Origin of the sequence: Rhodococcus sp. NPDC079359, assembly GCF_040702585.1 — a bacterium.
In the GTDB taxonomy this organism is placed as follows: Bacteria; Actinomycetota; Actinomycetes; order Mycobacteriales; family Mycobacteriaceae; genus Rhodococcoides.
In genome coordinates this window covers 1-57,671 of sequence record NZ_JBFBLH010000012.1, presented here as the reverse complement: position 1 = coordinate 57,671, position 57,671 = coordinate 1, and the positions used below count along the sequence as shown (strand labels likewise).

Sequence of the window (57,671 nt, the reverse complement as noted above, 5' to 3'; positions counted from 1 at the left end):
TTCATCTTCGCCGACGGTGCCGGTGCCGTGGTCGTCGGACAGAGCGACGAAACCGAGATCGGGCCCGCCGTCTGGGGCTCCGACGGCTCGCAATCCGACGCCATCGTCCAGACAACCGACTGGTACGACTACATCACCGAAGAGGGCCTCGAGCGCCCCTGGATCCGGATGAACGGAATCTCCGTCTTCCGCTGGGCCGCATTCGAGATGGGCAAAGCCGCGCAGCGGGTCCTCGACGTCGCCGGCATCAAGACCGACGAACTGCACGCCTTCATCCCCCACCAGGCCAACAGCCGCATCACCGAACTGCTGGCCAAGAGCCTGAACCTCGCCGACGGCACCCCGGTCGCCAACGACATCGCCGAAACCGGCAACACTTCGGCAGCCTCGATCCCCCTGGCCATGGAAGAACTCCTGCGCACCGGCAAAGCAAAAGCAGGAGATACCGCACTGCTACTCGCCTTCGGTGCCGGACTCTCCTACGCCGGACAGGTAGTCAAACTCCCCAACCTGTAGTCGCACATCCACACCCGGATGCACGAATTCCCGACTGCAGCCGTAGCCCCCAGTGCACTCGATGTGACATTCAGTGGCCTTTTCGGCAGTCAATGTCACATCGAGTGGACTTCGGGGGGCGGTGTGGGCGGAAGCATGACCGCAGCGGGGGTTGAGTCGTAGTGTTGTCGTATGCCCAAGCCTCCGTTGCCCGATGCCGCTGTTGAATTGCTGAAGAAGGCCAATCCCGCAGTCATGGCGGTGGTTCGTGCAGATGGGACGCCGATCACCGCACCCACTTGGTATTTGTGGGAGGACGGGAAGGTCGTGCTCAATTTCGATGCGTCTCGGAAGCGTCTCGAGCACATCAGGGCGAATCCGAAGGTCTCGATTTCGGTGTTGGACGAGGCCAGTTGGTACACCCATGTGACGGTGCACGGTTCGATCGAGTTGCAGGACGATCCCGATCTGGTGGATATCGATCGCATTTCGACGCATTACACCGGCAATCCGTATCCGGTTCGGGATCAGCCGCGGGTGACCGGATACGTCACCGTCGACGCGTATGTGGGCTGGGGCAAACTCGGCACGTAGCGCCGCGAGAGAACGGTTGCGACGGCTGTCTGGAGGTGTCACACTCCCGCCATGGGCTATCCGCAGGGTGAGAACAGCGATCCGTTCGACGCATCCAAGAGGGACGAGCCGTACGGGGGTTCGGAGCAATATCCTCCGTATCGAGATCCGAACGCCCAGCCCCAGAACCCCACGTACCAAGACCCGCAGTACCAGAACCCCTCCTACCAAAACCCCCAGTACCAAAACCCGCAGTACGGGAATGCGCCGTATGCCGGCGGGTATCTGGTGCCCGCGCCCACGAACACGTTGGCGATCGTGTCGCTCGTGTTGGCCATTCTGGGTTTGACGTTTCTGCCGCTGATCGCCTCGGTGTGCGCTGTGGTGTGTGGTCACATTTCGCGTGGTCAGATCAAGCGCACCGGCGAGAGTGGGTCGGGGTTCGCGACAGCGGGTCTCATCGTCGGCTACGTGTCGATCGCACTCTTCGTCGTCATCGTGGGAGCGATCATCATCTTTGCCATCGCTGCCGGAAGCGCATCAACCTTCTGAAACAGGTCGCCCCAGTCGGCCGTTCAGGCATCCAGCCCACACGCCTGCGATCAGCGCCAACGCAATGACGAACAGCGCCAACGCGTTCCAACCCAGGGACTGGAACACGACGCCGCCGATCCATCCGACCACGGACGATCCGCCGTAGTAGAAGAGGTTGTACAGCGAGGTCGCCTGCGCGCGACCGTGCACAGCGCGTTGTCCGGTCCATCCCGACGCAATGGCGTGGGCCGCAAAGAATCCCATGGTCAGGATCACCAGGCCGGTCAGAATGACGACGAGGTTCGACGCCATCGTCAGGGCCACTCCGGCGATCATCGTTGCGGTCGATCCGGCGAGCACCACCGATCTGCCGTGCTTCGTCGCAAGATTGCCCGCTACCCGCGAGGACACGGTACCGCTGAGGTACGCCACGAAGATCAGGCTGATCAGGGACTGTGGAAGCCCGAAAGGCACGGCCTCCAAACGGAATCCGAGGAAGTTGTAGATCGCGACGAAGCCGCCCATCAGCAGGAATCCCTGGCCGTAGAGTGCCGCCATTCCCGGTTCGCGCAGGTTGATCCACAACCGACCGGGTAGGTCACGAATCTGGCTGTGCACCAGCGTCGTCCGCGGTTTCGGGGCCAGCCACACGAACAGGGCTGCGGCCAATGCCGCGATCACCGAGACCGTCAACGTACCGATACGCCAGTTGGTGTATTCCGCAACGGGTCCCGCCACTATGCGGCCGAGCAGCCCACCCAGCGTCGTACCCGAAACGTAGGTCGCCGCCGCCAGCGCGGTGTGGTTTCGGTGCACCTCTTCGCTGAGATACGCGATCGCGATGGCCGGGAGACCGCCCAGTGCAGCACCTTCGAAGAATCGAACGACCAGCAGCACTTCGAGCGAGGGCGAGAGCGGAACCAGCAGTCCCAACGTCGTGGCGGTGAGGATAGACGCTGTCATGGCCCGGACTCGACCGATGCGGTCGGCCGCCACCGACCAGGGAATGACCGACACCGCGACGCCCACGGTCGCGAGTCCGACGGCGAGCGACGACAGCGACGGCGTGATGTCGAGATTGGCGGCGATGAGCGGCAGGATCCCCTGCACCGAATACAGCTGAGCGAACGTCGCTACTCCGGCGAACAGCAGCGCCAGCACGAGCCGGCGGTATTCGCGCGATCCCCTGGGGTGTCCCTCCCATTCGAGGACCTCGGGTTGCGTCGTAGTCATGAAGATCACGTTAGAAGTGCTCACGTTATTCGTCCAATGCATGAGAGGCAGCAAACCGATTCATCAGCGATATGATTCGACGATGCGTCGCGAAGCGATCGAACTGCTGCCGCTACTGCCGACACTCGTCGCAGTGGCCGATACCGAGCACATCACCGACGCCGCCCACGTCCTGGGCGTCCCGCAACCCACTGTCAGCCGTCAGGTGGCTCGCGCCTCGGCGATCCTCGGCGTCGACATCGTGGAACGACGCGGCCGCGGCATCGTGCTCACCAGCACCGGCCGAGTGTTGATTCCCTATCTTCAGCGCGCGCTGAGCGATATCGACGCCGGTATCGACGCCATGACCGAGCACGACGCCCGGGCTCGCGGCCGGATCGCAGTGGCGTTTCAGAACACCCTGGGCGAGGACGTCGTACCGGCGCTGATCCGGCAGTTCCGCGTCGACCACCCGGCCGTCACGTTCGATCTGGACCAGGGTGCCCGCGCACGCTGCCTCGACCGTCTCGAAGACGGGGTCTCGGACCTGGCATTCGTCTCTCTCAGCGCCGAGCACACCGAGGACAATTCGTTCCAGCTCTACGACGAGAGGCTGATGCTGGTGGTTCCGGCCGATCATCGCCTCGCCTCACGCAGATCGGTCGATCTCGCCGACACCGCCGACGAGAACTACATCGCGATGGGCCACGGTTTCGGCATGCGATCGATCTGCGACGAGCTGTGGGCGGACGCCGGCTTCAGCCCGCGCATCGCATTCGAGGGGCAGGACACCCATACGGTGCGCGGCCTCGTCGGGGCCGGTCTGGGCATTGCCATACTGCCGCGAATCCGCTCGCACAGCGGTGAAGGAGGAACCGTCGACATCGGGCTCACCCAACCCGCGGCCCGTAGACGGATCGGCATGGTGTGGGATCCGCAGGCCGATTCGCCGCGTCAGGTGGCGGCATTTCGATCGATGGTGCTGCGCAGTGGCCGAACACTCGTGATTAGGTGAGTCGATGCAACTGGTTCTGGTGCGGCACGCCCTCCCACAACGGTCGGAGACCTCGGCCGACCCCGCTCTCGCCGAGCTCGGCGTCGAACAATCTCTGCGGGTTCCGGGTGCCGTGGCCAGGTTCCCGGTCTCCCGAGTCGTGTCGAGTTCGCAACTCCGCGCTGTTCAGACGGCGCAGCCTCTAGCCGATCGGCTCGGTCTGACCGTCGAGTCCGACGAGCGTGTGGCCGAATACGATCGCGACTTCGGCGGCTACGTTCCGATCGAGTCCGCCAAAACCGAGTTCCGTGAGGCATTCGATCGCATCAAGGCCGGGCACCTTCCCGAGCAGGTCGACGAGCAGGCGTTTCGGCAGCGAGTTCTGGCCGGCGTCGCCGACATCGTCTCGGCCAGCGCACACACCGACACCGTCGCGCTCTTCGCCCACGGCGGCGTGATCAACATCCTGCTGCAGGACATTCTGCAGACCCCGAAGGTGCTCGGCTTCCCGATCGACTACTGCTCGGTGACACGTGTGCTGTTCTCCCGCAGTGGCGCGAGGTCGGTCTCCTCGGTGAACGAGACCGAGCATGTGTGGGACCTGTTGCCCCGGAACCGACAATCCACAGAGAGCTCTTAAACTCCCAGGTAGAGGGCATGAAAAGCCGCGTCGACGGCCATCGAGTGGTCGGCGAGGCCGAACCTGGCAGTTAGCCTCGAACTCATCATGGGTGAATTGCGTATCTTTCGACGTCCTGCCGTTGCTCTCACTGCGCTGGCGTTTCCTCTGGTGGCGGTAGGTGCTTTTGCACTCGGCACCGGCTACGACCTCGGTGGCGAATCCACGGCGACCACCACCACCGCCGTCGCCGACACGGAGCAGGCACCGGCACCGGACCAGCAGACGGCGGATCCCCTGGCCGCGGCCCGGACCAGCCTCAACAGCGCATCTCTGCCCATCACGTTTCTCTCCAGCGGTATCGGTCAGCTGACCGAGGGCGGAACGCAGCTCAACGACGGCGTCGGGCAGCTCGCCGACGGCATCACCCAGGCTCACGACGGAACGATTCAGCTCGCCGACGGGTTCGGGCAGTATCGCGACGGCATCGGTCAGCTCGGTGACGGCGCGTCTCAGATCAGCGGTGGCGTCGACCAGGTCGTCGACCAACTCGCCGGATTCGGGGCGCTGCAGGCCGATTTCACCGCGAAACTCGCCGCCACCGCGGACCAGGTCGATCGCTTCCCGCACCCGGGATCCGACGCCATCTCCGGCGAGATCCGGGGTGTCATCGACACCCTGAACACGCAGGCCTTCGGCCCCGACACCCTCGCCCAGCTGCAGACCCTCAAAGGTGGTGCTCAGCAGCTGTCCTCCGAGCTCAACGACCCGAACAGTCAGTTTCTCGGGGCCACCGCACAGCTCGGCGACGCCACGGTGCAGTTGCGGGACGGACTCGGCCAGCTCGACGACGGAGGCCAGCAGCTCAAGGCAGGTACCGATCAGCTCGTGACGTCGGTCGAGCCGGTCGAGGGCATCGTCAACGGCATCGCCACCAACGTGCGCGACGCCTCCGCGGCGCTCCCGCCGGGAACCGCTGCCAGCACCGACGACGCGGCCACGGAGCAGAATCTCGTGGCCACGACGACGTCCGGCGGTGCCGGTGCCACCCCGTATCTGATCGCCGCGCTGGTGGCTCTCGGAGCACTGGGATGCGTCAGTCTCGTTCGAGTACTCGGCAGGGACAGCAACCCGCGAGTGCTCTCGGTGGTCGCAGCCGTGGCTGCCGTCGGCATCAGCGCGGCCGTCGCCTTCGCTTTCGCCACCGATGCAGCCCTCGGACCGGTGCTGGGTGCAGGCGCGTTCCTGATTTTCTCGGCCGCGGCCTACCTCGCCGCAGCGGGAGCGATTCAACGGGTGCTCGGTGCCGTGGTCGGCCAGATCGTCAACGTCGTCGCCCTGGTGGTGCAGGTTGTCGTCTGCGGCTTCGCTTACGCGTCGACTGCGCCCATCTGGGGCGATCTGGCGGCGTTCATGCCGATGAGTTACACCGCGGCCGGTGCCCGCATCATCGCGTCGGGCGAGATGAGCGGGACCGGCTGGCTCGCGATCGGTGCCACGGCGGCCTTGCTGGCCGTCTCGGCACTGGTGTACGCGAGCGCGCGGGGAGACTCAGCCGACGGGTCGGAGCGGATGGATGGCGGGCGGAGCCGCGAGATGGGCACCGAACTCGCTTAACGCCTGCTGCAGATGCGGGGTCTGCATGTGACCGTCGAGGTCCTCCTGCGACTTCCACACCTCGATGGTGATGAACGTACCCGGCTCGATCGCCGACTCGAACAGTTCGTATGAGACGTTCCCGTCTTCCTTCCGTGATTCGGCGACGAGGGCCGCGAGGCCGTCGCGCACGGCGTCGATGGCATCCGGCTTGGCGATGATCGTGGCGACGACCTTCAGATCGTTGGTCATGAGGTGATGTTTCCTTCGTTCGGCGAGAGAGCTCTTCGTCACCGAACGTACTCCCGACCCACCTAAGCTGAGGTGTCCATTCGGGAAGGGAAGTCACAGTGAGCCAGACGGCAACCGACCAGCGCGCCACCGGGAAGGATTGGCTCGGCCTCGCGGTGCTGGTGGTGCCGATTCTCGTCGTGTCGATGGACATGTCGGTGCTGTATCTGGCCCTGCCGTTCATGACGGCCGATCTCGAACCCACCGGCAACCAGACGCTGTGGATTCTCGACATCTACGGCTTCCTGCTCGCCGGACTGCTCATCACCATGGGCTCGCTGGGCGATCGGATCGGCCGACGCACCCTGCTGATGATCGGTGCCGTCGTCTTCGGCATCGCCTCGCTGGCCGCGACGTTCTCCACCTCCCCCGAAATGCTTCTCGCCGCGCGCGCTCTGCTGGGAATCGGCGGTGCCACCATCGCTCCGAGCACATTGTCGTTGATACGCAACATGTTTCACGATCCCACTCAACGCAAGGAAGCCATCGGACTGTGGACCGCCGGTTTCGCGGGCGGTGCCGCGGTGGGGCCTGTCATCGGGGGTGTTCTGCTCGAGCACTTCTGGTGGGGTTCGGTGTTCCTGATCAACATCCCGATCATGGTGGTGCTCTTCGTTGCTGCCCCACTCCTGGTCCCCGAGTTCAAGGACACCAACCCCGGCAAATTCGACCCGATCAGCGTGGTCCTCGCGATCTCCTCGATGCTCTCGATCGTCTTCACCATCAAGCACGGCGCGCAGGAAGGGATCGACGCAGCAACGGTCACCACGGCCCTCGTCGGACTTGCGCTCGGTGCGATGTTCGTCATCCGGCAACGCAAGGCCGCCAATCCACTGATCGACGTCACGCTGTTCGCCGAACGTGCCTTCAGCGCGGCGGTCGTGGTGCAATTCCTGGTCATCTTCGCCATGACCGGATTCAGCCTCTTCGCCTCGCAGTACCTGCAGCTGGTCGTCGGGCTGGGGCCGCTCGAAGCAGGTCTGTGGCTACTCGTTCCGGCTGTCGCCGCCGCGGCCGGTGCCGTGCTCGCACCGACGCTGAGCAAGGTGATCAGGACCGGCACCATCATTGCGGGCGGCCTGTTGTTCATCGCCATCGGTTGCACGGCAATGGCATTCGTCAGCGCCGACTCGGGGCTGCCACTACTGCTCACCGGCATGGCCGTGCTGACCTTCGGAATCGGCGCGGCCTCGACGCTCAACTCCGACATCGTGCTCACCGCAGCGGCTCCCGAAAAGGCCGGTGCCGCATCGGCATTGTCCGAAACCGGAGCCGAGCTGGGCGGTGCCGTCGGCATCGCGATCCTCGGCACGATCGGCAGCACCGTCTACCGACACCGCATGGACGACGCCATGCCCGCCGGGACGCCTGCCGAGATCGCCGATCCCGCACGGGAAACCATCGGCGGGGCCGTCGCCGTGGCGGACTACCTGCCGGAGCCCTTCGCCTCGCAACTGACTGCTGTCGCGAACTCGTCCTTCATCGACGGTTTCAACCTTGCGTCGGGCGCGAGCGCCGCCCTGATGGCCGTCAGTGCCGTCACCGTCTTCGTACTGCTACGCCGTCAGACCGCGTCGGCGAGATAGCGCGCCAACCACCGCGTCGCGGACTGGCCGTTCCCGACGTCGTAGCTCTGGTACTCCTGGTGGATGCCGGAGCGGTAGAACGCCTCGATCTCACGCTGGCGCTGAGCGTTCGCCTGATCGGACAGCTGGCCCTGCAACACCGGCAGACCACCGGCTGCTGCGAGGTCCGCGATCAGCGACTGCGCTTCCTGCGAGTACTGATCGGCGACGTTCGGCGCAGGATTGGACGAGACGGCCAAGAAGCCGGCCAGGCGCGCGACGTAATCGTCCTTCGGCGTCGAGCAGTACAGATCGCCGACGGCACAGAAGGTGCGCACCACGGGGCTGACGTAGCCGAATCCGCCAACACGGGGGCCGCCGACACCGGTTCCGACCACGGCCGGCCCCACCAGAGCATCGGTATCGGAGCGCTTCGGGTCGGAGATCAAGCCCACCGCCACCACCTTGTCCGCGGGCACCGCGCCCACTCCGGTGCCGATGGCCGCGGCGAGATCACCTGCCGCGTCGGCTCCCTGGCTGTAGCCGATGATGCCGAGTTTCGTTGCGCCACAACGATCCGCCATGGCCTTCAGCATCCCACCCGCATTGGCGACGGCCTCGGCACGGGACTGCCCGTACACCTCGCCCTCCCACGGGAACGCGGTGGCGGGATACGAGACGTAGTCGGTACGAATGCCGCTACCGAGACGATCGGTGACATCGGTGAGCATCCCCGGCTTCGGCGCGGCACCCGAACTTGTCTCCCACGTGCCCGGGATGGCCACGACGTACATCGTCGGGCAATCGGCAGGGTCTGCGGCGGCGGGTGACGCCGCTCCGACAACCAGACCGGACGCAACAGCTGCAGCGACGCCGATACCGGCGCAGATCTTCTTGACACTCATGGGGAGGGGGCCTCACTGGTCATCGAACGCTTCGTTGTTCGATCTTGACCATGCCAGGGGCCTGTGACCATCAGATGCCTACATGGTTAACGGACGTAACCGTCCGTCACACGGTTCGGCCGCCCACCCCCGGGATCAATGTGAGTTTCAGTCGCTCAGAGTGCAACAAAGGGACATTGATCCCAGAGGGGGGTGCGCTGGAAGAAGCCGCTGCTTACCGCTGCGGTGCCTGGGTGGGCACGATCGGCGACGGCAGTGCGGTCGCACCCTGCAGGAACGTGTCGACGGCGGCCGCGCAGGAGCGGCCCTCGGCGATGGCCCACACGATGAGTGACTGGCCGCGACCCATGTCACCGGCGACGAACACACCGGGGACGTTGGTGACCCACTCGTTGGTGCGCTCGACGTTGCCGCGCTGGTTGAAGTCGACGCCCAGGTCGGTCAGCAGACCACCCTTGTCGGGTCCGACGAATCCCATCGCGAGCAGCACCAGATCGGCTTCGAGGGTGAATTCGCTGCCCTCGACCTTCTCGAACTTGCCGGCCTTGAACTCGACCTCGCAGGCTTCGAGTGCGGTGACCTTGCCGTCTTCGCCGACGAAACGCTCGGTGTTGACGGAGAAGACGCGTTCGCCACCCTCCTCGTGTGCCGAGGCAACCCGGTACATCAGCGGGTACGTCGGCCACGGGGTGGACGTCGCACGCTCCTCGGGCGGCCGGGCCATGATCTCGAACTGGTGCACGCTCTCGGCACCCTGACGGTGCGAGGTACCGAGGCAGTCGGCACCGGTGTCGCCGCCGCCGATGATGACGACCTTCTTGCCCTCGGCGCTGACGGGCGGCGCGGCGAAATCACCCTGCTGGACGCGGTTGGCGTGCGGCAGGAACTCCATGGCCTGGTAGATGCCGTCGAGCTCGCGGCCCTCGATGGGCAGGTCGCGCCACGCGGTGGCGCCGCCGGACAGGACCACGGCGTCGAACTGCTCGCGCAGTTCGTCGGCCGAGATGTCCACGCCCACATCGACACCGGTGCGGAAGACGGTGCCTTCGGCCTCCATCTGCGCGAGCCGACGATCGATGTGGCGCTTCTCCATCTTGAACTCGGGGATGCCGTACCGCAGCAGTCCGCCGATGCGATCGGCACGCTCGAACACCGTGACGGTGTGGCCGGCGCGGGTGAGCTGCTGCGCTGCAGCAAGTCCCGCGGGGCCGGAGCCGACGACGGCGACGGTCTTGCCGGTCAGATGCGTCGGGTAGACCGGCGTGACCCAGCCCTCCTCGAAGGCCTTGTCGATGATCTCGACCTCGACCTGCTTGATGGTGACCGGATCCTGATTGATGCCCAGGACGCACGACGCCTCGCACGGGGCGGGGCACAACCGTCCGGTGAATTCCGGGAAGTTGTTGGTGGCGTGCAACCGATCGATGCTGTCGCGCCAGCGGTCCTTGAACACCAGGTCGTTCCACTCGGGAATCAGGTTACCCAGTGGGCAGCCGTTGTGGCAGAACGGAATACCGCAGTCCATGCATCGACTCGCCTGGGTGCGCAGAGTGTCCTTCGAGAAGTCTTCGTAGACCTCTTTCCAGTCCATCAGACGCAGGTCGACGGGCCGCCGCTTCGGTACTTCGCGAACCGTGTTCTTCAGAAATCCCTGTGGGTCACCCACGAGCTGCCTCCATGATCGCTTCGTCCACGTCCGCGCCGTTCTTCTCGGCTTCGGAGATGGCCAGCAGTACCTTCTTGTAGTCGCGAGGCATGACCTTCACGAAATGGTTCACCTGCTGTGACCAATCCGCGAGGATCCGCTCGGCCACCTCGGAGCCGGTCTGCTCCTGATGGCGAGTGACGATGTCGCGGAGCCAGGTGAACTCGTCACCCTCGAGCTCCTCGATGTCGACCAGCTCGGTGTTGAGGTTGGCCTCGAACGTCTTGTTCGGATCGAAGACGAACGCGACGCCGCCGGACATACCGGCACCGAAGTTCCTGCCCGTCGTGCCCAGAATGACGACCTTGCCACCGGTCATGTACTCGCAGCCGTGATCGCCGACGCCTTCGACGACGGCAACGGCACCGGAATTACGAACGGCGAAACGCTCGCCGACGACACCGCGGATGAGAGCCTCACCGCTGGTGGCACCGAACAGGAACACGTTGCCGCCGATGATGTTGTCCTCGGCGACGAATCCCTTCGGCGCGTTCAACGACGGCCGCAGCACGAGGTGTCCACCGGACAGGCCCTTGCCGACGAAGTCGTTGGCGTCTCCGTTGAGCCGGAGCGTCATACCGGACGGGACGAACGCGCCGAAGCTGTTGCCCGCCGAGCCGGTGAACGTGATCTCGATGGTGTCGTCCGGCAGTCCGACGCCGCCGTACGCCTTGGTGACCTCGTGCCCGAGCATCGTGCCGACGGTGCGGTTGACGTTGGTGATCTTGGACTCGAACGCGACCTTCTCGCCCTTGTCCAACGCATTGCGGCTGGCCGCGATGAGCTGCTGGTCGAGCGCCTTGTCCAGACCGTGATCCTGAACGCCGGTGTTGTAGAGGTTCTGGTTCATGAACGCCGACTCGACCTCTTCGAGGATCGGCGACAGATCCAGCTTCGACGCCTTCCAGTGCTCCTTGGCCGCGGTGGTGTCCAACAGACCCACCTGGCCGACGGCCTCGTCGAGCGTGCGGAATCCGAGTTCGGCCATGAGCTCGCGCACCTCTTCGGCGATGAACATGAAGAAGTTCTCCACGAACTCCGGCTTGCCCGCGAAACGCTTGCGCAGCAACGGGTTCTGCGTCGCGACACCGACGGGGCAGGTGTCGAGGTGGCAGACGCGCATCATGATGCAGCCCGAGACGACGAGCGGAGCGGTGGCGAAACCGAACTCCTCGCCGCCGAGCAGAGCCGCGACCATGACGTCACGTCCGGTCTTGAGCTGGCCGTCCACCTGGACGACGATGCGATCGCGAAGACCGTTGAGCAGCAACGTCTGCTGCGTTTCGGCCAACCCGAGCTCCCACGGTCCACCCGCGTGCTTGACCGACGTCAGCGGCGTCGCGCCGGTGCCGCCGTCGTGGCCCGAGATGAGCACCACGTCGGCGTGCGCCTTGGACACACCGGCAGCGACCGTTCCGACGCCGACCTCGGAGACCAGCTTCACGTGGATGCGGGCCTGCGGGTTGGCGTTCTTCAGGTCGTGGATCAGCTGAGCGAGATCCTCGATCGAGTAGATGTCGTGGTGCGGCGGCGGCGAGATCAGGCCGACGCCGGGCGTCGAATGCCGAACCTCGGCGACCCACGGGTACACCTTGTGCGCCGGAAGCTGGCCGCCCTCACCGGGCTTGGCTCCCTGCGCCATCTTGATCTGGATGTCGGTGCAGTTGGTCAGGTAGTGCGAGGTGACGCCGAAGCGTCCCGACGCGACCTGCTTGATGGCACTGCGTCGCCAGTCGCCGTTCTCGTCCGGCTCGAACCGCGAGACGTCCTCGCCGCCCTCACCGGAGTTCGAGCGCCCGCCGAGACGGTTCATGGCGATGGCGAGGGTCTCGTGCGCCTCGGCCGAGATGGAGCCGTAGCTCATCGCACCGGTGGAGAAACGCTTGACGATCTCGCTGGCCGGCTCGACCTCGTCGATCGAAATAGCTTGCCGCTCTTCGGTCTTGAAGCGGAACAGACCGCGCAGCGACGCGAGGCGCTCGGACTGGTCGTCGACCATCTTCGTGTATTCCTTGAAGATGTCGTACTGACCGGTGCGGGTGGAGTGCTGCAGCTTGAACACCGTGTCCGGGTTGAAGAGGTGGTACTCCCCTTCCCGACGCCACTGGTATTCGCCACCGGTTTCGAGCTCGCGGTGCGCGCGCTCCTGACGGTTGTCGAGGTACGCGACCGCGTGCCGCGCTGCGACGTCGTCGGCGACCTGATCGAGATCGATTCCGCCCAGGTGGCTGTTGAGACCGGTGAAGTACTCGTCGACCAGTTCCTGCGAGAGGCCGATGACCTGGAACAGCTGAGCTCCGGTGTACGACGCGAGGGTCGAGATGCCCATCTTGGACATCACCTTCAGCACACCCTTGCCCGCGGCCTTGATGTAGTTGGACACCGCCTTGTCGAAGGAGATGTCGGTGAGGGAGCCGCGCTCGATCATGTCCTCGATGGACTCGAACGCCATGTACGGGTTGACCGCTGCGGCACCGAATCCGATGAGCAGAGCCATGTGGTGCACCTCGCGGGCGTCACCGGCCTCGATGATCAGACCGACCTTGGTGCGGGTCTTCTCGCGGACGAGGTGATGGTGCACCGCGGAGGTGAGCAGCAGCGACGGAATCGGAGCGAGCTTCTCGCTGGACTCACGGTCCGAGAGCACGATGATCCGCGCGCCACCGGAGATGGCAGCGGACACCTGAGCGCGAATGGCCTCCAACGACTTTCGGAGACCCTCACCACCCTCGGACACCGGGTAGAGGCCGCGCACGACCACCGAGCGCAGCTCTTCCTGCGTGCCTTCGTCGTTGATGTGGACGAGCTTGGCGAGGTCGTCGTTGTGCAGGATCGGCTGCGGAAGCACGATCTGCTTGCAGCCGTCGGCACCCGGGTTGAGCAAATCGCCCTCGGGTCCGATGGTGCCGCCGAGGCTGGTGACGATCTCCTCGCGGATGGCATCGAGCGGCGGGTTGGTGACCTGCGCGAACAGCTGCGAGAAGTAGTCGAACAGCATCCGCGGGCGAGCCGACAGCACGGCGATCGGGGTATCGGTACCCATGGAACCGATGGCCTCGGCACCGGACTTCGCCATGGGCGAGACCAGCACGTTCAGTTCCTCGGTGGTGTACCCGAAGATCTGCTGACGGATGAGCACGCGGTCGTGCGGCATGTGCACGTGCGGACGCTCGGGCAGATCGTCGATCGAGGTCAGACCCTCGTCGAGCCACTGCTGGTACGGATGCTCGGCAGCGAGCTCGTCCTTGATCTCGTCGTCGGAGACGATGCGACCCTGCGCGGTGTCGACCAGGAACATGCGGCCGGGCTGCAGGCGAACCTTGCGAACGACCTTCGACGGATCGATGTCGAGAACGCCGACCTCGGAGGCCATGACGACCAGACCGTCGTCGGTGACCCACAGCCGGCTCGGACGCAGGCCGTTGCGGTCCAGGACCGCGCCGATGACGGTGCCGTCGGTGAAGCACACCGACGCAGGTCCGTCCCACGGCTCCATCAGCGAGGAGTGGTACTTGTAGAACGCCCGACGTGCGGGGTCCATGGACTCGTGCCGCTCCCACGCCTCGGGAATCATCATGAGCACGGCGTGCGGCAAGCTGCGTCCACCGAGGTGCAGCAGCTCGAGCACCTCGTCGAAACGTGCTGTGTCACTTGCTCCGTGGGTGACCACGGGGAAGATCTTCTCGAGCGCCTCGGAGCCGCCGAACACGTCGGAGGTGATGAGCGCCTCGCGAGCACGCATCCAGTTCTCGTTGCCGGTGGCGGTGTTGATCTCGCCGTTGTGGGCGACGCGTCGGAACGGATGCGCCAGCGGCCACGACGGGAACGTGTTGGTCGAGAAGCGCGAATGCACAAGTCCCAGTGCACTTTCGACGCGCCCGTCCTGCAGGTCGAGGTAGAAGCCCTTGAGCTGAGGCGTGGTCAACATGCCCTTGTAGACGAAGGTCTGCGAGGACAGTGACGGGAAGTACACGGTCTCGCGGCCGGGGCCGTCCTTGCCCGCGCCCTCTTCGCCCAGCTCGTGCTCGACCCGCTTGCGGATGACGAACGCACGACGCTCGAGTTCGAGGTCGGTGATCGACGCGTCCGGAGCTGCGAGGAACAACTGCCGGAAGGTCGGCATCGCGTCGCGCGCCAGAGCGCCGAGGGAGGAATCGTCGGTGGGAACCTCACGCCAACCGAGAACCGTCAGGCCCTCGTTCTCGACGATGCGCTCGACACCCTCGCAGGCGCGTGCTGCGTCGCTGCGGCCCTGCGGAAGAAATGCGACACCGGTGGCGTACGCGCCGGGCGCGGGAAGCTCGAAATCTACGACGGCGCGGAAGAACGCGTCCGGAACCTGGATCAGAATGCCTGCACCGTCACCGGTGTTCGGTTCGGAGCCGGCAGCACCGCGGTGCTCGAGGTTGACCAGTGCGGTGATCGCCTTCTCGACGATGTCGCGACTGCGTCGACCGTGCATGTCCACCACGAACGCGACACCACAGGAGTCGTGTTCGTTGGCGGGATCGTAGAGGCCTTGCGGGCCCGGAGTGTGCTTCATACCTAGCCTTCGGATAAGTCCAGCCTTGATACTCGTCGGCGACGGTGTGGTGTAACCGGCTGCACGAACGGCCTGCGGTGCGTCCTCGCCGTTGAAGCTGCACCTGTCGATCGTCGACGCTTTCCTCTGCACGAGCAGGTGGGCGCGTGGTAGAAAATGGGTCGTGGCGGATCCGGCCGTGGTGAGGCCGATCCAACTACGAACGATAAGTCAGTACCTGGGTGCCACCGCAAATAAGGTAAGCCTATTACGGGCTTTCACCTGCGAATTTCCGGATGCGAGACGCCCTCGGGACCGGGCCCTGGACACCGGCACCGACATCGGCCGAGAATCACACGCCTGTAAGACGATTCGAGGAAAAAGGGCCGGAGAAAAACTACTGGCCGCAGCGATCGAATCAGCTGCGGCCAGTGTGGTGGGCGGAGGGGGACTTGAACCCCCACGTCCCGAAGGACACTGGCACCTGAAGCCAGCGCGTCTGCCATTCCGCCACCCGCCCGGGTGACGGCGAGAACACTAACACGCACCATGCCGCGCTCGAAAATCGCCGCGTCGAGGTGCCGTGAGCCGACGGCGGCGGGCAGTCCCCGTCGGCGGCACCGTATATCATGCTTGGAGCGCGACCTCGTGATGACACGCGGCTGTCGCGACCTGCACACCAGCAGGCACCACACGGTGGAAGAACACAGTGAGAGGAGGGGTCACGATGGGCATCGTTCAGCGTTTCGAACGCAAGCTCCAGGGCGCTGTCGGCGACGTCTTCGCCCGCGTGTTCGGCGGAGGCGTCGTACCGGCGGAGGTGGAGGCAGCGCTCCAGCAGGAAGCGTCGGACCTGGTTCGGCCCCTGGACGGCGGGCACCTCCTGGCACCCAACAGCTACGTGATCACCATCAACAGCTCGGACCACGCCGAACTCGCCGGTGACCGAGAACTGACGGTCAAGGCGTTCTCACGTCACCTCGACGATTACATCCGCGATCAAGGCTGGCAGACCTACGGCGACGTGGTGGTTCGCTTCGAGCCGTCGCCCACCCTTCACACCGGACAGTTCCGTGCCAGTGGCTCGGTCGATCCCGATGTGGGACGATCGGCGACTGCTGCACGGAACGAGTTCCCGCAGCAGGGCGCGTCGGCACAAGCAGCACCGAGTCCCGTCCCTTCAGCTACGCAGCGACCGTCTGCCCCACCGATGTCGACACCAGGAGCCGGCCACATGACGCAGAACCCAGGCTACGACCCGCAACGCGACCCCGCGGACGGTCATCGCCCCGATCCGCGCGCGCGCAACGGTTACGCCGGTGGCCAGGATCCGCGCTACCCAGCACGTGAACAGAACGGCTACGACGCCCAGGCCTACGCGCCGGCCGAGCACGACCCGCGCTACGACCAGCAGCCGTACAACGGCGGCTACGACGAGCAGCCGTACCCCGAGCAGGGTCAGGCCTACAGCGCAGCCGGCCAGGATCAGGGCTACGACCCGCACGCCTACGGCGCGCCCGGCGGCCAGGATCAGGGGTACGACGCCCAGGGCTACAACGCGCAGGGTTACGACGCCCACGGCTACAACGCGCAGGGATACGACGCTCAGGGCTACCAGTACAGCGGTGCCGACAGTGCTGCGTACTCGGAGGCTCCGTACCAGGAGCAGGCGTACAACGACCCGTCCGGTCGGTACGCCGAGCCCCAGGCCGCCGGATATCAGCAGCCCGGCTACCAGCAGCCCGGCTACGACTACCCGCCTGCCCCGGTCGCCTACGGTCGCGGCTACCCGCAGCAGGGCGCGGGCGATCGCGGTGACGGGTACGGCTACGACCAGCCCGCCTCGTACGAAGCTCGCAGTCAGGCGCTGGCCGCGACGCTGCAGCTCGAAGACGGCAGCGGCCGCTACTTCCAGCTTCGTGACGGTCAGAACATCATCGGCCGTGGTCAGGACGCACAGTTCCGACTCCCCGACACCGGCGTTTCGCGTCGACACATCGAGATCCGGTGGGACGGCCGCGTGGCCATGCTCTCCGATCTCGGTTCCACCAACGGCACCACCGTCAACGGCGCTCCGGTGCAGGACTGGCAACTGGCCGACGGCGACGTCATTCGGGCCGGCCACTCCGAAATTCTGGTCCGGATCGTCTGACGATCTTTCGTGGGCTCGGGTGGCGGTTCGACTCGCACTCTCGCCGACCCGTATGTCGTCCACACGAGCTGCTTGACCCTATGATGCTGCGAGGCAACCATGTCTGCCGCGCCGCGGCTTTTCGCGTGGGCGGGATGCAGGTCGATTGCGAAGGAGGAGGTGAATCGTCGTGCAGGGATTGATTCTGCAACTGACAAGGGCGGGCTTCCTGCTGTTGTTGTGGTTCTTCGTCTGGGCCGTCCTTCGCACCTTGCGCAGCGACATCTACGCGGCCGCAGGCATGCGAGTGCCTGCTCGCTACTCCGGCGGCTCGAAGGTTCTTCCGTCGTTCAACAAGCAGAAGGTGGCCAAGTACCTCGTGGTGACCCAGGGCGGTCTCGCCGGAACGCGTATCTCGCTCGGAACGCAGCCCGTCCTCATCGGACGCGCGGACGACTCCACTCTCGTTCTGACAGACGACTACTCGTCGACGCGGCATGCGCGCATCTCGCCCCGCGGCGGTGACTGGTACGTCGAGGACCTCGGTTCGACCAACGGCACCTACCTCGACCGCGCGAAGGTGACCACCGCTGTTCGCGTGCCCCTTGGCACTCCTGTCCGCGTCGGCAAGACCGTGATCGAGTTGCGCCCGTGACCCTCGTCCTTCGCTACGCCGCCCGCAGTGATCGCGGTCTGGTTCGATCCAACAACGAGGACTCCGTGTACGCCGGGGCTCGCCTACTGGCGCTGGCCGACGGCATGGGCGGTCACGCGGCCGGTGAAGTGGCCTCGCAGTTGATGATCGCCGCCTTGGCTCATCTCGACGACGACGAGCCCGGCGAGGATCTGCTGGGCAAGCTGGAGGCAGCAACCCGCGAAGGCAACGCGTCCATCGCAGATCAGGTCGAGGACGAACCCGAGCTCGACGGCATGGGAACCACGCTGACCGCAATCCTGTTCGCGGGCAAGCGAATCGGACTGGTACACATCGGCGACTCACGTGCGTACATGCTGCGCGACGGCTCGCTCACCCAGATCACTCGCGACGACACCTTCGTCCAGTCACTCGTCGACGAGGGCCGCATCACCGCCGAACAGGCGCACACCCACCCGCAGCGTTCGCTCATCATGCGTGCCCTCACCGGAAACGAGATCGAGCCGACCCTCACCGTTCGGGAAGTACGTGCAGGCGACCGCTACCTGCTGTGCTCCGACGGCCTCTCGGACGTCGTCAGCGACGAAACCATCGAGAACACCATGAACGAGGGCGAGACGGGCCCGTGCGCCGATCGCCTGATCGAACTCGCGCTGCGCAGCGGCGGACCCGACAACGTGACGGTCGTCGTCGCCGACGTGATCGATCTCGACTACGGACAGAGCCACCCCATCCTCGGCGGTGCCGCCAGCACCGAGGACGAGGAAGACGCCCCTCCGCCCAACACCGCGGCCGGACGCGCCGCCGCGATGCGACCACCGCGTACGACGCCCAAGCGCGTCACCAGCCCGGTCGTCACGCCCGAGAAGAAGTCGCACAAACTGCGCTGGACGTTGATCGCCCTGACCCTGGTGGTACTCGCGGCAATCGGTGCGCTCGTTGCCAATTCGATCATCAGAGGCAACTACTACGTCGGTGCCGACAACAGCAAGGTGACCGTGCTGAGGGGCCTTCCCGGCTCGGTACTGGGCTACTCGCTGCAGAGCGTGGAACTGATCGGCTGCCTCGACGACGACGGAGCCGTCACGCTGACCGCTCCGGATGCCGCTCCGGCCGATTGCGTTCCGTTCGAGATCGACGACCTTCTGCCTGCCGCGCGCGAGCAGGTCACGGCCGGCTTGCCGTCCGGATCTCTCGACGACGCGCGCGGTCAGGTCGAGCGGTTGGCCTCCGGTGACCTGCTCCAGGTGTGCGAGACCGAACCGGTCGTCACCACGACTGTCGAACCGACTCCGACGACGATCATTCCGCCGCCCGGAGTGCCGTTGCCCCCGGCTGCGGAGCCCGTTCCCGAGGCGGCACCGACCACCACTGCGGTACCGACACCGACGGTCCCGCAGATTCCCGGTCAGAACTGCAGGACCGGTACTCGATGAGTTCCAATCCGTCCGCCGGAGGGTCCTTTCCGAGTCCACCCGAAGGATTCGCGCCTGCGCCGATTCAATCGAACCGGCGCGGCGTCGAGCTGCTTCTGCTCGGGGCCGCGGTCCTGATCACCACGATCTCGTTGGTACTGGTCGAAGCCAGTCAGGAACAGACCATCACCTGGGATCTGGCGAAGTACGCGGTGGCCTATCTCGCGTTGATGACGGTGGCGCACCTGGCCGTGCGACGCTTCGCGCCCTACGCGGATCCGCTGCTGCTGCCGATCGTGGCGCTGCTCAACGGGCTAGGTCTGGTGCTCATTCACCGTCTCGACCTGGCCGACGAGCAGCAGGCTCAGTACCTCGGAAACCCCATTCCGTCGCCCGACGCCAACCAGCAGGTGCTCTGGACGACGCTGGCCATCGCCGGTTTCGTCGCTCTGCTGGTGCTGCTGCGTGATTACCGCACCCTGGCTCGCTACGGCTACACCGTCGGTCTCGCCGGGCTGGTGCTCCTGGCCATCCCGGCGATGCTGCCGTCGGCCTTCTCCGAGGTCAACGGATCGAAGATCTGGATTCGGCTGCCCGGCTTCAGTATTCAGCCCGGGGAGTTCGCGAAGATTCTGCTGCTCATCTTCTTCGCATCGTTGCTGGTCGCCAAGCGGGAACTGTTCACCGTCGCCGGCAAGCACTTCCTCGGAATGGACTTTCCGCGGGCACGCGATCTGGGGCCGATCCTGGTGGTGTGGATCGTCTCCGTCGGCGTGCTGGTGTTCGAGAAGGACCTCGGCACCTCGCTGCTGATCTTCGGAACCGTCCTGGTGATGATCTACATCGCCACCGAGCGCGTCGGCTGGTTGATCATCGGTTTCGGACTGCTGCTCGTCGGATTCCTTTTCGCATATCAGGTGTTCGGCCACGTCAAGATCCGCACCGACACCTGGCTGCGTCCGTTCGACGACTACAACGACACCGGCTACCAGATCGTCCAGTCGATGTTCAGCTTCGCCACGGGCGGGTTGGCGGGTACCGGGCTCGGTAGTGGTCGGCCCTCCCAGGTGCCGTTCGCCAAGACGGATTTCATCATCGCGACGGTCGGCGAAGAGCTCGGCCTCATCGGCCTGACCGCCGTCCTGATCCTGTACTTGCTGTTCATCATTCGCGGCATGCGTACCGCGCTGGCCGTACGCGACAGCTTCGGCAAACTGCTTGCTGCCGGATTGTCGTTCACCATTGCCATCCAGCTGTTCGTCGTTGTCGGCGGCGTCACCAAACTCATCCCACTCACCGGCCTCACCACGCCCTATCTGTCCTACGGAGGATCGTCGCTTCTCGCCAACTACCTGCTCCTCGCGCTGCTGATCAAGATCTCCGACGCAGCCCGTGAGCCGGCAAAGCCCAAGAAGAAGCCCGCCCCCGCAGCGCCGATAGCGGAGGCACCCACCGAGATGGTGAAGCGCGCATGAACACTCCCCTGCGCCGCGTGTCCATCGCCGTGATGGTCATGGTCGTGGCACTGCTCGCCAACGCCACCTACCTCCAGGTCATCAAGGCCGACGATCTGCGCACCGACCCGAGGAACTCACGAGTACTGCTCGACGAGTACTCCCGCCAGCGCGGTCAGATCTCGGCAGGCGGCCAGGTGCTCGCATCCTCGGTCCCCACCGACGACCGCTACAAGTACCTGCGCACCTACCCCCAGAATTCGATCTCCCCGGCCAGCCCGCAGGCCAACGCGCCGATCACCGGCTACTACTCGATGCTGTACTCGAGCAGCGGCCTCGAACGCGCCGAGGACCCCGTACTCAACGGATCCGACGACCGGCTCTTCGGTGGACGACTGTTCGACCTCATCTCCGGCCGAGACCCCCGCGGCGGCAACGTCGTCACCACCATCGACCCCGTCGTTCAGCAGGTCGCATACGACCAGCTGACCGCCAAGGGATACACCGGCTCGGTCGTGGCCCTCGACCCGGCCACCGGCAACATCCTCGCCATGGCCAGCACCCCCAGCTACGACCCGAACCTGCTGGCCAGCCACGACGGCAGCACCACCACCGCGGCATGGGAGAACCTGAGCAACGATCCCGAGAAGCCGATGGTCAACCGGGCGATCTCGCAGACCTACCCACCCGGATCGACGTTCAAGGTGATCACCACCGCAGCCGCACTCGAAGCGGGCGCCACACCGGACGATCAACTCACGGCCGCGTCGAATATCACGTTGCCGGGAACCTCGACGACGCTGGAGAACTACAACGGTTCGACGTGCGGCGGTGGCCAGACGGCAACGCTGCGTGAAGCGTTCGCACGCTCGTGCAACACCGCCTTCGTCGAGCTCGGCGTCGATACGGGGGTGGACAGGATGCGCGAGACCTCCGCGGCGTTCGGCATCGGTGAGGACACGACCATTCCGCTCACCGTCGCCGACAGCACCATCGGACCCATCGACGACGACGCCGCCCTCGGCCAGTCCAGCATCGGCCAGCGCGACGTGGCGTTGACCCCGCTGCAGGACGCCGTCATCGCCGCCACCGTCGCCAACGGCGGCGTGCGGATGGCCCCGAACCTGGTGCAGCAGCTGCAATCTCCCGACCTGTCCGACCTGTCGAGCTACCAGCCGAAGGCCATGGGCGAGGCGATCAGCTCGGCCACCGCGGCGACACTGACCGACCTGATGATCGGCTCCGAGAACAACACCAGCGGCGAGGGCAAGATCCCCGGGGTCCAGATCGCATCGAAAACCGGTACCGCAGAACATGGTTCCGACCCGCGCAACACCCCGCCGCATGCCTGGTACATCGGATTCGCACCCGCCGAGGATCCCAAGGTCGCCATCGCCGTCATCGTCGAGGACGGCGGCGATCGAGCCCTCGCCGCGACCGGTGGATCCGTGGCCGCACCCATCGGGCGCGCCGTCATCGCAGCCGCATTGCAGGGGAGGTGACGTGAAGTGCCACTGAGCAACGGAGCTGTCATCGCGCAGCGCTATCGACTTCTGCGCCTCATCGCCACCGGCGGTATGGGGCAGGTGTGGGAAGCGATGGACAACCGCCTCGATCGCCGTGTCGCGGTCAAGGTACTCAAGGCCGAGTTCTCCGAGGACCCGGAATTCCTGCAGCGCTTCAGGTTCGAGGCACGCACCACAGCGCAGCTGAACTATCCCGGAATCGCCGGCGTCTACGACTACGGCGAGACCCGCGACGGCGCGGGCGAATCACTGGCCTACCTGGTGATGGAACTGGTCAACGGTGAGCCGCTCAACGCCGTGCTGGGTCGCATGTCCCGGTTGCCGCTCGGCCATGCCCTCGACATGCTCGAGCAGACCGGCCGTTCGCTGCAGATCGCGCACACCGCAGGCGTCGTCCACCGCGACGTCAAGCCGGGCAACATCCTGATCACCCCCACCGGCCAGGTCAAGATCACCGACTTCGGCATCGCCAAAGCCGTCGACGCGTCCCCGGTGACCAAGACCGGAATGGTCATGGGCACAGCGCAGTACATCGCCCCCGAGCAGGCACTCGGCGAGGAGGCAACCTCGGCTTCCGACGTCTACTCGCTCGGAGTCGTCGGATACGAAGTACTCGCGGGCACGCGGCCCTTCGTGGGCGACGGTGCGCTGACCGTGGCCATGAAGCACGTGCGCGAGACGCCGGCCCCCATGCCAGTCGACCTGCCTCCCGCCGTACGCGAACTCATCGAGATCACGATGGTGAAGGACCCGGCCGCGCGCTACGCCAACGGTGGCGAATTCGCCGACGCCGTCGCCGCAGTCCGAGCCGGCCGTCGCCCGCCTGCGCCCGGAAACTCCCGCGGTTCGGGCACCGGCAGGGTCATGATGCCGGGCGTCGTGCCCAGCCCGCAGCCGCCGTCGAGCACCCAGATGATGCCGACGTCGCAGCGCGAGTACCGCGGACCGGCCACCGGAACGGCTGCGGCCGCCGTACCCGAGTCCACCGGAATGTCGTCGGCGCAGAAGGCCCTCGCCTGGGGCGGTGCCGGACTGCTGCTGCTGGCCATCCTCATCGGCGGTTACGTGCTGTTGACCGGGGGCAGGGACGACACGCCGACGCCGTTCGTGCCGCCGACCACGACCACCACGCAGCCGACCACCACCACGACCACGACGACCGAACCCACGACGACCACCGAAGAGACCACCACCACCGAAGAAACAACGACGACCACGACGACGACCACCACGGAGGAGCCGACGACCACCGAGGAAACCACGACCACCTCGGCGGAGCCCACCGAGACGACGACCAGACGTCCGCTGATCGAGATTCCATTCCAGCAAGATCCACAAGGACAACGATGACGACTCCCCGTACGCTCTCCTCTCGCTACGAGCTGGGCGAGATACTCGGATTCGGCGGCATGTCCGAGGTTCATCTGGCACGTGACACTCGGCTGGACCGCGACGTCGCCATCAAGGTTCTGCGCGCCGATCTTGCTCGCGACCCCACGTTCTACCTGCGGTTCCGACGCGAAGCCCAGAACGCGGCCGCACTGAACCACCCGGCCATCGTCGCCGTGTACGACACGGGTGAAGCCGAGACCGAAGCCGGTCCGCTCCCGTTCATCGTCATGGAATACGTCGACGGCGACACCCTCCGCGACATCGTGCGCGCCGAAGGACCCATGGCGCCGCGTCGAGCCATGGAGGTCATCGCCGACGTCTGTGCTGCACTCGATTTCAGCCACCGCAACGGCATCGTGCACCGCGACGTCAAACCCGCGAACATCATGATCAACAACGCGGGCGCGGTGAAGGTGATGGACTTCGGTATCGCCCGCGCCATCGCCGATTCCTCGTCGCCGATGACTCAGACGGCCGCCGTCATCGGAACCGCGCAGTACCTGTCGCCCGAGCAGGCTCGCGGCGAACAGGTCGACGCTCGATCGGACGTCTACTCGCTCGGCTGTGTGCTGTTCGAGATCCTCACCGGCGAGCCCCCGTTCAAAGGTGATTCCCCGGTCGCGGTCGCCTATCAGCACGTGCGCGAGGATCCTCAGCTGCCGTCGCTGGTCAACGACACGGTGCCGCGTGAACTCGACTCGATCATCCTCAAGGCGATGGCCAAGAATCCCGCCAACCGCTACCAGAGTGCCGCCGAGATGCGCACCGACCTGGTCCGGGTGCTCGGCGGTCAACGTCCGAGCGCCCCGATGGTCATGAACGACGAGGACCGCACCACGATTCTCGGATCGGTCGATTCACGGCAGGCGGACTTCTCCGGCAAGGACAAGCCGGCAGCTGCAGCCGCCGGCACACCCCGCCCGTCGAAGCACACCGAACCCGACAACGAACCCAGGAGCCGTCGGGGCCTGAAGATCGCGCTGATCTCCGCGGCGTCGATCATCGTCGTCGCGATCGTCGGAGCATTCCTGTGGTCCCTCGGTCCCGGAGCTGAGCCCACGTCCGTCACCGTGCCGTCCGTCGCCGGCCTCGTCGCAGACGAGGCCCAGCGGGAACTCGAGAATGTCGGCCTGCGCGTCACCGTGCAGGAGAGGCCGGATGCGTCGGTTCCCGAGGGTTCCGCGATCGGCACCAACCCCGCCGCGGGATCACAGACCGAATCACCCGGGGACATCCAGCTCGACGTCTCCTCGGGCCCCCAGCAGGTGCAGGTGCCGCGACTGACCGGAAGAACGCAACAGGAGGCGTCGGACGCCTTGAACGAGGTGGGCCTTCAACTCGATCCCACCGTCGCCCGGGCACCGTCCACGCCGGAGAACCTCGACAGGGTCGTCGAACAGAACCCGTCCTCGGGCGTGAGCATGAACGCCGACTCGCAGGTTCGCATCACGCTCGGCTCCGGCCCGGCGCAGGTACGGATGCCCAACGTCGTCGGCCAGCTCGTCGACGTTGCGCAGCCGAACGTGGCGGGTGCCGGTCTCCGCGTCCAGATAGAGAACATCGACTCCAGTCAGCCGGTGGGACAGGTCGTCTCGACGGACCCCGCCGGTGGTGCCAACGTCGCCGAGAACACGGTCGTGACATTGCGCGTGTCGAACGGAGACAAGATCCCGATGCCGGACCTGGCCGGACTCACCGAAGCTCAGGCTCTGACAGCACTGGAATCGGCAGGATGGACCGGAACCGCGTCGGACCTGTCGACGTCGAGGCAATCGACGCTCGACCCACTGATGGTCGGCCGCATCGTGAACCAGACTCAGCCGGCAGGCTCGGAGATCAGCAAGTCCGACACCATCACCGTGAGTATCGGGGCGCTGGGTATTCCGACCGGCTAGACACCTCGGGTCGAGCTCAGGCGAACGCCTCGGCGACCTGAGCTTCGAGCTTGGCGACGAGACCGGGGTCGGTGGGCATCCCGCAGACGGTCAGCCAGTTCGCCAGCATGCGGTGTCCGCCCTCGGTGAGGATGGACTCTGGGTGGAACTGGACGCCGTGAATCGGTAGCTCGGTGTGCCTCATCGCCATGACCAGACCGGATTCGGTGCGCCCGATGATCTCGAGTTCGGCCGGGATGGTGTCCTCCCGGACGGTCAGTGAGTGGTAGCGAGTGGCGGTGAAGGGCTCGTTCATGCCCTCGAGAACTCCGACGCCCGAATGGTGCACCAGACTCGTCTTACCGTGCAGCAGTTCCGGGGCCTTCTCGACGGTGGCACCGAAGGCTGCGCCGATCGCCTGGTGGCCCAGACAGACCCCGAGCAGGGGCGTCTTCGTGCGGGCGCTGGCCGAGACCAGATCCATCGTGGCACCTGCGCGCTGCGGCGTGCCCGGTCCCGGGCTGAGCAGAATGCCGTCGAACCGGGCCGCGACGGCATCGCGGTCGGTGAGGCGCTCGTCGTCGTTGCGCCAGACCTCGACATCGGCATTCAACTGACCCAGGTACTGGACGAGGTTGAAGACGAAGCTGTCGTAGTTGTCGACGACGAGAATACGCATGTGGACAGCGTACTCAGCGAGGCTGTGCGTACCGCATGCGCACCGAGTCGGAGTACGCGGGCACCGAGAGGTCCTCGGACACCGCGACGTCGTAGCGGAGGCCGTATCTCAGCGCGTACTGCTCGTACAACCGCACACCCGGCTCGTTCTTCAACGCCGCGCGCAGCCGATCCGAATCCCCGATCGCCGTCATCACGTACGGCGGACTGTACGTACGTCCGCCGAGAAGAAGGGTGTTCCCGATGCAGCGCGGAGCCGACGAGGCCACCAGCCGTTGATCCTGCATCGCGATCGCCGACGCTCCACCGGCCCACAACGCGTTGAGCACGCTCTGAACATCGACCTGATGAACCACCAGATCGTCGACGGATGCATCGGACGCATACGAGCCGTCCGGTCCACGGGGAGCGTCCGCCATCGTCACAGTCAGTCCGGCACCCGACGCGGCCTCGCGGCCCGCCGCATCGGCCAGGGAGTCGATTCGGGCCAGAGCGTCGGCGACGTCGGTGTCGACGGACGCGGTTCGCTGCTGAATGGTGTCGACTTGCTGCTCGAGCGTGTCCCTGCTGCGCTCGGCCTCCACGCTGCTGCTCTGAGCTGCATCGACGAGGTCGGCCAGTCTGGTGGTATCCCCGCCGCGCAACTCAGTGCCGTCGGAGACATGCCTGGTGGTACCGAGCAGCAGACCGACGACAGCGCACACCGCGACGGCGAGCACCCACCAACGAGTGTTGGCGGGGGCAGTCGATCGTCGTGTCACGGGTGCTCGCAATTTGTCCGGTGGGTCGGTGCTGGGCTCACCTGCGTTAGCGTGTACAGCAACCGGGTCGGTGACCGTCACGGTCCTCCAGGCGACAATAGCCTGGGGATGCGCGGCACCCGTCGATCCACAGGTTCCGATCGTCAGTTGTCCACAGGTACGGCCGCAGTGCCGCGGGCCGTCACGAACGCGAAGAGGAAGCAATGCCGAAGTCGAAGGTACGGAAGAAGAACGACTACACGATCAACCCGGCGAACCGTACGCCGGTCAAGGTCAACGCCGGGCCGTCACCGGTCTGGTACGTGGTGCTGATGCTGGGATTCATGCTGGTCGGGCTGCTGTGGCTGATCGTCTACTACCTGGCTTCCGAGGACATCGCCTTCATCGGAAACCTCGGTGCCTACAACTTCCTGATCGGCTTCGGCTTCATGGTCGTCGGACTCGTCATGACCATGCGGTGGCGCTGAGAGCCGACCGAGTTACATCGATGTCATTCATCCCCAATGTGGATAAACCCTGTGGATAACTCTGAAAACGATCCACAGGGTGTGTACGAACAGCGATGGGCGACGCCCCTCATCGCCGTCGCAGCCCTGGTCGCAGGCGGAATCGCCCTCGGAATCGGAGCCGCACTCTCCTCCACCGACGCAGCCGGAACATTCCTCGTCGGACTCGCCGCCGTCGGAATGTGGATCATCGCCGCACTCGCCGCCGCACAACGCCCCCGACTGGCGATCACCCACGACGGAACACTGGTGATGAAACGCCTCGGCGGCCTACGCACGTACACCCGCAACGACATCGTGCGCGTCAAAATCGTGAAATACCCACGCCTGGGCCGACGCGTACCGATGCTCGAACTCGACATCCGCCCACCCGGCGAAGACGACGATCGACTCATCATCTTCGGCAGATGGGACCTCGGAACCGACCCTCGAGACGTATACGACGCACTCGAAACCCACGGCTTGGTGCCTCGCAACACCTGATCGTCCGGCCCCCGTGGTCACTCAATGTGACATTCAGTGGACTTTTGGGGGGTCAATGTCACATCAAGTGGACTAGCTAGAGGCCCATCTGGGCGCGCAGGTCGAGAACGCGGATCGCGATGATGCCCAGGGACACCAGAGCGACGGCGATGACCGAGAGCCATGCCATGGACAGGCCGGCCCTGGTTCGTTGTTGTCCCGTGTCTCGGGTTCGGTTGGACAAGAACACCAGACCGGCGGTGGCGGCGGCTCCGGCGACGAGTCCGCCCATGTGTCCCCACAGCGAGATGCTGGGGATAGAGATGCTGATGAAGATGTTCACCGCGATGATGACGAGGATGGGTGCTGGGCTTCGCTTGAGCCGCAGCAGGATCACGGCCTGTGCGCCCAGTAGGCCGAAGACTGCACCGGACGCGCCGACGGTGAGCGTCAGTGGGTTCTCCAGCAGCATCACCGACGCGCTTCCTCCGAGCAAGGAGAGGAAGTAGACGACCAGGTAGCGGGTTCGACCGAGCACGAGTTCGACGTCACGGCCGATGATGTAAAGCGCGAACATGTTCACGAGCAGGTGTATCGGCCCGTAGTGAACGAAGCCGCTGCCGATCAGCCGGAACACGTCGCCGTCGGCGACGAGCAGGCTGTTGAGAGCCCAACCGCGGGCGAGTTCGGATCCGGAAGTGTTGTTCATCGGATCGCCGGACTGCGCCACCGTGATGGCATAGACGATCACGTTGACGGCGATCAGGGCGTAGGTCAACGGAGTCTTGGCGGATCGTGCCACGGGTGCACCGGCGACGGTCTGCGCAGTGCGGACGTTCTTGTTGCCTTCTCGCACGCAGTCGACACAATGCTGTCCGACGGCGGCGGCCTGCAGACACTGCGGGCACGCCGGCCTGCCGCAGCGAGAGCAGGCCAGGCCGGTGGGGCGATCGGGATGTCGGACGCACACCGACTGGGGTGGGTTGGGCTGGTCGCCGTACGCGCCACCCCAGCCGGGGTTCGTCATCTCGTCGAAAGTCCTTCGGTCAGATCAAGCGATGGTGACGTTGTTGATGACGACCTCGTCCACCGGGCGATCTCCGCGGCCGACCGGCGTGCTCGAGATCGCGTCGACGACCTTCTTCGACGCCTCGTCGGTGACCTCACCGAAGATGGAGTGCTTGCGGTTGAGGTGCGGGGTCTTGCCGGTGGTGATGAAGAACTGCGAGCCGTTGGTGCCGGGGCCGGCATTTGCCATGGCCAGCAGGTACGGGCGATCGAAGGAGAGCTCCGGGTGGAACTCGTCCTCGAACTTGTAGCCCGGTCCGCCTGCACCGGTGCCGGTGGGGTCGCCGCCCTGGATCATGAAACCGTCGATGACGCGGTGGAAGACCGCGCCGTCGTAGAACGGTCCGCTCTTGGCACCCGACGCGTTCTGAGTCGTGTACTCCTTGGATCCGTCCGCGAGACCGACGAAGTTCGCGACGGTCTTGGGGGCGTGATTGCCGAACAGTTCGATGACGATGTCGCCGCGGTTGGTGTGCAGCGTGGCCGTTTGGGTCTTGTTTGGTGAAGTCACGCCCTCCATCGTGCCATCTCGGGTGATCGGGCAGTTCACAACGGGCATCGAGTCGGGTGTATCGGGAGGGTTCAGCGGGGCCGTGTTGTGGAACAGTGAGGGTATGACGAGCACAACGAAGCCCGACCGGGTTCGGTCGACCACAGGTACCGCAGCGTCCGCCCTGCTCGGCGCCGCATCCGCCGCGAGCAAGGGCCCGGCCGGAGTCGGCCTGCTGCTGGCCAAACAGGGTTACGGACTGGCGCGAAAGCAGGCTGCGCAGCGCCGGGCAGTGACCGCGGAGCGTATCGCCGAAGCGAATCGCACCCGAGAGCTCGTCACGGTCGACTCGGGATCACGCCGAACCCGGCGAGTTCTGGTGTTCGGTGCCGTTGCTGCCGTCGTGGGAGGTGTCGTGTTCTTCCTCGGTCGCCGTCGCAACGAGGTACCGCCGCCTGCCGATGTTCCGCCGAGCCTGGCCGACTACGACGACACGTCGTCATAGGTACAGCACCTTCTGCAGTAGGTCGAGCAGCCCCGGCCTGGTTCTGATCACGGCCTCTGCGCTGCGGTCGGCGACGACCAGTGCCGTGTTGTGGCCGCTGGCGGAGCCCTCGGTGAGATAGTCGCTGTGCCCGATCGAGCGGCCGGCACTGTCGGTTTGCTCCGTGGACAGCAGAGTGATTCCGTCCAGCGCCCCTGGATCGCGGCCGAATGCACCCAGGTCGGCGACGATGTCGCCCGTGGCCTCCGCCGCGAAGACGTGTCCGAGGGGAAGCTGGAGATCGGCGAGGCTGTGTGTGCCGAGTCCCGGTGAACCGAGAGCCACGAAATCGTCGACCCCGGTGTCGTCTCGAAGAGCAGTTGCCGCGGTGAGCGATCCGTACGAGTGGGCCAACACCGACAGATGCGGATCGCTCGCCCGTGCGGCGTCGAGACCGTTCAGGAACGGGATCAACCGATCCGCTCCTGCCTGCGCAGCCGCACCCGAGGCAACGGTCCGGTCCGGATCGAGCAGGCTCCAACCGAGCTGAGGTGCCTGGTAGTCCAGCCAGGTCACCGCAGCCGCAGACTGCGCCGGATCATGGGAAACAAGCTGCTGCACAGTGTTTTTGATGTTCTCCATGTCGCCGTCGTAGCGGGCAAGGTTTCCGTGCACGGTAGAGCCGAGACCGGGCACGAAGACGGCGACATGGGTCGCCGTGTCGACATCTCCCACCGCGACGGCCGCCATCGTCTCCTCGTACGAGGAATTGTCGAGGACCAGGAGCTGCCGAGCCCCCAGCGCCAGCGTCGCGTCGATCGCATCGAGTGCTGCCAACCGAGTGCGCGTTTGTTCGAGCCCGGCATCGGCGTCGCTGAAAATGCCGCCGAACACGTTGTCGGACAACTCTTCCTGTAGTTCGACTTCGACGGCGCGAAGGCGGATACGCTCTGCGGCCAACACCCGCCGATTTGCGCTGTCCCGCACCCGACCCGGCAGGCCGTCGAGATTGCCGATCAGCGCCGGCTGTTCGACCAGCAACCTGGTGCGTGCCGCAGTCGAGAGTGCGCTCCAGAAAGCAGCATTGGCCGCCGGTGTGCCGTCGCGCGGCACCCAAGCCGCAACTTCCGTCGCAACGGAGGCTGCGGAGGTTCCCCCGACGAGGCGTCGGGCAAGGACGTCGTCGAAATCCGTGGCCGTACGAATCAGCTGTGCGATTCGTTCGGCGAGCTCCTCACGGCACCGCCGTCGCTCGCGCATCGTCGACCACAAGTCCACCAGCGCAACCGAATACGACGCTGCAAGGTCGAACACCGAGCCGTCGGATGCGACCGCGAATCGCTCGTCCGCCGCCGTCCGCTCCACCGAGCGAAGCGCAGCGACCAAGCCGGCCATGTCGATCGAGGCATCCGCGGTGCATGTCGCTATCCGAAGCAACTCGGCTGCGGCGTCTGCCAGATCCGACCGGATACGTCTCATCGCCTCCCGCGCGGCCTCGGCCGCGGGACCGGCCCACCCGTCTCCCACGATGTCGTCGGTAACCGAGTCGTGCACGGCGGCCACCTCCCGCCACCGGTGCATCAGGCTGTCGGACGCCGCTACCAGCACGCGGCTGTCCCAAGATCTGAATTCGTTCAGAGTGACCATCGCGTATCCCCCGCAGCATCGTCGTTTCCGACGAGTCAACGCGAGAAAAGCACCGCGTCGGGAAATCTATCCCCAGCCTGTGGATCAAATCTGGGGATCAACGATGCGTCGAGTGAGCGCTACTGCGCAATTCTGCGAATGGGTCCGCTGTAACCGGCGTCGGGATCGGACGGCCGACTGGTCCTCGGCGGCCTGCTTCGCTTTGCCCGGTACAGATCGGCGTCGGCTGCCCGATAGATCTCACCCCATCGGCGACCCGCGGGCATGCAGGCCAATCCGACGCTCCACTCCGCGCGGTGAGCCCGACGCAGACGCTCGATGATCTGCCAGGCCTCCTTCTCGAGAACCCCCGGCATGAACAGCACGAACTCGTCTCCACCGAGCCGACCCAAAACGTCACGTTTGGTCAGCTGACCCTTCCAGGCCTTCGAGACCCGAGTGAGCAGGACGTCACCGGCAATATGGCCGTACTCGTCGTTGATCTCCTTGAAATTGTCCAGATCGAGCACTGCGAGGCTGACCGACAATCCGCGAGCCGCACACGCCGGCAACATCTTCTCGATCTTGGACTCGAACCCGAACCTGTTGAGCAGACCGGTCAACGCGTCGTGCGTCGCGGAATACCGCATCCGACGCGCGAAGACACCGAAGACCTCCGTCGCACCGACGATGCCGAGCGCGACGAGGATGTAACTGATGAACGGAGTTCCGTACGGCGCGATCGCCGCTCCGATGACCGCCGAAACAGCAAGCACGGCAACCCAAATGCCTGCGCTACGTTCTGACCAGAACGCGCCTATGTGCATACCGAGGAACATGGCCGCCTGCACGCAGATCAAGAACGCAGGCATGGTGTCGCTACTGCCCAACGCACAGGCGAGTGCCATCACCGACAACGCAGTCGCGAACCCCACCGCCTGTTTCGGGCTCGGCACACCCGCCCTTGCCAACACCACGATCGCCATCGGACCCAGCAACAGAGCCAACGCGGCCAGAACCTGCTGGGCACCGGTCAGATTCGACCACGACGCAATCGCGCTGGCAGCGTAGAGAACCGTCGTGACCGCAGCGAATACGGCGAGCATGCGGCCGGACTCGTCGAACCTAGGCCTGCTCACCGGTCGATTCCCACCGTGCAGGACCATGATTCGGCCGATCGGAGGCAGCGTTCACCGAAGAGAACACCACCACTCACCCGATACCCCCCAGGCACCATCGGCCCTCCCCACGCACTACGGCCATCGCCTCACATGACCCAACGATGCCCGGACTCTAACACCTCCGAGACCCGATCACGACTCTGGCCAGCGAAAGCGCAGCAGGTCAGGACGCCTTCTCGGCGCGCGCTGCCTCCCTGGCAAGTAGTCGATCACGGGACTCCTCGAACTTGGTTGCCTTCTCGGCCAAGTCCTCGACGAACGCTGCCAGTCGATCGCGATCCCGCTCGCCCTCACCCGTGAAATCGTTGCGCTCGAAGATCTTCCACTTGCGCAGAACAGGCATCAACACCTCGTCCAGATGCTGCCGGAGATCGTAGATCCCGTGCTTGGCCAAGGTCATCGCGTTCTTGCGAAAATTGGGCATGTTCAGGCCGGGCATCTGAAAGTCGGTCGCGACATCGGTGATGGCGCGGACCATCTGATCGGGCACCAGATCCAGCGACGCCTCACCGAGGTTCCGATAGAAGATCATGTGCAGGTTCTCGTCGGCAGCGACACGAGCCAACATTCGATCCGCCACCGGATCCCCGCACGCCAGTCCCGTGTTTCGATGCGACACCCGTGTCGCCAACTCCTGGAACGTCACATACGCCACCGAATGCAGGAAATTGGCACCGTCCATCGGCGCATCGACACCAACCGTCATGTGGTCCATTCGAGCCCGCTCCAACTCGACGGGATCCACCGCACGAGTCACCACCAGATAATCGCGCATGACGATGCCGTGACGATTCTCCTCCGCAGTCCAGCGCCCCACCCACGTCCCCCAGGCACCGTCCAACGAAAAATTGTCTGCCAGCCCCCGGTGATACGACGGCAGATTGTCCTCGGTGAGCAAATTGGTGATCATCGCCGTGCGCGCCAGTTCCGACAGCGACGACTGCTCGAGCGACCAGTCCTGCCCACCCATCGCTGCGAAATTACGACCCAGATCCCACGGAACGTAATCATGCGGATGCCATTCCTTCGCCATCGACAGATGACGATTCAAATTGGCTTCCAACGTGCCGTCGAGTTCCCTCAACAGCTCTTCATGATCGAGAACGCGCGTCATCTGCGGGACTCCTTCGAGATTCGAGATGCCCGAATCGCCGATCGATTCGAGACAGTGGCGAACACCGCCCGCCGAGATCGAACGACGGCACACCCCCCTGCGGTGCGCCGTCGCGACCATTCACGTCGATCCGAGAACCGACGTCCTTGCACAGCGACCACGCTAAGGACCGAACCATCGATACGACACCGAACCGACGACTGTCTGGACATGTGGGCGCCGAAACACAGATCGCCTTGGGTCCAATCACAACCGGTCAACCTGAGTGGCCGGGGGATCTCGCGGCTCGATGGCACTCAATGTGACATCCAGTGGACTTTTCGGGGGTCAATGTCACATCGAGTGGACTTGGGGGGTCGGCTGGAGAGACGAAAAAGGACGCCCACCGAAGTGGACGTCCTATTCTTTGTGGAGCCTAGGAGATTCGAACTCCTGACATCTGCCTTGCAAAGGCAGCGCTCTACCAACTGAGCTAAGGCCCCGGGTGTTGCCGGTAATCGTGGACGAACTCTACACGTCCACTCCGAGCGACTGTCACGCGGTGGGGATGCTGTGCCAGACGCCGTCCGAGCTGCGCTGCGAGCGCACCTTCGATACTGTCAGCACTGCGATCACCGCCGATGCGACAAGAAGAAGGATTTTCATGTCCTGCCTCTTTTCGTTCGTTCGGTGTGGGCCTAGGAGGACTTGAACCTCCGACCTCTTCCTTATCAGGGAAGCGCTCTAACCGCCTGAGCTATAGGCCCTCATCACTACTTCGGGCCGAAGAAAAGCTCTCCTCGAACCGAGGGATGAGATTACCGTATCGGGCCGCTGTCTTCCAAAACGGCCCGATACGGCTCTCGATGGTGCAGGTCAGTCGCGGTCTGCCAGGGTCACTTCGACGCCACCGACCAGGTCCGACGACAGGTTGTAGATGAAGGCGCCGATGGTGGTGAGAGCAGTGAAGAGCACGACATTGATCACACCGATCACCGCCGCGTAGCCGAACACCTGCCCGGCACTGACGAGTCCTCCGCCGCCGGATTCGTTGACGATCTCGGTGAACGCACTGTTGAGACGTTCCCAGACGCCCATGCCGTCGAGCACGGCGTACAGCAAGCCGACGGACACCATCCACACGAAGAACAGTGACACTGCGATCACGAGGGCGATCTTGAGCGTCGACCACGGATCGATCTTGCGGATCTGGATGGTCGCCCGCAGGGGGTCGCCGTCCGCACTGGCCACGGCCGTGATGGCTGCCGGTGCTGCGCGCTCGGACTGGGACGGCTCGGGGTGCCGGACGGCAGACAGGTCCGGCATGTCCTTCGCCAGATCCTTGCGTTCGATGTGCCGTGTCGGTCCGTCGATGACCGCAGCCTTCGACCGGGCAGCTTCTCGCCGTTCGGTCTTGTCCTCCGTCGACTCACGCTGAGTGGGCTCGGCGGCAGTACGAGCGGTTCGATCGAACTCACCGTTCGGTGGCAGTGCCGCTCCGCGTCCGGACAGGTTGGTCTGCGGCTGATTCTGCGGCTGCTGCCGGTCCGTTCCCTGCGATGCGGGCCGCTGGGCGGCTCCGCGCTGCCACGGCGGGGTTCCGGGGCCGGCCTGCGGATCGTCGTTCTGTTGAGCCGGCATCGCCTGAGTTGCTGCGGGACCTGCCTGATCCTGACCCCGAGCGGGCTCGGATGCACGAGATCCGTCACCGGCGGCAGCCGAGTCGGCGGATACCTGCGGTGTGCGGACGGTCTCGTTGGGCGAGGCCGAGGGCTGCTGTCCCGACGGCTGCGGGGCTGCCTGCCGAGGAGCTTGACCGGCCGGCGCCTGCCGCTGCGGCGGTTGGCCGTTCGGCGGCGGACCGCCGGGCCGTCCGGGAGCCTGCTGACCCGGACCTGGCTGACGGCCGGGAGCCTGCGGAGGCTGGGACTGACCGGCAGGAGGCTGTCCCTGCTGGGGTGCAGGCGGACGCTGCGGGGCGGCCCCCGGCGGTCCCTGAGGTGCAGGCGGTCGCTGCGGAGGCGGGGGGCCCTGAGCCGGGCGTGCCGGACCGTTCGGATTTCCGGGTGCCGGTCTGATCGGAGGACGAGCACCCCCCTGCGGGGCCGGGCCACGGCCCGCGGCGGGCGCGGGACGATTGGCCGGCTGCGGGCGGCTGCCCGGGCGAGCTCCCTCGGGCGGCGCGGGACGCGCGGGCTGCTCGGCCTCCCGGCTGTCCGGTCCACCGCTGGGGCCGGGCCTGCTACCAGGCCGGTTGGGAGTGCTCACTTACGACTCCTTCGCTGCATCGTCTTCGGTGCCCAGAGAATCCGGTTCGATCTCGTCGGCGTTGCGCGCGATCGCGAGCAGGGTGTCGCCTTCACCGAGATTCATCAACCGCACGCCCTTGGTCTGTCGGCCGGCCTTCCGAACCTGCTTGGCAGCGGTCCGGATCACACCACCACTGGACGTGATGGCGTACAGCTCGTCCTCGTCGTCGACGATGAGAGCTCCCACCAGCGTGCCACGCTTCGGGTCGTACTGGATTGTCAGCACTCCCTTTCCGCCGCGGCCCTGCTGCGGGTAATCCTCCATCGCGGTGCGCTTGGAATAGCCACCCGACGTCGCGACCAGCAAGAACTTGTTCTCGCTGACGACGTTGAGCGAAAGCAACGCATCCTCGCCGTTGAATCGCATGCCCTGCACACCCGAGGTGGCGCGACCCATCGGTCGCAGCACTTCGTCGGTGGCCGAGAACCGGATGGACTGACCCTGCGCCGAGACCAGCAGCAGATCGTCGTCCGAGGATGCGAGAACCGCGCCGACCAACTCGTCGTCGCCGCGCAGATTGACCGCGACGATGCCGCCGCTGCGGTTGGAATCGAAATCCGTCAGACGCGACTTCTTGACGAGACCACCCTTGGTGGCGAGCACCAGGTAGGGGGCATCCTCGTAGGTCTTGATCTGGATGACCTGAGCGATGCGTTCGTCCGGCTGGAAGGCGAGCAGGTTCGCGACGTGCTGACCGCGAGCGGTTCGGTTCGCCTCGGGCAGCTCGTAGGCCTTGGCCCGGTAGACGCGACCCTTGGTGGTGAAGAACAGGATCCAGTCGTGCGTCGAGCAGACGAAGAACTTGCTGACGATGTCGTCCTGCTTGAGGCCCGCTCCCATCACTCCCTTGCCGCCGCGCTTCTGCGAGCGGTAGAGGTCGGTTCTGGTGCGCTTGGCGTATCCGGTCTCGGTGATCGTGACGACCACGTTCTCCCGCGCGATCAGATCCTCGTCGTTGACGTCCCCGTCGGCGGCGATGATGCGCGTGCGACGGTCGTCGCCGAACTTCTCGACGATCTCGGCGAGCTCGTCCCGCACGATCTGTCGCTGTCGCTCAGGCTTGGCCAGGATGTCCTGCAGGTCTGCGATGGTGCGTTCGAGTTCTGCCAACTCGTCGATGATCTTCTGACGCTCGAGAGCTGCGAGGCGCCGCAGCTGCATGTCGAGGATCGCCTGAGCTTGGATCTCGTCGATGTCGAGCAGGTCGATCAAGCCCTGCTTGGCGAGATCCACCGTCTGCGACGCACGAATGAGCGCGATGACCTCGTCGAGTGCGTCGAGCGCTTTGACCAGGCCACGCAGAATGTGAGCCCGTTCCTCCGCTCTGCGCAACCGGTACCGAGTACGCCGAACGATCACGTCGAGTTGGTGGGTGACGTAGAAGCGAATCATCTGATCGAGGCGAAGCGTGCGCGGTACGCCGTCGACGATGGAGAGCATGTTCGCGCCGAAGCTCGTCTGCAGCTGCGAGTGCTTGTAGAGGTTGTTGAGCACGACCTTCGCGACCGCGTCGCGCTTGATCGTGACGACGATGCGCATACCGACTCGGTCGGACGACTCGTCGTCGATCTTGGAGATACCGGACATCTTGCCGTCGCGTACCTGCTCGGCGATCGAGGTGATCAGGTTGTCCGGGTTGACCTGGTACGGCAGCTCGGTGATGACTATCGTGGTGCGACCGTTGGAGTCTTCCTCGATCTCGACGACGCCGCGCATCCGGATGGAGCCGCGACCGGTCGAGTACGCGTCCTGGATGCCCTGGCCGCCGACGATGAGTCCGTGGGTGGGGAAGTCAGGGCCCTTGACGCGTTCCATGCACGCGGCGAGGGTTGCTTCCTCGTCCGCCTCGAAGTTGTCCAGGGCCCAGAACACCGCATCGCCCAGTTCGCGCAGATTGTGCGGAGGGATGTTGGTGGCCATACCGACGGCAATACCGTTGGAGCCGTTCATCAACAGGTTCGGCACCCGCGACGGAAGTACCGTCGGCTCTTGGGTTTTACCGTCGTAGTTGGGGATGAAGTCGACGGTTTCCTCGTCGATGTCGCGCAGCATCTCCATCGCGAGCGGGGTCAACCGGGCTTCGGTGTATCGCATGGCTGCGGCACCGTCGTTGCCACGCGAACCGAAGTTGCCCTGGCCGTCGACCAGTGGGTACCGCATCGACCACGGCTGAGCCAGGCGCACCAATGCGTCGTAGATCGAGGTGTCGCCGTGGGGATGGTAGTTACCCATCGTTTCGGCAACGGGGCGTGCGGATTTCACGTAGCTGCGGTCGGGGCGGAAGCCCGAGTCGTACATCGCGTACAGGACGCGACGGTGCACCGGCTTGAGTCCGTCACGCACCTCGGGCAGGGCACGACCGACGATGACGCTCATGGCGTAATCGATGTAACTGCGCTGCATTTCCTGCTGGATGTCGACCGGATCGATCCGGTCTCCGCCCTCGGCGTTGGTGGTCGAACCCGGCGGGGGTCCTACCGGCGGTTCGGTGATGTCAGACATGCAAATCTCCTCGAGAAACGGTCACCTCCACGCACCGAGAAACCTCATCGGTGCGTGAAGGGAAGTGACTAAACGTCAAGAAAGCGAACATCTTTCGCGTTGCGGGCAATGAAGCTTCGGCGTGCGGAGACGTCCTCGCCCATCAGGACGCTGAACAGTTCGTCTGCCGCGGCCGCGTCGTCGAGGGTGACCAGACGCAGCACTCGCACAGCCGGGTCCATCGTGGTTTCCCACAGCTCCTTGGCGTTCATCTCGCCGAGGCCCTTGTAGCGCTGGACGCCGTCCTCGACGTTGATCTTGCGCTTGTTGGCGATGCCGGCCTCGAGCAGTCCGTCGCGTTCACGATCGGAGTAGGCGAAGTCGGGTTCACCGCGGCTCCACTTGAGCTTGTACAGCGGCGGCATGGCGAGGTAGACGTGACCGTTCTCGATCAACGGACGCATGAACCGGAACAGCAGAGTCATCAGCAGCGTCGAGATGTGCTGACCGTCGACGTCGGCGTCGGCCATCAGCACGATCTTGTGATAGCGCAGCTTGGTGATGTCGAACTCGTCGTGGATGCCGGTTCCGAAGGCGGTGATGATCGCCTGGACCTCGTTGTTCTTCAGGACGCGGTCGATGCGAGCCTTCTCGACGTTGATGATCTTTCCGCGCAGCGGCAGGATCGCCTGGAACATCGAGTCGCGTCCGGATTTGGCCGAGCCGCCCGCGGAGTCGCCCTCCACGATGTAGATCTCGGACTTGCTCGGGTCGTTGGATCGGCAGTCGGCGAGCTTGCCGGGGAGGCCACCGATATCGGTTGCGCTCTTGCGGCGCACCATCTCTCGCGCCTTACGCGCAGCCATGCGGGCTTGAGCAGAGGAGACCGCCTTGTTGATGATCGTCTTGGCGTCGGCCGGGTTGGACTCGAACCAGTGCGAGAGGTGCTCGTTGCAGGCCTTGAGGACGAACGATCGGATCTCGGTGTTGCCGAGCTTGGTCTTGGTCTGACCCTCGAACTGCGGCTCACCGACTCGGACCGAAATGACCGCGGCGAGGCCCTCACGAATGTCGTCGCCGGTGAGCTTGATGTCTTTTTCCTTGACCAGCTTCTTCTCGAGGGCGTACTTGTTCACCGTCGAGGTCAACGCGGTGCGGAAGCCCTCTTCGTGGGTACCACCCTCGTGCGTGTTGATGGTGTTGGCGAAGGTGTGCACCGACTCGGAGTAACCGGCGTTCCACTGCATCGCGATCTCGACCTCGTGGCCTTCACCCTTGCCGGTGAAGCCCACGACCGAGTTGTGGATCGCGGTCTTGGTGCGGTTGATGTGCTTGACGAAGTCGACCAAGCCGTCGGGGTAGTGGTACGTCCGCTTGCGGACCTTGGCCGGCTTCGCGTTCGCCGCATCGGCCTGCTCTTCCTCGGCGGTCTTGGGAGCCTCGGCGGTCTCGCCCAATTCCTCCTCGGTGGCGTCGGTCGCGGCCACTCGCTCGTCGGTGAAGTTGATGGTCAGTCCCTTGTTAAGGAACGCCATCTCCTGCAGGCGGCGGTGCACGGTCTCGAAGCTGTAGTCGAGAGTCTCGAAGATCTTGCCGTCGGCCCAGAAGCGGACCGTGGTGCCGGTCTCGTCGGTGTTCCCGACGGTTTCGAGCGGTCCGGGCTTGGCGTAGTCGTAGGTTTGGGTGTAGCGGTGACCGTCACGCGCGATCTGCAGTTCCACCTTGGTCGAGAGAGCATTGACCACGGAGATGCCGACGCCGTGCAGTCCGCCGGACACCGCGTACGAATCGGAGTCGAACTTGCCGCCGGCGTGCAGCTGGGTCATGACGACCTCGACGGTGGGGACGCCGGACGAGTGCATTGCGACGGGAATTCCTCGACCGTCGTCGGTGACCTCGACGCTGCCGTCCACGTGAATGGTGACGCCGACGGTGGAGGCGTAGCCGGCCATGGCCTCGTCGACGGAGTTGTCGACGACCTCCCAGATCAGGTGATGCAGGCCTCGTTCACCGGTGGAACCGATGTACATACCGGGCCTTTTACGAACCGCCTCCAGGCCCTCGAGGACCGTGATGGACGAAGCGCCGTAATCCTTGCTGTTCTCGTTGTTACCTGACTTCTGGGCAGCCACGGTTAGCTGGTTCTCCTTCTACGCGTCCACTACCCCGCTCACACCCCGACAGGGTGCTACCGCAGGGGCGAGCGCAGTCGATTCCGGCCGCGCCCGGGTCCATGCGTTGTTCCGGGCTTGATGTCGTACCGGTCCATAGTACTGGTTGCCTGCGACAGCATGGGCACGATGACACCCCTAAAAGGCCTCTGATTGCTTCACAGGCGCATTTTCAGGGTGCCGGGCGACAAAGATGAAGGGTAAATGCAGCGGCTCGGCTAGAGATCGAGCACGATCCGTTCGCCCTCGGAGCGGGACACGCAGATCAACATCTCGTGTTCCTGCTCCTCGGCGGTGAGCCGATTCTCCCGATGCTGCGGTGTTCCGCTGAGTACTCGAACACGACACGTCCCGCAGAACCCCTGCTGGCAGGAGTACGCCACATCGGGCCGCAGACGCCGAATGGCATGCAACGCAGTCTCGTCCGGAGCCACTGCGATGATCTGTCCGGAATCGACGAGCTGCACCTCGAACTCGGCACCGTTCTTCACCGGCGGCGGTGAGAAACGCTCGAAGTGCAGATGCGTTGCGGGCAACGAGTCGAACGACGCCCGAACCAGATCGATCATGGGCGGGGGTCCGCACACGTAGACCGAACCGCCGGGCGCCGCGGCACCGAGCAGATCCATGCTCGACGGCATCCCGTCCACATCGTCGGTCCGCACCGTCACGCGGTCGGCGTCCCAGCCGGCGATCTCGTCGAGGAACGGCATCGATTCACGTGACCGGCCGCAGTAGACGAGGTGCCAGTCCATCCCCGTCTCTCGAGCGCGACGCACCATCGAGATGATGGCTGTGATGCCGATTCCTCCGGCCACGAACACCGCGTGCTCGGACTGTACGAACGGAAAACCGTTGCGCGGCCCGCGAATTGCGACCTCGGTGCCGACCTGCAGATCGTGCATCTCACGCGATCCGCCGCCGCCGTCGGGCACCAAGCGCACCGCGATGGAGTACGAGTCGGCATTCGGCTGCCCACACAACGAGTACTGCCGACGGCGTCCGGACGGGAGATAGAAGTCCAGATGCATTCCCGGTGCCCACGCGGGCAGCACCTCACCGTCGGCGGCCGAGAAGGTCAGTTGGACCACCTGCTCGTCGACGCACAACACCTCGCGCGCGACCAACGTCAACAACCGGGTCCGAGCCACGGGCGGCGCAGCGAACGACGCGTCGTAGTCGTCACCGTCGAGCAGAGCGAACCATTTGTCGAGCGCATCGGTCACCAGTGACACGGTCTGATCGGGCTCGTCGCGGCCGTACAGATTCTTCGGAATGGTGCGTCCCGCCCGGAACGAGTCCACCATCTGTGCCATTGCGCCGAGCTTGCTTCGCAACGTGCGTTTGGTCATCGATCGGCGGACCGGGCTGCCGGTGAGGTGGCCAGATACTGCACTGCCTGCGCCGTCGAACCTTCCTGGGAAGGGTGGTACGTGCTCTTGAAGTAGCGAAGAGACGCCTTCACCATCGACATCGGGGTCGGGAACAGACCGGCTTTGGCCACTCTGCGGAATTCTCGGAACGACGGTGTGCGCTGCTTGGGTGAAAGGTGCGCCAGCGTCGGATCCTGGCTCATGAGGAAGCGAACCCCGCGGGTCCAGAACCACACGAGGGTGGGCGCGATGACGACGTACGTACGAATTCGGCGGGCCGGGCGGACGTCGAAGTATCGCATCACCTCGTAGGCCACGGATCGATGCTCGACTTCCTCGGCTCCGTGCCAGCGCAGCAGATCCAGCATGATCGGATCGACGTCGGCCTCGTCCAACTCCGTGGCATTGAGAACCCAATCGCCGAGGAAGGCGGTCAAGTGCTCGGCGGCGGCGATGAGGGCGAGACGCTCAACCAAACTGTTCTGGCCGTGCCCGGACCTGTTGCCGAGGGCGCGGCCGAACAGGAACTTCATCTGATCGACGTACGGATCGACATCGATGCCGTGCGCCCGGAGCTGATCGTGGACATCGGTGTGGGCCTGCGCGTGCATGGCTTCCTGACCGATGAATCCGATCACGTCGTCGCGCAGCTGATCGTCGTGGATGAGCGGCAGCGCTTCCTTGAACGTGCGCACGAACCATTCCTCGCCCTCGGGCAAAAGCAGGTGCATCACGTTGATCAGGTGAGTAGCGAGCGGGTTGCCGTCCATGTAGTGCAGCGGCAGGGATTCCCAGTCGAACTCGACATTTCGGGCATGCAGAATGACACGGTCTTCGGGGGTTCCGTCCACATCGACGGCCGCTGTCGATGCCTTCTTCGTTGGTGCAGACACAACTTCTCCTCGTCCGATGGCCGCGTAGAACATCTTCATCGATCCCCCGACCGCTGAGTGTCGCGAATCACGCTACGCATATCGACCATGTCACAGCAACACTGGCCCCAACATCTGTTGAGGATCACCTGGACCAGTCGATTCGAGAAGCCCTGGTTGGGACGTCTCACTATCCGTACGTGTCGCGCGGGCCCCTTCCGCGTACGTGACGCTCTCCCTTTCTCCAGCTCTGCGTCGTCGGACCGGTGATCCGCAGAGACGTCACCACGCCATGACCGACGGCGGCTGCGATCTTGGCCAGAATCTGCGACTGCATCAGCCTCAACTGCGTCGCCCACGCCGTGGACTCCGCTGAAATGCTCAACACACCGTCCTTGAGACCGGTGGGGTCAGCATGGGCCGAGATGTCCTCGCCCACCACACTGGGCCACCGGCCCAGCACCGCGCCCTCGGACACCTTGGCCGACCACCCACGCTTGGACGCGATCGAGTTCGCCAACGCCCCGAAGGCCTGAGGATCACGGTCGTCCGGCCCGGCTCCCGACCAACCGCGTCTACGACGCCCCCGCAGTGCTCGAACTCCGCCGGTGGGAGACGACCGTCCCTGTCCCACCGATTTGCCACTGGCCTTGGCTGCGGCCCGCGCGTCCTCGAGTGCTCGACGCGCCAAATCGACGCCTTTCAATTCCGGTACCTCAGCGTTGTCTGTGGGCGTCGCGTCGTCGTCGGTCATCGATCCTCACCTTCCGAACGTGCGATGTCGGTATCGTCCGACAGGTCCGAGATACGGGAGATACGCCCTGCTGCACCGGAATCCGAGTTCTGCGTGGCCTCGACCCCGTACCGTCGAGCGTCGAGTTCGGGAGGTACGTCCTCCGGTACCGCCGCCGTGATGAGGACCTGCTCTGCGCCGGCGGCCACCGTCGCCAACGCCGCGCGCCTCTTGCGGTCGAGCTCGGCGAACACGTCGTCGAGCATCAGAACAGGGTCCGTACCGTCCTCCCGCAACAGCGCAAAGGATCCGAGCCGCAACGACAGTGCGTACGACCACGATTCACCATGGCTGGCAAAGCCCTTGGTCGGTTGATCACCGAGCATCAATTCCAGGTCGTCGCGGTGCGGTCCCACCAGACACACTCCGCGTTCGATCTCACGCTGTCTCATCACCGAAAGTTGGTGCAGGAAAGCAGCTTCGAGCACCTCAGTGTCATCGGGTTCGGGTGCACGATCGGCATCGGAGAATTCCGGCGGGAGCGCATCGGCCAGACTGCAGCGATAGGCAACGGCAGCCAACCGCGATTCCGGCGCGATCGAACTGTAGGACTGTTGCACGAAAGGCATCAGCTCGTGCACCAAAGCTATTCTGGCAGCGAGCAATCGAGCACCGTGCGCCGCGAGATGCCCATCCCAGACGTCGAGGGTGGCGAGGGCACTCGCGCCGTCACCCGACGACGATCCCCGGCGCAACGATCCACTCGCCGTCTTCAGCAGTGCCGATCGTTGCCGCAGAACCTTGTCGTAATCGGCACGGACAGTGGCCATTCGAGGAATTCGGGAGGTGAGCAGCTCGTCCAGGTAGCGGCGTCGTTCGCCGGGATCGCCGCGCACGAGCGAGAGATCCTCCGGAGCGAACAGCACACTCTGCAACACGCCCAGGATCTCACGTGGGCGCCGCAACGGTGACCTGTTCATCCGAGCCTTGTTGGCCCTGCCTTCGAGAAGCTCCACATCGATGATCAGTTCGCGACCGTGATTGACCACGGCACTGCCCACGAACGCTTTGGCGGCGCCTGCCCGGATCATGGGAGCGTCCGAAGACACGCGATGGGAGGACAACGTCGACAGATAGTTGAGCGACTCGAGCAGATTGGTCTTGCCGTGTCCGTTCGGCCCTACGAACACGGTCGAGCCCGGTCCGAGGTCGACGGTGAGGTCGTCCCAGGATCGGAAATCGTGTAGCTGCAGAGACCGGACGAACACTTACTCGGTGTTCTTCGGCGCCGGAGCGCGCAGTGTCTCGTCGGCATCGGCCTTCTTGACCGCATGCCCGCCGAACTGGTTCCGCAGTGCGGAGACAGCCTTCATGGCAGGCGAATCCTCTTGCCGCGAAGCAAATCTCGCGAACAACGCCGCAGAGATCACCGGCGCGGGGACAGCGTGACGGATGGCTTCCTCGACGGTCCAGCGGCCCTCACCGGAATCCTCGGTGTACCCGGAGATCTCACTGAACTCCGGATCCTGACCGAGCGCTTCGACCAGTAGATCGAGCAGCCACGACCGCACGACAGTGCCCTTGCTCCAGGCCCGCAGCACGCCCTGCACGTCTTGGACCAGTTCTTCGGCTTCGAGAATCTCGTAACCTTCGGCATACGCCTGCATCAACCCGTACTCGATGCCGTTGTGCACCATCTTCGAGTAGTGACCGGCACCGACCGGGCCGGCATGCACGAAGCCGTCCGCGCGCTCGCCCTCGGGACGCAGTGCGTCGAAGATCGGCATCGCACGGGCGACATGCTCGTCCTGGCCGCCGACCATCAGGCCGTAGCCGTTCTTCAGGCCCCAAACACCACCGGATACTCCGGCATCGATGTAACCGATTCCCTTGGCGTCCAACAGCTCTGCATTGGGCTTGTCGTCGGTGAACCGAGAGTTGCCGCCGTCGATCACCAGATCGCCCGGCTCGAGCACCTCTGCCAGACCGGTGACGGTATCGCGGGTGATCTTGCCCGACGGAACCATCACCCACACCACACGAGGCGCCGTCAACGACTGCGCCAGACCGGCGAGTGACGGAGTATCGGTCACCTCGGGTCGGGGGTCGTAGCCGATGACCTCGTGACCGTGCTCACGCAGTCTCTCTCGCATGTTGAAGCCCATTTTTCCGAGACCGACCAAGCCCAGCTGCATGATGAGGTGTCCTTGTCTGTGTCAGGTGCGAAAGTGTCCGCAGGTTCAACAGTAACGAGGCTGGATCAGCCCGGCAGCCTGACCGGCATCAGCAAGTACGTGTACTCGGACTGTGGTGCCGCGAACTTGCCTGCGTCATCGGGCACCAGTTCCTCGTCCGAGGTCGGTCGCAGCACGGCGGGCCGGCTCGGCGTCGTGAATCCGAAGGTGACCTTTTCGCTGTGCAACGACGACAAGCCGTCGATGAGGTAGCCGGGGTTGAACGCGATGGTCAGAGCCTCGCCCTGGAAATCGGCAGGCAGTGCCTCCTCGGCGCGGCCTGCGTCGTCGCCACCCGCGGACAGCAACACGCCGTCGGCGTTGAATTCCAGGCGAACCTGCGCGCCACGCTCGGCCACGAGTGCCACACGCTTGATGGCCTCGATCAGCGACGCGATCTCGAGGGTCGCCACCGCAGTGTGTTCGGCCGGCAGCAACTGACGGAACTTCGGGAATTCGGCGTCGAGCAGTCGGGTCGTGGTGCGGCGCCCGTCGCTGACGATTCCGAGCAGGCCGTCGCTACCGATGGACGAGCCGGAACCCAGGGCGAGTTCCACGGGTGACCCGGCGTTGCCGCCGAGCGTCTTCGCAGATTCGGACAGGGTCTTGGCCGGAATCAGGACCGCGGTGGTGGTGTCGGCTCCAGCGGGAGCCCATTCCACCTCACGAACCGCCAACCGGAAACGGTCGGTGGCCGCGAGAACGACGTTGGTGCCGTCGATCTCCACGCGGATGCCGGTGAGCATGGGAAGCGTGTCGTCCTTGCCCGCAGCAATGGCGACCTGCGCAATCGCCTCGGAGAAAACATCACCGGCCAGTGAACCGGTGTTGCTGGGCAACTCGGGGAGCTGGGGGTAGTCCTCCACCGGCATCGTGGGCAGTGAGAACTTGGCGCTTCCACAGTTGACCAGAACGCGGGTTCCGTCGACCGTGACGTCGACCGGCTTGTTCGGCAACGACTTCGTGATGTCGGCAAGTAGCTTGCCCGACACCAGAACTCGGCCGGCAGTGGCAACCTCGGCGGACACTTTGACCTGAGCGGAGACCTCGTAGTCGAATCCGGAGACCGTCAGACCCTGCTCGTCGGCGGCAAGAAGAACTCCACCGAGAACGGGAACGGGCGGTCGAGAGGGCAGGCTACGGGCTACCCACGCGACGGAATCGGAAAAATCTTCACGAGCAACGCGAAACTTCAAACTTCCAAGCTCCATCGCTCGGCATTTCCTCTCGTTCGGTGGCGTTCGTCGTCACGGCCGGAGCAGTGCAACCACGATGGCTGCGGCTCGAACCGATGCAACGACGAGTGTGGCACATCCAGCGCAAGCACACCGTATGCCCTCCGAACCGAAGACGAAAGCGCGAGGTTCACTCCGAACGTGGGATTCGGGTGATCTCGGGGGGCCTGTGAACGGATCGTTCCCCAACACCTGTTTTCAAAGAAGTTCTTTCAAGGAGAAAACAGAAGTATTAATAGGTCCTGTGGAATCTGTGCACGGACCATTCGATCCCCTGGTGGCCGAGCGTGGTGTCGTGGGGATGAACTCGGGACCAATACGCGGTTGACGAACCGCTGCCTGTGGACGAATCACATCGGTGCACAGGCGCCCACACTCCATCCCCAGAACTTCGATGTTGTCCACATGGTTATCCACAGGTGTGAATCAATGGTCGACGCCTCGAGAAATCGTGAAATTCGTGTCGAGAATCGGTCCGGCGAACGACGAGAAACGCAAGACGGCACCGAACCCGCGATGGGATTCGGTGCCGTCTTCACGTGTTCGTCGTTCCCGGTCGTCTACCGCTTCGAGCGCTGCTTGATCCGCGCGGTCAGCTCCTGAACCTGGTCGTACACCTTGCGACGCTCGGTCATCTCCTTGCGAATCTTCTTGTCCGCGTACATCACCGTGGTGTGGTCCCGACCGAACGTCTGGCCGATCTTGGGCAACGACAGATCGGTGAGCTCCCGGCAGAGATACATCGCGATCTGCCTGGCCATAGCCAGTGCTCTGGCCTTACCCGGCCCGCACAGGTCCTCGATCGAGGTGTTGAAGTACTCCGCTGTCACGGCCATGATCGTGGCCGCATTGATCTCCAGACTCGACGAATCGGGGATGAGATCACGGAGAACGACCTCGGCCAGAGTGAGGTCGAGCGCTTGTCCGTTGAGCGACGCGAACGCCGTCACGCGGATGAGGGCGCCTTCGAGCTCACGAATATTGCGCTCGATTCGGCTGGCGATGAGCTCGAGTACGTCGTGCGGCACATCGAGCCGGTCCATCCGAGCTTTCTTGCTCAGAATGGCGATACGCGTCTCGAGCTCGGGCGGCTGCACGTCGGTGATCAGGCCCCACTCGAAGCGGGTACGAAGCCGCTCCTCGAGGGTGGCCAACTGTTTCGGCGGCCTGTCGGACGAGACGACGATCTGTTTGTTCGCGTTGTGCAAGGTGTTGAAGGTGTGGAAGAACTCCTCCTGGATGCCTTCCTTGCCCTCGATGAACTGGATGTCGTCGACGAGCAGCACGTCGGTCTCCCGGTAGCGGCGCTTGAACGCCACCTTGCGGTCGTCACGAAGACTGTTGATGAAGTCGTTGGTGAATTCCTCGGTCGAGACGTACTTCACGCGCATGCCAGGGAACAGGCGCTGTGCATAGTGCCCGGCCGCGTGCAGGAGGTGCGTCTTGCCCAGACCCGACGCCCCCCACACGAACAGCGGGTTGTAGGCGCGAGCAGGTGCTTCGGCAATCGCCACCGCGGCCGCATGTGCAAACCGATTGGAGGCGCCGATGACGAAAGTGTCGAAGGTGTACTTCGAGTTGAGGCTGTTGGCACCCGAGGACGGAGGCGTCGACTCGGGAGGTTTCGTGAAGTAGGTCGGCCACGAGTTCTGAACGCTTGCCAGAGCCTCGCGTTCGTCGTCCACCTCTTCGTAGTCGGCCGTCTCGGAGTCCGACGGCTCGTCGTCTCTGCTGGTCAGGACGCGGCGCCGATAGGTCGGAGAACTGGGGGCATCGGGGTACGGCGATCGCTCGGAGTCGATCTTCTCGTCCTCGGGAGCGGAGATACGCACTCCGAGTCCCTCCACACCCTGTCCCAGGTGACGCCCGAGGGCGCCGAGAATCGGTTCGCGAAGATCTCGTTCGATCGCTTCCTGCGCAAAAGTCGACGGAACTGCGAGCAGCGCGAAGCCCTGCGTCAATGTCAGCGGTTTGACCAGCGCGAGCCAGGCCTTCTGGCCTTTGGTCAGCGGCGACCCACTGTGTCGGTCGGATGTGAGCTCCGCGACCACCTCGGGCCAGATGCGCGCGAGCGCATCCGGATCGTCGTTCACGTTGGGCCCTCCGTCGTCGAGCATTGGTCTCGGGCGGTGTTCGACGCGTGAAATCCGCGCGCCGTTTTTCACCCGCGCGGCAACGTCGTCGGATAGCGTCGTCGTTCGTGCGTCGCTGCGGCCGAGACCAGGGTCCGTGGGTGGACCCCGCAAGGTACGAATATGCCACCTGAACTGTGTTTCCACACAATTATCCACAGGTGTGGATAAACGACACCGATGTGACCCCAGAACTCGTTCCGGCTCGTGGTATGACAATTACGCCAGTCTGACCTGCACCGATGCCGACTGTCTGTAGTGCGATCGGACGAATTGTGTCGCAGCGCGGGGTCGTTCGGAGGCGATTTCGACGCGCATCACACCATCGGTGGCCGGAAACCGGCACCGCCTGTGCATGAACGACGGCGCTCGCGGCTCGAGAGCGAGTTTGACCGGCGGTGACTCGATCAGTACTCTCGAACAGTCACCCAATAGCGAGGTGGCCGATGCCTGCTGGCTGCTTACAGTCTGTGTTCACTCGGATTTCTCGCTCGGGAGGCAAGCAAGTCCATCCGGACTCGCTGAGAACCTTTCCAGCAGGCGCCGACAGATCGGCGTCTTTTCAATCTCGAGGAGTGTTGACCGTGGCCAAGGGCAAGCGGACGTTCCAGCCGAACAATCGCCGCCGCGCGCGCGTTCATGGCTTCCGTCTTCGTATGCGTACCCGTGCGGGTCGTGCAATCGTTTCCGCACGTCGCGGCAAGGGCCGTAAAGAACTCACAGCCTGATATCTGTTCGTCCGAAGCTTGGAGCTCGGGATGCTTCCTGAGCCGAATCGACTACATCGAGCACGTGATTTCTCCGTAGCGATGCGTCGAGGACGCCGAATGGGTAGATCGAATCTTGTGGTTCACGCCGTCGTGCGTGACGAACAGGACATCGCATCGACCGTTCGCGGGCCACGTTTCGGATTGATCGTCAGCAAGGCAGTCGGGCCGGCCGTAACTCGTCATCGAGTTGCGCGCCGGCTTCGGCATATCTGTACCGACGTCATCGGTGAACTCCCCGAGACCACCGACGTGGTGATCCGCGCACTGCCCGGAGCCGCGAGTGCGTCCTCGGCAGATCTACTGGTTCAACTGCGTTCAGGATTGAAGAAGCTCGGTCTTCTCGAAGCTCCGAAGGGTCCGCCGTCATGACATTCATGGGCAACCTTCGTTCCATTCCTGCTCGAACACTCGTCTACTGCATCGGGTTGTACCGGACCTACGTGTCCCCGATGAGACCTCCCACCTGTCGCTTCTCCCCCACCTGCAGTGAATACGCCATCGAGGCGCTCCAGGTGCACGGGATGATCAAGGGCTCGTTGCTGGCAGTCGTCCGCCTCCTCAAATGTGCTCCCTGGCACTCTGGAGGCTGGGACCCGGTACCCGAACCCGGTAGGTGGCGCGCGATCGTCACCGAACCGACCGAAACCGAAGAACACCACGATCTCGCGCGAGTGGAAGAACAGAGGAGTACATAGAGCCGTGCTCGACTTCATTTACTACCCGGTTGCCTGGATTCTCTGGGTGTGGCACAAGGTGTTCGGCTTTGTGTTCCAGGATCCCAGCAATGGGTTCGCCTGGGCACTGTCCGTCGTCTTCCTGGTCTTCACCCTCCGCCTGATTCTGTACAAGCCCTTCGTCAAGCAGGTCCGCACCACGCGGCAGATGCAGGAGCTACAGCCGCAGATCAAGGCTTTGCAGAAGAAGTACGGCAAAGACAAGCAGAAGATGGCCGTGGAGATGCAGAAGCTCCAGAAGGAACACGGCTTCAACCCGTTGATGGGCTGCTTGCCCGTGCTGGCACAGGCACCGGTGTTCATCGGCCTGTTCCACGTGCTGCGCTCGTTCAACCGCACCGGTACCGGCTTCGGCCAGCTCGGGTTGACCCCCGAGGAGAACCGCGAGCTGTCCAACTACGCGTTCAACGTGGCCGACGTGCAGTCCTTCCTGGACGCTCGTCTCTTCGGCGCTCCGATCTCGGCATGGATCACCATGCCGCAGGATCAGCTCAACGCATTCGCGGTGGGACCCGGCGCGACCATTCCGTCCACGTGGGTCATTGTCGCGGTGTCCGTTCCTCTGATGATCATCGCGGCGATCATGACGCATATGAACTCGCGTGCCTCGGTTGCCCGCCAGAGCGCGGCCGCGGCAGCGAACCCGCAGTCCGCCATCATGAACAAGCTCGCGCTGTACGTGTTCCCGCTCGGTGTGCTCGTGTTCGGTGCACTGCTTCCCATCGCCATCCTGCTGTACTGGGTCAGCAACAACACCTGGACCTACGCGCAGCAACACTTGGTGTTCGGAAAGATCGACAAGGAAGAAGCAGCCAAGGCCGCAGCTGCGGTGGAGAAGCGATCCGAGAACGCGCCGAAGCCCGGTGTGAAGCCGGTGTCGACCACCAAGCCGAAGCCCGGTGCTCGCCCCAAGCTGTCGAAGATGACGCCGACGAGCGACCCGTCGACGGCCGATACCGCCGAGGGCGTCTCCGATTCGACGACCGGTGCTGCATCGTCGGCCAAACCGAGACCGCAGGCGAACCGGAACAAGTCGACCAAGCGCAAGCGGCGCTGACCGACACGTCGAGAGAAGGACGAACATGGCAGCGGACGTAGAAGAAGCTCAGAACGACGAAGTGCAGACAGTCGGTGCGGTATCCGGGGATGGAGCAAGTGACGTGGTGGTCGAGGCCGATCAGGTGAGTGCAGTCGACGTCGAGGCGGACGAGACTCCCGTCGTCGCGGAGTCCGGGGACTCGGGCGTCGTCGAGGACAAGTCCGACGATGTGTCGGACGAGGACGACGAGGACGATGAGGACTACCTGGTCGAGGAAGGCGAGATCGCCGGCGACTACCTCGAGCAGCTGCTCGACGTCCTGGACTTCGACGGCGACATCGATCTCGACGTGGAGGGTGACCGCGCCATCGTCAGCATCGACGGCGGCGACGATCTGGCCAAGCTGGTCGGCCGCAAGGGTGAAGTTCTCGATGCACTGCAGGAGCTGACTCGGCTCGCCGTTCAGCAGTCGACGGGTGAGCGCAGCAAGCTGATGCTCGACGTCGCCGGCTGGCGTGCGAACCGGCGGACCGAACTCGGCAACCTCGGTGCCGAAGCGGCGCGTCGTGTACTCGAATCCGGAGAGCGCGAAGAGCTGACCCCGATGACCCCATTCGAGCGAAAGATCGTGCACGACGCGGTCGCGAAGATCGACGGCGTCGCGAGCGAAAGCACCGGCGTCGAGCCGGCTCGACGAGTAGTTGTAGTCAAGGCGTAACAGAAGCGTCCCCAGTCGATGGCCCCCACTTCGGTGGGGGCCATCGTCGTATCCGGATGTAGTAGATCCTTCGGTCGAATGTCATCGATGTAATTTGCTCGACGACGGCGGACGTCGGCGCGGGTGCGATCGATTTTCTCGCCGGATTCTCGAGATTAGTCATGCACTGCGCTTTCGTCACTGTGACGGCAAAGTCGATGGTGTCTTTCTTACCTGTTGCTCGCCTCGGTCGCGTTTGTTTCACGTGAAACAGGCGGCATCCGAAGTGAGTGAATTTGTTGCCGATACGCCCGTGTGAGTTCTGGATTCGAGGACTGTCGTTCGATCCATGGGGGTCGGGGTAGAACGATCTCCAGAGACCCCCTAGGTTCCGAGATCTGAGTGCCGGATCGACACGGTCTGGAGTCGGTGCAGTTTCACGTGAAACATTGCGGGCGATCATGGATGCCTCGAACTATCGACGAGCACGTGCGATCGAGTCGAACGTGGTCCGACTCAGGGAAGGATCGAATCTGACTCCAGTGGGTCTTGTCGGATTCGGCGCCGCTACCGAGCGGCGCTCGACGGTTCACGCAATCGACCAGTCCGTGACTCTTCATCCGACGGACGACCGATGGAACTTGCGTCGGTCGGTAGTAGCGGTGAACGAAAAATCGACGACGCCCGATCGGGGTCATCTCGATGGTGGATGTATCCGCGGCGATCGAACCTCAGGGCGCGTCGCTGGACGTCGCGGGATGTGTTCGTTCTCGTCCTGGGACCGTGGCGTGCGATCTGACGTTCCTACGACGTTTGCCGATCAAGAATCTTGCTCGTCGCGATGCGGAGACTCGGGACGCCATGACGAATATCCGGACGACGACTTTCCCAGTGCCCGCATGGGTGGGGCCGGTGAGCCCTGTCGGAATCGAGACCACCGTGAACCCGGACGACGTGTGAAGTTCGGATGCGGCGAAGAGGTGATCCGGCCGATCGAGACGCGATCGAGAATGGAGGCGAGTCTGCGGCTCTCCCCTGACTAGGTGTGTCACGGCACGCAGGTGCCCGGAGCGGCATACGTGGTCGACAAGTATTCGTCCAGATCTCCACCGGCTGACGGTTGTCGATCAACTCCTTCCAGAAACGTGGACTGGTACAGGTACGTAGTTTCACGTGAAACATCCACGAGCCGATCAGTCGTACTTCGCCAGCCGGACGGGGCATGAATATGTTCGATTGCGAATGGCGTCAGCCGCTCGCGGTACAGGTTCGGTCGGTACTACGCACGTTGGACCAAGTCCCTGACTTGTGTGGTCGCTGCACTCAGACCGGTGCCTTCTGTCGAGAACCCGGAACGTCGACGCTGAATACTTCACCGAGTCGTCACGCGGCACTGACGATAGTGAGGCAATGGCAAAGCAGTTTCACGTGAAACAGCGCGGGGCATCGAGACACCCCCAGTCGCCGCCGGACCAATTTTCGGGGCCGCGGGACGGGCGGTCTGTCGAACCGTGCGGGGTCGGCAGATCTTCGGACCGAAACAGACGGGAAGTCGATCCGGATGATCTGACCGCGCCGAGAATCGGGACGGGTCCACTCGTCGTGGATCGCTGCGCCACCGGCCACCTGTCGGTCGCGTGGATAGAAGATTTCGGCGATTCGACGTCGATTCGGTCGAGTTACAGTGATGTCGTTTGGCGTTCCGTGCCCGAGCACGGGAAGATGTTTCACGTGGAACAAGAAGGCTCGGATAGCAATCAGTTGACGGCCGTGGCGGAGCAGATCTTCGGTGATCGGCTCGAGTTGGCACGGAGGTACCACGACTCGTTGGCTACGGCCGGCGTCGAACGAGGACTCATCGGACCGCGTGAAGTTCCACGGCTCTGGGAGCGACACATCCTCAACTGCGCGGCGATCGGTGAGCTCATCGACGAGGGCGAGACCGTCGTCGATATCGGCAGCGGTGCTGGCTTGCCCGGTATCCCGTTGGCGATCGCGCGGCCTGACTTGCGGGTGACCCTCGTCGAGCCCCTCCTCCGCCGAACCGTCTATCTCGCAGAGTTCATCGAGGAACACGATTTGAACATCTTGGTCGTGCGCGGTCGCGCGGAACAGCCCGGCGTCAAGAAGGAAGCCGGCGGTGCCGATGTGGTCACGTCGAGGGCGGTGGCACCATTGGAGAAGCTCGCCAAGTGGTCACTCCCTCTGGTCCACGAGCACGGGCGGATGCTGGCCCTGAAGGGGTCGAGCGCCGGCGAAGAGATCGAACGCGACCGGACTTCCCTCACCCGGATGGGTGCTGGCAAGCTGGAGGTAGTGGAGTGCGGAGTGGGTCTGTTGCCCACTCCCACCATCGTCGTCAGAGCGGTGCGTGAGCCGCGGAGACTGAGTCGTCACTGATTTCGTTCGTGGGCTCACACATCCCGCGCTCGATCCGATCGATCGTATTGAACACAGTCAGTTCCGCACTAAGGAGCACATATGTCGGGTGGGTCCGATCCCGCTGTTTCACGTGAAACAGCGTCCAAGAAGAACGCGTCGAGCAACTCGGGGAAACAGTCGGGGGTGGCGGCCAGCTCCGGGTTCGAGTACACCAACGCGATCTCTCCGAACGACACCCCGATCGGCGCCGCGGCACATCGAGCCAGCCAGGTTCTGCATCCCGGATCGGTGTCGTTGCCGAAGCCGGCGAAGCGACGCATGCTGACGATCGCCAATCAGAAGGGTGGCGTCGGGAAGACGACGACCGCCGTGAACTTGGCCGCCGCGCTAGCCCTCCAAGGACTGACCGTTCTGGTGGTCGATCTGGACCCTCAGGGCAACGCCAGCACGGCGTTGGGCGTCGAGCATCACTCGGGTGTGCCGTCGAGCTACGAGGTCCTCATCGGTGAAGTGAGCGCCAAGGACGCAGTGCAGAAGAGTCCGCACAGCGACAGGTTGTTCTGCATCCCGGCGACCATCGACCTCGCCGGCGCCGAGATCGAGTTGGTGTCGATGGTGGCCCGTGAAGGTCGCCTCAAGACGGCCCTGTCGGTGGAGGAACTCTCCGGTATCGACGCCGACTTCATCCTCATCGACTGCCCCCCGTCGCTCGGTCTGCTGACGGTCAATGCACTCGTCGCAGCGACCGAGGTCCTCATCCCCATTCAGTGCGAGTACTACGCGCTCGAAGGTGTGGGTCAGCTCCTCCGCAATATCGAGCTGGTGCAGTCGCATCTGAATCCCGAACTACACGTCTCCACCGTGATCCTGACGATGTACGACGGGCGCACCAAGTTGGCAGACCAGGTCGCGGAAGAAGTACGCAAGCACTTCGGCGACGCCGTCCTACGCGCCGTCATCCCTCGCAGCGTGAAGGTATCCGAGGCCCCCGGATTCGGCATGACGGTGCTGGATTACGACCCCGGTTCACGAGGAGCGATGAGCTACCTGGACGCCGGACGAGAGCTCGCTGCCCGATCGGCCGGCATCGACGAAGCACGGAAGAAGTGAACAGATGAGTTCCACACGTAAGGGTGGTCTGGGCCGCGGCCTGGCCTCACTCATTCCCACCGGACCCGATGCCGGACCACGCCTCGGCAACGCGGCGGCAGACGTGATCATCGGCGCGGATCGCAACGCCAAGGACCGGCCGGATACGTCCACCAAGCCGAAACGGACTGCACCGGCGGATGAACTCACGGAGACCGCGACGGCACCCACACCGACCCCGCCGGTGCTGAACGGAGACGACCTCTCCCCCGTCGGTGCCGTCTACCGGGAGATCGCACCGGATCGAATCGAAGCCAATCCCAAGCAGCCGAGGCACGTCTTCGACGACGAATCGTTGGCCGAACTGGTCCACTCGATCCGTGAATTCGGGCTCATGCAGCCCATCGTCGTCCGTCTCGTGTCGGGTTCCGCTGGGGCCGGAGATGCAAAATATCAGCTCGTCATGGGCGAGCGTCGGTGGCGTGCAAGCCAGGAAGCCGGCCTCGAGTCGATCCCGGCGATCGTTCGGGAGACCGCGGACGACGCGATGTTGCGCGACGCCTTGCTCGAGAACATCCACCGCGTCCAGCTCAATCCGCTCGAAGAAGCAGCCGCGTACCAACAGCTACTCGAAGAATTCGACGTCACGCACGAGGAACTGGCCGCGAAAATCGGTCGGTCGCGTCCGGTCGTGACCAACATGATTCGTCTGTTGAAGCTGCCGATTCCCGTGCAACGACGAGTCGCGGCCGGGGTTCTGTCGGCCGGACACGCTCGCGCTCTGTTGTCTCTGGACGCGGGGTCGGATGCACAGGAGTCATTGGCGGCGCGAATCGTCGCCGAAGGTCTCTCCGTCCGCGCGACCGAAGAAGCCGTCACCCTCGCCAACCGAGAGGACGGGAAGAGCCCGGAACCGGCGCCCCGGCGCAAGCCCATCCAGATGCCGGGCCTCCAAGACGTCGCCGATCGCCTCTCGGATTCGTTCGATACGCGGGTCACGGTCAGCCTCGGCAAGCGAAAAGGCAAGATCGTGGTCGAATTCGGATCCGTCGATGACCTTCAGAGGATCGTCGAGATGATGGAAGCACAGAAGAAAAAGTAGCCACGATTTTTCAGGACCAGTCATACGCGGTCGAAACGTCACTGTGACGTAGCTCGGTCGGAGGTGGTCCCGAAATCTCGAAATCTGCTCGAAAAGTACTGTGAAACAACACATTTGAATGATCGGCTCCACCCGACGGGTCAAGCGAATCAATCGCCTATCCTGATCGAGGGGCAGATCGGCTCCGATCGAGAATTCTCGCGGTGAACGAGTGCACGAAGGCTGAGGTAAGCGGTGTCGGCGATGGTGACCGGAGTGACGCTCGGTTCGTTCGAGCACTTGCCGACGCATTCGCGTCGGTGCAGCTTCTGGGTACTCGATCCCGCGTCGGAGAGTTCCTCGGTCGACCTCGAGTTCGAGAACGAAGTATGGCTGTCGACGATCATGCTCGAATGGGGATCCTGCGGACAGTTGCGGGTAAGTCCCGTGGGGTGGTGGACATTCGGTGAGGCGGCGTAGCCGCAGCTCGGGCGTGTCGTACCCGTGTTGTGGGTGGGCCATCGCGTAGTG

The 57,671-nt window shown here is 64.3% G+C and carries 48 protein-coding genes and 3 tRNA genes (1 of these 51 running past the window's edge); 26 read left to right on the top strand and 25 right to left on the bottom strand.

Features of this window, described 5'->3' with window-relative positions; genetic code table 11:
• The 3 genes from AB0362_RS22700 to AB0362_RS22690 form a co-directional block, all read left to right on the top strand.
• Positions 1-516 carry the 3' portion of a beta-ketoacyl-ACP synthase III gene (locus AB0362_RS22700; protein ID WP_149408181.1) on the top strand. 489 nt of this gene lie to the left of the window's left edge, so the window shows 516 of its 1,005 coding nt (coding positions 490-1,005); its start codon lies beyond the left edge, outside the window; the stop codon is at positions 514-516.
• A gap of 171 nt (positions 517-687) precedes the next feature.
• Positions 688-1,089, top strand: coding sequence for a PPOX class F420-dependent oxidoreductase (locus tag AB0362_RS22695; protein ID WP_094638429.1), 402 nt, complete (start codon positions 688-690; stop codon positions 1,087-1,089).
• Between the two features lie 51 nt (positions 1,090-1,140).
• Positions 1,141-1,620 carry a DUF4190 domain-containing protein gene (locus tag AB0362_RS22690; RefSeq protein WP_317809120.1) on the top strand — a complete coding sequence of 160 codons (480 nt, stop codon included), beginning with the start codon at positions 1,141-1,143 and terminating at the stop codon, positions 1,618-1,620.
• Here AB0362_RS22690 and AB0362_RS22685 read toward each other — a convergent pair.
• Positions 1,609-2,835: an MFS transporter gene (locus AB0362_RS22685; RefSeq protein WP_317809118.1), complete on the bottom strand. Its 1,227-nt coding sequence runs from the start codon at positions 2,833-2,835 to the stop codon at positions 1,609-1,611. The two genes, AB0362_RS22690 and AB0362_RS22685, sit on opposite strands and share 12 nt — an antisense overlap.
• Before the next feature lie 82 nt (positions 2,836-2,917).
• Here AB0362_RS22685 and AB0362_RS22680 point away from each other — a divergent pair, with 82 nt between their 5' ends.
• From AB0362_RS22680 to AB0362_RS22670, 3 genes are all read left to right on the top strand, one after another.
• Positions 2,918-3,829: a LysR family transcriptional regulator gene (locus tag AB0362_RS22680; protein ID WP_317809116.1), complete on the top strand. Its 912-nt coding sequence runs from the start codon at positions 2,918-2,920 to the stop codon at positions 3,827-3,829.
• A gap of 4 nt (positions 3,830-3,833) precedes the next feature.
• Positions 3,834-4,448 carry a histidine phosphatase family protein gene (locus AB0362_RS22675; protein ID WP_068045517.1) on the top strand — a complete coding sequence of 205 codons (615 nt, stop codon included), beginning with the start codon at positions 3,834-3,836 and terminating at the stop codon, positions 4,446-4,448.
• A gap of 87 nt (positions 4,449-4,535) precedes the next feature.
• Positions 4,536-6,044 (top strand): phage infection protein, encoded by a 1,509-nt coding sequence (locus AB0362_RS22670; RefSeq protein ID WP_317809114.1) that lies wholly within the window; start codon positions 4,536-4,538, stop codon positions 6,042-6,044.
• Here AB0362_RS22670 and AB0362_RS22665 read toward each other — a convergent pair.
• On the bottom strand, positions 5,979-6,275 hold the full coding sequence (locus AB0362_RS22665; RefSeq protein WP_068045525.1) for a putative quinol monooxygenase: 297 nt from the start codon (positions 6,273-6,275) through the stop codon (positions 5,979-5,981). The genes AB0362_RS22670 and AB0362_RS22665 overlap by 66 nt on opposite strands.
• 98 nt (positions 6,276-6,373) lie before the next feature.
• On the opposite strand from AB0362_RS22665, the gene AB0362_RS22660 reads away from it, so the two are divergent.
• Entirely contained in the window at positions 6,374-7,900 is a 1,527-nt protein-coding gene (locus tag AB0362_RS22660; protein ID WP_317809113.1) for an MFS transporter, read from the top strand.
• Here the strand turns inward: AB0362_RS22660 and AB0362_RS22655 are convergent.
• The 4 genes from AB0362_RS22655 to AB0362_RS22640 all read right to left on the bottom strand — a co-directional run bounded on the left by AB0362_RS22655 (position 7,879) and on the right by AB0362_RS22640 (position 15,531).
• Positions 7,879-8,784, bottom strand: a complete 906-nt coding sequence (locus AB0362_RS22655) for a cutinase family protein (protein ID WP_317809112.1) — start codon at positions 8,782-8,784, stop codon at positions 7,879-7,881. The two genes, AB0362_RS22660 and AB0362_RS22655, sit on opposite strands and share 22 nt — an antisense overlap.
• A gap of 214 nt (positions 8,785-8,998) precedes the next feature.
• A complete protein-coding gene (locus AB0362_RS22650) occupies positions 8,999-10,450 on the bottom strand; it encodes a glutamate synthase subunit beta (protein ID WP_094616198.1) in 1,452 nt (483 codons plus the stop codon).
• A complete protein-coding gene (gene gltB, locus AB0362_RS22645) occupies positions 10,443-15,032 on the bottom strand; it encodes a glutamate synthase large subunit (RefSeq protein WP_317809110.1) in 4,590 nt (1,529 codons plus the stop codon). The genes AB0362_RS22650 and gltB overlap by 8 nt, the downstream gene beginning before the upstream one ends.
• Positions 15,033-15,445: 413 nt before the next feature.
• Positions 15,446-15,531: transfer RNA gene (locus AB0362_RS22640), tRNA-Leu, on the bottom strand.
• A 207-nt stretch (positions 15,532-15,738) separates the two neighbouring features.
• Here AB0362_RS22640 and AB0362_RS22635 point away from each other — a divergent pair.
• From AB0362_RS22635 to pknB, 7 genes are all read left to right on the top strand, one after another.
• Entirely contained in the window at positions 15,739-17,163 is a 1,425-nt protein-coding gene (locus AB0362_RS22635) for an FhaA domain-containing protein (RefSeq protein ID WP_317809108.1), read from the top strand.
• 169 nt (positions 17,164-17,332) lie between these two features.
• Positions 17,333-17,797 (top strand): FHA domain-containing protein, encoded by a 465-nt coding sequence (locus tag AB0362_RS22630; RefSeq protein WP_037195344.1) that lies wholly within the window; start codon positions 17,333-17,335, stop codon positions 17,795-17,797.
• Positions 17,794-19,233, top strand: a complete 1,440-nt coding sequence (locus AB0362_RS22625) for a PP2C family serine/threonine-protein phosphatase (protein WP_094638420.1) — start codon at positions 17,794-17,796, stop codon at positions 19,231-19,233. The genes AB0362_RS22630 and AB0362_RS22625 overlap by 4 nt, the downstream gene beginning before the upstream one ends.
• A complete protein-coding gene (locus tag AB0362_RS22620) occupies positions 19,230-20,687 on the top strand; it encodes an FtsW/RodA/SpoVE family cell cycle protein (protein ID WP_094638419.1) in 1,458 nt (485 codons plus the stop codon). The genes AB0362_RS22625 and AB0362_RS22620 overlap by 4 nt, the downstream gene beginning before the upstream one ends.
• The gene (locus tag AB0362_RS22615; RefSeq protein WP_068045550.1) at positions 20,684-22,168 is read left to right on the top strand and encodes a penicillin-binding protein 2; all 1,485 of its coding nucleotides are present in this window, start codon (positions 20,684-20,686) and stop codon (positions 22,166-22,168) included. The genes AB0362_RS22620 and AB0362_RS22615 overlap by 4 nt, the downstream gene beginning before the upstream one ends.
• 6 nt (positions 22,169-22,174) lie before the next feature.
• Positions 22,175-23,542 (top strand): serine/threonine-protein kinase, encoded by a 1,368-nt coding sequence (locus tag AB0362_RS22610; protein ID WP_317809107.1) that lies wholly within the window; start codon positions 22,175-22,177, stop codon positions 23,540-23,542.
• Positions 23,539-25,479 (top strand): Stk1 family PASTA domain-containing Ser/Thr kinase, encoded by a 1,941-nt coding sequence (gene pknB / locus AB0362_RS22605; RefSeq protein WP_317532985.1) that lies wholly within the window; start codon positions 23,539-23,541, stop codon positions 25,477-25,479. The genes AB0362_RS22610 and pknB overlap by 4 nt, the downstream gene beginning before the upstream one ends.
• Before the next feature lie 16 nt (positions 25,480-25,495).
• Here pknB and AB0362_RS22600 read toward each other — a convergent pair whose 3' ends face one another.
• Together AB0362_RS22600 and AB0362_RS22595 are read right to left on the bottom strand one after the other, a co-directional pair.
• Positions 25,496-26,137: an aminodeoxychorismate/anthranilate synthase component II gene (locus AB0362_RS22600; RefSeq protein WP_068045567.1), complete on the bottom strand. Its 642-nt coding sequence runs from the start codon at positions 26,135-26,137 to the stop codon at positions 25,496-25,498.
• Positions 26,138-26,150: 13 nt separating this feature from the next.
• Complete coding sequence (locus AB0362_RS22595) at positions 26,151-26,897, bottom strand: DUF881 domain-containing protein (protein ID WP_317809106.1); 747 nt, start codon at positions 26,895-26,897, stop codon at positions 26,151-26,153.
• A gap of 203 nt (positions 26,898-27,100) precedes the next feature.
• Between AB0362_RS22595 and crgA the strand changes: the two genes are divergently transcribed.
• Both crgA and AB0362_RS22585 read left to right on the top strand, forming a co-directional pair.
• Positions 27,101-27,364 (top strand): cell division protein CrgA, encoded by a 264-nt coding sequence (crgA, locus tag AB0362_RS22590; RefSeq protein ID WP_032396997.1) that lies wholly within the window; start codon positions 27,101-27,103, stop codon positions 27,362-27,364.
• Between the two features lie 36 nt (positions 27,365-27,400).
• The gene (locus tag AB0362_RS22585; protein WP_094638415.1) at positions 27,401-27,886 is read left to right on the top strand and encodes a PH domain-containing protein; all 486 of its coding nucleotides are present in this window, start codon (positions 27,401-27,403) and stop codon (positions 27,884-27,886) included.
• A 76-nt stretch (positions 27,887-27,962) separates the two neighbouring features.
• On the opposite strand, the gene AB0362_RS22580 is transcribed toward AB0362_RS22585, so the two are convergent.
• Both AB0362_RS22580 and AB0362_RS22575 read right to left on the bottom strand, forming a co-directional pair.
• Positions 27,963-28,892: a rhomboid family intramembrane serine protease gene (locus AB0362_RS22580; RefSeq protein ID WP_317809105.1), complete on the bottom strand. Its 930-nt coding sequence runs from the start codon at positions 28,890-28,892 to the stop codon at positions 27,963-27,965.
• 24 nt (positions 28,893-28,916) lie between these two features.
• Entirely contained in the window at positions 28,917-29,453 is a 537-nt protein-coding gene (locus tag AB0362_RS22575; RefSeq protein ID WP_149408198.1) for a peptidylprolyl isomerase, read from the bottom strand.
• 94 nt (positions 29,454-29,547) lie between these two features.
• On the opposite strand from AB0362_RS22575, the gene AB0362_RS22570 reads away from it, so the two are divergent.
• Complete coding sequence (locus AB0362_RS22570; protein WP_269596384.1) at positions 29,548-29,928, top strand: hypothetical protein; 381 nt, start codon at positions 29,548-29,550, stop codon at positions 29,926-29,928.
• Here AB0362_RS22570 and AB0362_RS22565 read toward each other — a convergent pair.
• The 15 genes from AB0362_RS22565 to dnaA form a co-directional block, all read right to left on the bottom strand.
• Positions 29,923-31,554, bottom strand: coding sequence for an alpha/beta hydrolase (locus AB0362_RS22565; RefSeq protein WP_317809104.1), 1,632 nt, complete (start codon positions 31,552-31,554; stop codon positions 29,923-29,925). The genes AB0362_RS22570 and AB0362_RS22565 overlap by 6 nt on opposite strands.
• 119 nt (positions 31,555-31,673) lie before the next feature.
• Complete coding sequence (locus AB0362_RS22560) at positions 31,674-32,672, bottom strand: GGDEF domain-containing protein (protein ID WP_269596386.1); 999 nt, start codon at positions 32,670-32,672, stop codon at positions 31,674-31,676.
• A 205-nt stretch (positions 32,673-32,877) separates the two neighbouring features.
• Entirely contained in the window at positions 32,878-33,828 is a 951-nt protein-coding gene (locus tag AB0362_RS22555; RefSeq protein ID WP_317809103.1) for an acyl-ACP desaturase, read from the bottom strand.
• A 409-nt stretch (positions 33,829-34,237) separates the two neighbouring features.
• Positions 34,238-34,310: transfer RNA gene (locus AB0362_RS22550), tRNA-Ala, on the bottom strand.
• Between the two features lie 190 nt (positions 34,311-34,500).
• Positions 34,501-34,574 (bottom strand) — tRNA-Ile (locus AB0362_RS22545).
• 109 nt (positions 34,575-34,683) lie between these two features.
• Complete coding sequence (locus AB0362_RS22540) at positions 34,684-36,075, bottom strand: DUF3566 domain-containing protein (protein ID WP_317809102.1); 1,392 nt, start codon at positions 36,073-36,075, stop codon at positions 34,684-34,686.
• Positions 36,076-38,619 (bottom strand): DNA gyrase subunit A, encoded by a 2,544-nt coding sequence (gyrA, locus tag AB0362_RS22535; RefSeq protein ID WP_068047539.1) that lies wholly within the window; start codon positions 38,617-38,619, stop codon positions 36,076-36,078.
• Between the two features lie 68 nt (positions 38,620-38,687).
• Entirely contained in the window at positions 38,688-40,730 is a 2,043-nt protein-coding gene (gene gyrB / locus AB0362_RS22530) for a DNA topoisomerase (ATP-hydrolyzing) subunit B (RefSeq protein ID WP_094638409.1), read from the bottom strand.
• A 257-nt stretch (positions 40,731-40,987) separates the two neighbouring features.
• Positions 40,988-42,121, bottom strand: a complete 1,134-nt coding sequence (locus AB0362_RS22525) for a PDR/VanB family oxidoreductase (RefSeq protein ID WP_256980790.1) — start codon at positions 42,119-42,121, stop codon at positions 40,988-40,990.
• On the bottom strand, positions 42,118-43,035 hold the full coding sequence (locus tag AB0362_RS22520) for a metal-dependent hydrolase (RefSeq protein ID WP_317809101.1): 918 nt from the start codon (positions 43,033-43,035) through the stop codon (positions 42,118-42,120). Before AB0362_RS22520 ends, AB0362_RS22525 begins: the two co-directional genes overlap by 4 nt.
• Positions 43,036-43,204: 169 nt before the next feature.
• Positions 43,205-43,768: a DUF721 family protein gene (locus AB0362_RS22515; protein ID WP_317809100.1), complete on the bottom strand. Its 564-nt coding sequence runs from the start codon at positions 43,766-43,768 to the stop codon at positions 43,205-43,207.
• Positions 43,765-45,015, bottom strand: coding sequence for a DNA replication/repair protein RecF (recF, locus tag AB0362_RS22510; protein ID WP_317809099.1), 1,251 nt, complete (start codon positions 45,013-45,015; stop codon positions 43,765-43,767). The genes AB0362_RS22515 and recF overlap by 4 nt, the downstream gene beginning before the upstream one ends.
• Positions 45,016-45,942: a phosphogluconate dehydrogenase (NAD(+)-dependent, decarboxylating) gene (gene gnd, locus AB0362_RS22505; protein WP_317809098.1), complete on the bottom strand. Its 927-nt coding sequence runs from the start codon at positions 45,940-45,942 to the stop codon at positions 45,016-45,018.
• Between the two features lie 65 nt (positions 45,943-46,007).
• The gene (gene dnaN, locus AB0362_RS22500; RefSeq protein ID WP_317809096.1) at positions 46,008-47,192 is read right to left on the bottom strand and encodes a DNA polymerase III subunit beta; all 1,185 of its coding nucleotides are present in this window, start codon (positions 47,190-47,192) and stop codon (positions 46,008-46,010) included.
• Positions 47,193-47,776: 584 nt separating this feature from the next.
• Positions 47,777-49,309: a chromosomal replication initiator protein DnaA gene (dnaA, locus tag AB0362_RS22495; RefSeq protein ID WP_037195714.1), complete on the bottom strand. Its 1,533-nt coding sequence runs from the start codon at positions 49,307-49,309 to the stop codon at positions 47,777-47,779.
• Between the two features lie 623 nt (positions 49,310-49,932).
• Between dnaA and rpmH the strand changes: the two genes are divergently transcribed.
• The 9 genes from rpmH (at position 49,933) to AB0362_RS22450 (ending at position 57,620) form a co-directional block, all read left to right on the top strand.
• Positions 49,933-50,076: a 50S ribosomal protein L34 gene (gene rpmH, locus AB0362_RS22490; protein WP_026347786.1), complete on the top strand. Its 144-nt coding sequence runs from the start codon at positions 49,933-49,935 to the stop codon at positions 50,074-50,076.
• A 30-nt stretch (positions 50,077-50,106) separates the two neighbouring features.
• A complete protein-coding gene (gene rnpA / locus AB0362_RS22485; RefSeq protein WP_317809094.1) occupies positions 50,107-50,487 on the top strand; it encodes a ribonuclease P protein component in 381 nt (126 codons plus the stop codon).
• Entirely contained in the window at positions 50,484-50,813 is a 330-nt protein-coding gene (gene yidD / locus AB0362_RS22480) for a membrane protein insertion efficiency factor YidD (RefSeq protein ID WP_317809093.1), read from the top strand. The genes rnpA and yidD overlap by 4 nt, the downstream gene beginning before the upstream one ends.
• Before the next feature lie 4 nt (positions 50,814-50,817).
• Positions 50,818-51,909: a membrane protein insertase YidC gene (gene yidC, locus AB0362_RS22475; RefSeq protein ID WP_317809092.1), complete on the top strand. Its 1,092-nt coding sequence runs from the start codon at positions 50,818-50,820 to the stop codon at positions 51,907-51,909.
• Between the two features lie 25 nt (positions 51,910-51,934).
• Entirely contained in the window at positions 51,935-52,609 is a 675-nt protein-coding gene (locus AB0362_RS22470) for a R3H domain-containing nucleic acid-binding protein (RefSeq protein WP_317809091.1), read from the top strand.
• 1,701 nt (positions 52,610-54,310) lie between these two features.
• Entirely contained in the window at positions 54,311-54,988 is a 678-nt protein-coding gene (gene rsmG, locus AB0362_RS22465; RefSeq protein WP_068047690.1) for a 16S rRNA (guanine(527)-N(7))-methyltransferase RsmG, read from the top strand.
• Between the two features lie 81 nt (positions 54,989-55,069).
• Complete coding sequence (locus AB0362_RS22460; RefSeq protein ID WP_317809090.1) at positions 55,070-56,080, top strand: ParA family protein; 1,011 nt, start codon at positions 55,070-55,072, stop codon at positions 56,078-56,080.
• 4 nt (positions 56,081-56,084) lie between these two features.
• Entirely contained in the window at positions 56,085-57,161 is a 1,077-nt protein-coding gene (locus AB0362_RS22455) for a ParB/RepB/Spo0J family partition protein (protein WP_317809089.1), read from the top strand.
• Positions 57,162-57,395: 234 nt separating this feature from the next.
• Entirely contained in the window at positions 57,396-57,620 is a 225-nt protein-coding gene (locus AB0362_RS22450) for a hypothetical protein (protein ID WP_366236149.1), read from the top strand.
• The last annotated feature ends 51 nt before the right edge of the window (positions 57,621-57,671 follow it).

Excerpts from the sequence above, each read along its gene's own strand:
- AB0362_RS22695 (WP_094638429.1), top strand. The coding sequence starts at position 688 with ATGCCCAAGCCTCCGTTGCCCGATGCCGCTGTTGAATTGCTGAAGAAG.
- AB0362_RS22690 (WP_317809120.1), top strand. The coding sequence starts at position 1,141 with ATGGGCTATCCGCAGGGTGAGAACAGCGATCCGTTCGACGCATCCAAG.
- AB0362_RS22685 (WP_317809118.1), bottom strand. The coding sequence starts at position 2,835 with ATGACTACGACGCAACCCGAGGTCCTCGAATGGGAGGGACACCCCAGG.
- AB0362_RS22680 (WP_317809116.1), top strand. The coding sequence starts at position 2,918 with ATGCGTCGCGAAGCGATCGAACTGCTGCCGCTACTGCCGACACTCGTC.
- AB0362_RS22675 (WP_068045517.1), top strand. The coding sequence starts at position 3,834 with ATGCAACTGGTTCTGGTGCGGCACGCCCTCCCACAACGGTCGGAGACC.
- AB0362_RS22670 (WP_317809114.1), top strand. The coding sequence starts at position 4,536 with ATGGGTGAATTGCGTATCTTTCGACGTCCTGCCGTTGCTCTCACTGCG.
- AB0362_RS22665 (WP_068045525.1), bottom strand. The coding sequence starts at position 6,275 with ATGACCAACGATCTGAAGGTCGTCGCCACGATCATCGCCAAGCCGGAT.
- AB0362_RS22655 (WP_317809112.1), bottom strand. The coding sequence starts at position 8,784 with ATGAGTGTCAAGAAGATCTGCGCCGGTATCGGCGTCGCTGCAGCTGTT.
- gltB (WP_317809110.1), bottom strand. The coding sequence starts at position 15,032 with ATGAAGCACACTCCGGGCCCGCAAGGCCTCTACGATCCCGCCAACGAA.
- AB0362_RS22635 (WP_317809108.1), top strand. The coding sequence starts at position 15,739 with ATGGGCATCGTTCAGCGTTTCGAACGCAAGCTCCAGGGCGCTGTCGGC.
- AB0362_RS22620 (WP_094638419.1), top strand. The coding sequence starts at position 19,230 with ATGAGTTCCAATCCGTCCGCCGGAGGGTCCTTTCCGAGTCCACCCGAA.
- AB0362_RS22615 (WP_068045550.1), top strand. The coding sequence starts at position 20,684 with ATGAACACTCCCCTGCGCCGCGTGTCCATCGCCGTGATGGTCATGGTC.
- pknB (WP_317532985.1), top strand. The coding sequence starts at position 23,539 with ATGACGACTCCCCGTACGCTCTCCTCTCGCTACGAGCTGGGCGAGATA.
- AB0362_RS22600 (WP_068045567.1), bottom strand. The coding sequence starts at position 26,137 with ATGCGTATTCTCGTCGTCGACAACTACGACAGCTTCGTCTTCAACCTC.
- crgA (WP_032396997.1), top strand. The coding sequence starts at position 27,101 with ATGCCGAAGTCGAAGGTACGGAAGAAGAACGACTACACGATCAACCCG.
- AB0362_RS22585 (WP_094638415.1), top strand. The coding sequence starts at position 27,401 with ATGTGGATAAACCCTGTGGATAACTCTGAAAACGATCCACAGGGTGTG.
- AB0362_RS22580 (WP_317809105.1), bottom strand. The coding sequence starts at position 28,892 with ATGACGAACCCCGGCTGGGGTGGCGCGTACGGCGACCAGCCCAACCCA.
- AB0362_RS22575 (WP_149408198.1), bottom strand. The coding sequence starts at position 29,453 with ATGGAGGGCGTGACTTCACCAAACAAGACCCAAACGGCCACGCTGCAC.
- AB0362_RS22570 (WP_269596384.1), top strand. The coding sequence starts at position 29,548 with ATGACGAGCACAACGAAGCCCGACCGGGTTCGGTCGACCACAGGTACC.
- AB0362_RS22565 (WP_317809104.1), bottom strand. The coding sequence starts at position 31,554 with ATGGTCACTCTGAACGAATTCAGATCTTGGGACAGCCGCGTGCTGGTA.
- AB0362_RS22555 (WP_317809103.1), bottom strand. The coding sequence starts at position 33,828 with ATGACGCGCGTTCTCGATCATGAAGAGCTGTTGAGGGAACTCGACGGC.
- gyrA (WP_068047539.1), bottom strand. The coding sequence starts at position 38,619 with ATGTCTGACATCACCGAACCGCCGGTAGGACCCCCGCCGGGTTCGACC.
- AB0362_RS22525 (WP_256980790.1), bottom strand. The coding sequence starts at position 42,121 with ATGACCAAACGCACGTTGCGAAGCAAGCTCGGCGCAATGGCACAGATG.
- AB0362_RS22515 (WP_317809100.1), bottom strand. The coding sequence starts at position 43,768 with ATGACCGACGACGACGCGACGCCCACAGACAACGCTGAGGTACCGGAA.
- gnd (WP_317809098.1), bottom strand. The coding sequence starts at position 45,942 with ATGCAGCTGGGCTTGGTCGGTCTCGGAAAAATGGGCTTCAACATGCGA.
- dnaN (WP_317809096.1), bottom strand. The coding sequence starts at position 47,192 with ATGGAGCTTGGAAGTTTGAAGTTTCGCGTTGCTCGTGAAGATTTTTCC.
- rnpA (WP_317809094.1), top strand. The coding sequence starts at position 50,107 with ATGCTTCCTGAGCCGAATCGACTACATCGAGCACGTGATTTCTCCGTA.
- yidD (WP_317809093.1), top strand. The coding sequence starts at position 50,484 with ATGACATTCATGGGCAACCTTCGTTCCATTCCTGCTCGAACACTCGTC.
- AB0362_RS22470 (WP_317809091.1), top strand. The coding sequence starts at position 51,935 with ATGGCAGCGGACGTAGAAGAAGCTCAGAACGACGAAGTGCAGACAGTC.
- rsmG (WP_068047690.1), top strand. The coding sequence starts at position 54,311 with ATGTTTCACGTGGAACAAGAAGGCTCGGATAGCAATCAGTTGACGGCC.
- AB0362_RS22460 (WP_317809090.1), top strand. The coding sequence starts at position 55,070 with ATGTCGGGTGGGTCCGATCCCGCTGTTTCACGTGAAACAGCGTCCAAG.
- AB0362_RS22455 (WP_317809089.1), top strand. The coding sequence starts at position 56,085 with ATGAGTTCCACACGTAAGGGTGGTCTGGGCCGCGGCCTGGCCTCACTC.